General features: G+C 65.0%; 58 protein-coding genes and 1 riboswitch (1 of these 59 only partly in view). Of the genes, 51 read left to right on the top strand and 7 right to left on the bottom strand.

The features are described 5' to 3' along the window. The 16 genes from pyrH to Q4E95_RS00635 form a co-directional block, all read left to right on the top strand. A protein-coding gene (gene pyrH / locus Q4E95_RS00710; RefSeq protein ID WP_303381501.1) for a UMP kinase crosses the window boundary here: on the top strand, positions 1-373 show its 3' end. It extends 401 nt beyond the left edge of the window; the window shows 373 of its 774 coding nt (coding positions 402-774); its start codon lies off the left edge, out of view; its stop codon occupies positions 371-373. Between the two features lie 90 nt (positions 374-463). Next, the gene (frr, locus tag Q4E95_RS00705; protein ID WP_190781644.1) at positions 464-1,021 is read left to right on the top strand and encodes a ribosome recycling factor; all 558 of its coding nucleotides are present in this window, start codon (positions 464-466) and stop codon (positions 1,019-1,021) included. A gap of 83 nt (positions 1,022-1,104) precedes the next feature. After that, a complete protein-coding gene (locus tag Q4E95_RS00700) occupies positions 1,105-2,010 on the top strand; it encodes a phosphatidate cytidylyltransferase (RefSeq protein WP_303381500.1) in 906 nt (301 codons plus the stop codon). Between the two features lie 66 nt (positions 2,011-2,076). Next, positions 2,077-2,793, top strand: coding sequence for a DivIVA domain-containing protein (locus Q4E95_RS00695; protein ID WP_303381499.1), 717 nt, complete (start codon positions 2,077-2,079; stop codon positions 2,791-2,793). Positions 2,794-2,943: 150 nt separating this feature from the next. Then, a complete protein-coding gene (locus tag Q4E95_RS00690) occupies positions 2,944-3,306 on the top strand; it encodes a DUF485 domain-containing protein (RefSeq protein ID WP_303381498.1) in 363 nt (120 codons plus the stop codon). A gap of 2 nt (positions 3,307-3,308) precedes the next feature. Further along, complete coding sequence (locus Q4E95_RS00685) at positions 3,309-4,952, top strand: cation acetate symporter (RefSeq protein ID WP_303381497.1); 1,644 nt, start codon at positions 3,309-3,311, stop codon at positions 4,950-4,952. 117 nt (positions 4,953-5,069) lie between these two features. After that, the gene (locus tag Q4E95_RS00680) at positions 5,070-5,339 is read left to right on the top strand and encodes a GlsB/YeaQ/YmgE family stress response membrane protein (RefSeq protein ID WP_095796731.1); all 270 of its coding nucleotides are present in this window, start codon (positions 5,070-5,072) and stop codon (positions 5,337-5,339) included. Between the two features lie 111 nt (positions 5,340-5,450). Further along, positions 5,451-6,734: a 1-deoxy-D-xylulose-5-phosphate reductoisomerase gene (gene dxr, locus Q4E95_RS00675; RefSeq protein ID WP_303381513.1), complete on the top strand. Its 1,284-nt coding sequence runs from the start codon at positions 5,451-5,453 to the stop codon at positions 6,732-6,734. Positions 6,735-6,766: 32 nt separating this feature from the next. After that, positions 6,767-6,881: riboswitch (SAM riboswitch) on the top strand. A 103-nt stretch (positions 6,882-6,984) separates the two neighbouring features. Beyond that, on the top strand, positions 6,985-7,872 hold the full coding sequence (locus tag Q4E95_RS00670) for a MetQ/NlpA family ABC transporter substrate-binding protein (protein WP_303381496.1): 888 nt from the start codon (positions 6,985-6,987) through the stop codon (positions 7,870-7,872). Beyond that, positions 7,869-8,921 (top strand): methionine ABC transporter ATP-binding protein, encoded by a 1,053-nt coding sequence (locus Q4E95_RS00665; protein WP_303381495.1) that lies wholly within the window; start codon positions 7,869-7,871, stop codon positions 8,919-8,921. Before Q4E95_RS00670 ends, Q4E95_RS00665 begins: the two co-directional genes overlap by 4 nt. After that, positions 8,921-9,577, top strand: coding sequence for a methionine ABC transporter permease (locus Q4E95_RS00660; protein WP_303381494.1), 657 nt, complete (start codon positions 8,921-8,923; stop codon positions 9,575-9,577). The genes Q4E95_RS00665 and Q4E95_RS00660 overlap by 1 nt, the downstream gene beginning before the upstream one ends. A 179-nt stretch (positions 9,578-9,756) precedes the next feature. Continuing rightward, positions 9,757-10,923: a flavodoxin-dependent (E)-4-hydroxy-3-methylbut-2-enyl-diphosphate synthase gene (gene ispG, locus Q4E95_RS00655; RefSeq protein ID WP_303381493.1), complete on the top strand. Its 1,167-nt coding sequence runs from the start codon at positions 9,757-9,759 to the stop codon at positions 10,921-10,923. After that, complete coding sequence (locus Q4E95_RS00650; protein WP_303381492.1) at positions 10,920-11,783, top strand: DUF4081 domain-containing GNAT family N-acetyltransferase; 864 nt, start codon at positions 10,920-10,922, stop codon at positions 11,781-11,783. The genes ispG and Q4E95_RS00650 overlap by 4 nt, the downstream gene beginning before the upstream one ends. Before the next feature lie 129 nt (positions 11,784-11,912). Next, positions 11,913-12,668, top strand: a complete 756-nt coding sequence (locus tag Q4E95_RS00645) for a hypothetical protein (protein WP_303381491.1) — start codon at positions 11,913-11,915, stop codon at positions 12,666-12,668. Between the two features lie 100 nt (positions 12,669-12,768). Next, a complete protein-coding gene (locus tag Q4E95_RS00640) occupies positions 12,769-14,598 on the top strand; it encodes a proline--tRNA ligase (protein WP_303381490.1) in 1,830 nt (609 codons plus the stop codon). A gap of 27 nt (positions 14,599-14,625) precedes the next feature. Next, complete coding sequence (locus Q4E95_RS00635) at positions 14,626-15,432, top strand: TSUP family transporter (protein WP_303381489.1); 807 nt, start codon at positions 14,626-14,628, stop codon at positions 15,430-15,432. Here the strand turns inward: Q4E95_RS00635 and Q4E95_RS00630 are convergent. Continuing rightward, positions 15,419-16,303 (bottom strand): hypothetical protein, encoded by an 885-nt coding sequence (locus tag Q4E95_RS00630; RefSeq protein WP_303381488.1) that lies wholly within the window; start codon positions 16,301-16,303, stop codon positions 15,419-15,421. The two genes, Q4E95_RS00635 and Q4E95_RS00630, sit on opposite strands and share 14 nt — an antisense overlap. Positions 16,304-16,366: 63 nt before the next feature. Between Q4E95_RS00630 and rimP the strand changes: the two genes are divergently transcribed. From rimP to Q4E95_RS00585, 9 genes are all read left to right on the top strand, one after another. Then, positions 16,367-16,858, top strand: a complete 492-nt coding sequence (rimP, locus tag Q4E95_RS00625) for a ribosome maturation factor RimP (RefSeq protein ID WP_303381487.1) — start codon at positions 16,367-16,369, stop codon at positions 16,856-16,858. Between the two features lie 136 nt (positions 16,859-16,994). Next, positions 16,995-17,972: a transcription termination factor NusA gene (gene nusA, locus Q4E95_RS00620; RefSeq protein ID WP_303381486.1), complete on the top strand. Its 978-nt coding sequence runs from the start codon at positions 16,995-16,997 to the stop codon at positions 17,970-17,972. A 133-nt stretch (positions 17,973-18,105) separates the two neighbouring features. Then, positions 18,106-18,438: a YlxR family protein gene (locus Q4E95_RS00615; RefSeq protein ID WP_303381485.1), complete on the top strand. Its 333-nt coding sequence runs from the start codon at positions 18,106-18,108 to the stop codon at positions 18,436-18,438. 125 nt (positions 18,439-18,563) lie between these two features. Beyond that, positions 18,564-21,479 carry a translation initiation factor IF-2 gene (gene infB / locus Q4E95_RS00610; RefSeq protein WP_303381484.1) on the top strand — a complete coding sequence of 972 codons (2,916 nt, stop codon included), beginning with the start codon at positions 18,564-18,566 and terminating at the stop codon, positions 21,477-21,479. Between the two features lie 161 nt (positions 21,480-21,640). Continuing rightward, positions 21,641-22,105, top strand: a complete 465-nt coding sequence (gene rbfA, locus Q4E95_RS00605; protein WP_303381483.1) for a 30S ribosome-binding factor RbfA — start codon at positions 21,641-21,643, stop codon at positions 22,103-22,105. Between the two features lie 5 nt (positions 22,106-22,110). Next, positions 22,111-23,112 (top strand): tRNA pseudouridine(55) synthase TruB, encoded by a 1,002-nt coding sequence (gene truB / locus Q4E95_RS00600; RefSeq protein ID WP_303381482.1) that lies wholly within the window; start codon positions 22,111-22,113, stop codon positions 23,110-23,112. Then, entirely contained in the window at positions 23,112-23,489 is a 378-nt protein-coding gene (locus Q4E95_RS00595) for a hypothetical protein (protein WP_303381481.1), read from the top strand. Before truB ends, Q4E95_RS00595 begins: the two co-directional genes overlap by 1 nt. A 37-nt stretch (positions 23,490-23,526) precedes the next feature. Continuing rightward, on the top strand, positions 23,527-24,000 hold the full coding sequence (locus tag Q4E95_RS00590) for a hypothetical protein (protein WP_303381480.1): 474 nt from the start codon (positions 23,527-23,529) through the stop codon (positions 23,998-24,000). A gap of 42 nt (positions 24,001-24,042) precedes the next feature. Next, complete coding sequence (locus Q4E95_RS00585; RefSeq protein ID WP_303381479.1) at positions 24,043-25,056, top strand: bifunctional riboflavin kinase/FAD synthetase; 1,014 nt, start codon at positions 24,043-24,045, stop codon at positions 25,054-25,056. 18 nt (positions 25,057-25,074) lie between these two features. Here the strand turns inward: Q4E95_RS00585 and Q4E95_RS00580 are convergent, their stop codons facing one another. The 3 genes from Q4E95_RS00580 to Q4E95_RS00570 are packed head-to-tail and all read right to left on the bottom strand — an operon-like array spanning position 25,075 to position 27,179. Next, positions 25,075-25,938 carry an aldo/keto reductase gene (locus Q4E95_RS00580; protein ID WP_303381478.1) on the bottom strand — a complete coding sequence of 288 codons (864 nt, stop codon included), beginning with the start codon at positions 25,936-25,938 and terminating at the stop codon, positions 25,075-25,077. A 12-nt stretch (positions 25,939-25,950) separates the two neighbouring features. After that, on the bottom strand, positions 25,951-26,724 hold the full coding sequence (mtnN, locus tag Q4E95_RS00575) for a 5'-methylthioadenosine/S-adenosylhomocysteine nucleosidase (protein ID WP_303381477.1): 774 nt from the start codon (positions 26,722-26,724) through the stop codon (positions 25,951-25,953). Continuing rightward, entirely contained in the window at positions 26,721-27,179 is a 459-nt protein-coding gene (locus Q4E95_RS00570) for an S-ribosylhomocysteine lyase (protein ID WP_303381476.1), read from the bottom strand. The genes mtnN and Q4E95_RS00570 overlap by 4 nt, the downstream gene beginning before the upstream one ends. Positions 27,180-27,372: 193 nt before the next feature. Here Q4E95_RS00570 and rpsO point away from each other — a divergent pair, with 193 nt between their 5' ends. From rpsO to dapF, 17 genes are all read left to right on the top strand, one after another. Beyond that, on the top strand, positions 27,373-27,642 hold the full coding sequence (gene rpsO / locus Q4E95_RS00565; protein ID WP_303381475.1) for a 30S ribosomal protein S15: 270 nt from the start codon (positions 27,373-27,375) through the stop codon (positions 27,640-27,642). A 265-nt stretch (positions 27,643-27,907) separates the two neighbouring features. Beyond that, complete coding sequence (locus Q4E95_RS00560) at positions 27,908-30,175, top strand: polyribonucleotide nucleotidyltransferase (RefSeq protein WP_303381474.1); 2,268 nt, start codon at positions 27,908-27,910, stop codon at positions 30,173-30,175. A gap of 21 nt (positions 30,176-30,196) precedes the next feature. Next, on the top strand, positions 30,197-31,615 hold the full coding sequence (locus tag Q4E95_RS00555) for a pitrilysin family protein (RefSeq protein WP_303381473.1): 1,419 nt from the start codon (positions 30,197-30,199) through the stop codon (positions 31,613-31,615). Positions 31,616-31,627: 12 nt separating this feature from the next. Further along, positions 31,628-32,395, top strand: coding sequence for a 4-hydroxy-tetrahydrodipicolinate reductase (gene dapB / locus Q4E95_RS00550; RefSeq protein WP_303381472.1), 768 nt, complete (start codon positions 31,628-31,630; stop codon positions 32,393-32,395). Then, positions 32,392-33,015: a hypothetical protein gene (locus tag Q4E95_RS00545; protein ID WP_303381471.1), complete on the top strand. Its 624-nt coding sequence runs from the start codon at positions 32,392-32,394 to the stop codon at positions 33,013-33,015. Before dapB ends, Q4E95_RS00545 begins: the two co-directional genes overlap by 4 nt. Before the next feature lie 19 nt (positions 33,016-33,034). Further along, positions 33,035-33,970 (top strand): 4-hydroxy-tetrahydrodipicolinate synthase, encoded by a 936-nt coding sequence (gene dapA / locus Q4E95_RS00540; RefSeq protein WP_303381470.1) that lies wholly within the window; start codon positions 33,035-33,037, stop codon positions 33,968-33,970. A gap of 15 nt (positions 33,971-33,985) precedes the next feature. Further along, on the top strand, positions 33,986-35,680 hold the full coding sequence (locus Q4E95_RS00535) for a ribonuclease J (RefSeq protein WP_303381469.1): 1,695 nt from the start codon (positions 33,986-33,988) through the stop codon (positions 35,678-35,680). 80 nt (positions 35,681-35,760) lie between these two features. Next, complete coding sequence (locus Q4E95_RS00530) at positions 35,761-38,679, top strand: DNA translocase FtsK (protein WP_303381468.1); 2,919 nt, start codon at positions 35,761-35,763, stop codon at positions 38,677-38,679. Between the two features lie 2 nt (positions 38,680-38,681). Next, positions 38,682-39,320, top strand: a complete 639-nt coding sequence (gene pgsA / locus Q4E95_RS00525) for a CDP-diacylglycerol--glycerol-3-phosphate 3-phosphatidyltransferase (protein ID WP_303381512.1) — start codon at positions 38,682-38,684, stop codon at positions 39,318-39,320. Beyond that, entirely contained in the window at positions 39,320-39,817 is a 498-nt protein-coding gene (locus tag Q4E95_RS00520; protein WP_303381467.1) for a CinA family protein, read from the top strand. The genes pgsA and Q4E95_RS00520 overlap by 1 nt, the downstream gene beginning before the upstream one ends. Positions 39,818-39,977: 160 nt before the next feature. Beyond that, on the top strand, positions 39,978-40,403 hold the full coding sequence (locus tag Q4E95_RS00515; protein WP_303381466.1) for a helix-turn-helix domain-containing protein: 426 nt from the start codon (positions 39,978-39,980) through the stop codon (positions 40,401-40,403). A gap of 100 nt (positions 40,404-40,503) precedes the next feature. Next, positions 40,504-40,725 carry a DUF3046 domain-containing protein gene (locus Q4E95_RS00510; protein ID WP_303381465.1) on the top strand — a complete coding sequence of 74 codons (222 nt, stop codon included), beginning with the start codon at positions 40,504-40,506 and terminating at the stop codon, positions 40,723-40,725. Between the two features lie 163 nt (positions 40,726-40,888). Further along, on the top strand, positions 40,889-42,028 hold the full coding sequence (gene recA / locus Q4E95_RS00505; RefSeq protein WP_303381464.1) for a recombinase RecA: 1,140 nt from the start codon (positions 40,889-40,891) through the stop codon (positions 42,026-42,028). 16 nt (positions 42,029-42,044) lie between these two features. Continuing rightward, the gene (locus Q4E95_RS00500; RefSeq protein WP_303381463.1) at positions 42,045-42,671 is read left to right on the top strand and encodes a regulatory protein RecX; all 627 of its coding nucleotides are present in this window, start codon (positions 42,045-42,047) and stop codon (positions 42,669-42,671) included. A gap of 54 nt (positions 42,672-42,725) precedes the next feature. Further along, entirely contained in the window at positions 42,726-44,237 is a 1,512-nt protein-coding gene (miaB, locus tag Q4E95_RS00495) for a tRNA (N6-isopentenyl adenosine(37)-C2)-methylthiotransferase MiaB (RefSeq protein WP_303381511.1), read from the top strand. 1 nt (position 44,238) lies between these two features. After that, positions 44,239-45,174 carry a tRNA (adenosine(37)-N6)-dimethylallyltransferase MiaA gene (gene miaA, locus Q4E95_RS00490; protein WP_303381462.1) on the top strand — a complete coding sequence of 312 codons (936 nt, stop codon included), beginning with the start codon at positions 44,239-44,241 and terminating at the stop codon, positions 45,172-45,174. Between the two features lie 61 nt (positions 45,175-45,235). Further along, a complete protein-coding gene (gene dapF, locus Q4E95_RS00485) occupies positions 45,236-46,129 on the top strand; it encodes a diaminopimelate epimerase (protein ID WP_303381510.1) in 894 nt (297 codons plus the stop codon). 44 nt (positions 46,130-46,173) lie between these two features. Here dapF and Q4E95_RS00480 read toward each other — a convergent pair whose 3' ends face one another. Then, entirely contained in the window at positions 46,174-46,797 is a 624-nt protein-coding gene (locus Q4E95_RS00480; RefSeq protein ID WP_303381461.1) for a class I SAM-dependent methyltransferase, read from the bottom strand. Positions 46,798-46,883: 86 nt separating this feature from the next. Here Q4E95_RS00480 and hflX point away from each other — a divergent pair, with 86 nt between their 5' ends. Beyond that, positions 46,884-48,533, top strand: coding sequence for a GTPase HflX (gene hflX, locus Q4E95_RS00475; RefSeq protein ID WP_303381460.1), 1,650 nt, complete (start codon positions 46,884-46,886; stop codon positions 48,531-48,533). Positions 48,534-48,535: 2 nt separating this feature from the next. Next, positions 48,536-50,596, top strand: a complete 2,061-nt coding sequence (locus tag Q4E95_RS00470) for an ATP-dependent DNA helicase (protein WP_303381459.1) — start codon at positions 48,536-48,538, stop codon at positions 50,594-50,596. A 65-nt stretch (positions 50,597-50,661) separates the two neighbouring features. Here the strand turns inward: Q4E95_RS00470 and lexA are convergent, their stop codons facing one another. Continuing rightward, positions 50,662-51,411 (bottom strand): transcriptional repressor LexA, encoded by a 750-nt coding sequence (gene lexA / locus Q4E95_RS00465; protein WP_303381458.1) that lies wholly within the window; start codon positions 51,409-51,411, stop codon positions 50,662-50,664. Positions 51,412-51,717: 306 nt separating this feature from the next. Between lexA and Q4E95_RS00460 the strand changes: the two genes are divergently transcribed. From Q4E95_RS00460 to Q4E95_RS00430, 7 genes are all read left to right on the top strand, one after another. Then, positions 51,718-52,077, top strand: a complete 360-nt coding sequence (locus Q4E95_RS00460; protein ID WP_303381457.1) for a LysM peptidoglycan-binding domain-containing protein — start codon at positions 51,718-51,720, stop codon at positions 52,075-52,077. A 37-nt stretch (positions 52,078-52,114) separates the two neighbouring features. Next, the gene (locus tag Q4E95_RS00455) at positions 52,115-53,218 is read left to right on the top strand and encodes a histidinol-phosphate transaminase (RefSeq protein ID WP_303381456.1); all 1,104 of its coding nucleotides are present in this window, start codon (positions 52,115-52,117) and stop codon (positions 53,216-53,218) included. Between the two features lie 116 nt (positions 53,219-53,334). Further along, positions 53,335-53,952 (top strand): imidazoleglycerol-phosphate dehydratase HisB, encoded by a 618-nt coding sequence (gene hisB, locus Q4E95_RS00450; protein WP_303381455.1) that lies wholly within the window; start codon positions 53,335-53,337, stop codon positions 53,950-53,952. After that, positions 53,949-54,674, top strand: coding sequence for an imidazole glycerol phosphate synthase subunit HisH (hisH, locus tag Q4E95_RS00445; protein WP_303381454.1), 726 nt, complete (start codon positions 53,949-53,951; stop codon positions 54,672-54,674). Before hisB ends, hisH begins: the two co-directional genes overlap by 4 nt. Then, positions 54,671-54,832 carry a hypothetical protein gene (locus tag Q4E95_RS00440; protein ID WP_303381453.1) on the top strand — a complete coding sequence of 54 codons (162 nt, stop codon included), beginning with the start codon at positions 54,671-54,673 and terminating at the stop codon, positions 54,830-54,832. Before hisH ends, Q4E95_RS00440 begins: the two co-directional genes overlap by 4 nt. An 87-nt stretch (positions 54,833-54,919) precedes the next feature. After that, positions 54,920-55,669 (top strand): bifunctional 1-(5-phosphoribosyl)-5-((5-phosphoribosylamino)methylideneamino)imidazole-4-carboxamide isomerase/phosphoribosylanthranilate isomerase PriA, encoded by a 750-nt coding sequence (gene priA, locus Q4E95_RS00435; protein WP_303381452.1) that lies wholly within the window; start codon positions 54,920-54,922, stop codon positions 55,667-55,669. Continuing rightward, entirely contained in the window at positions 55,662-56,522 is an 861-nt protein-coding gene (locus Q4E95_RS00430; RefSeq protein ID WP_303381451.1) for an SseB family protein, read from the top strand. Before priA ends, Q4E95_RS00430 begins: the two co-directional genes overlap by 8 nt. On the opposite strand, the gene Q4E95_RS00425 is transcribed toward Q4E95_RS00430, so the two are convergent. Further along, entirely contained in the window at positions 56,519-56,944 is a 426-nt protein-coding gene (locus Q4E95_RS00425) for a DUF1844 domain-containing protein (RefSeq protein ID WP_303381450.1), read from the bottom strand. The genes Q4E95_RS00430 and Q4E95_RS00425 overlap by 4 nt on opposite strands. Between the last annotated feature and the right edge of the window lie 80 nt (positions 56,945-57,024).

Here is a 57,024-nt window from a genome sequence, read left to right as displayed (position 1 = left end):
CCGCCGGGCGATCCGACACATGGAGAAGGACCGCGTGGTCATTTTCGGGGCGGGTGCCGGTCTGCCCTATTTCTCGACCGATACCGTGGCCGCCCAGCGCGCCCTGGAGGTGCACGCCACGGAGGTCTTGATGGCCAAGAACGGTGTGGACGGCGTCTACACCGCAGACCCCCGTAAGGACCCCTCGGCGGAACGCTTGACGGCGCTGACGTACGACGAGGCATTGGCCCGTGACATCCGTGTGATGGACCAGACCGCCTTCAGCCTGTGCCGCGACAACAACGTGACCATGCGCGTATTCGGTATGGAGGGCGAAGGCAATGTCACCCGAGCCGTGTTGGGCGAGCAGATCGGCACGCTGGTCACCCCGTGAATCGTGCGTTCTTGCGGACACGGCTAGAGTGGAAGTTAGTACCACGTCCGCCAGCACCCCTGGCTTTTTCACGCATAAGGAGCGATACACGTGATTTCTGACATCCTTTCCGATGCCACTTCCCGGATGGCCAAAGCGGTGGATGCGGCCAAGACCGACTTCTCCACGGTTCGCACGGGCCGTGCCAACCCGGCCATGTTCTCCAGCCTGACGGTCGAGTACTACGGCACGCCCACACCGCTGCAGCAGTTGGCGTCCTTTCAGACGCCCGAGGCGCGCACGCTCTTGATCACCCCGTACGACCGCTCCGCCCTCAACGACATCGAGAAGGCGCTGCGCGACTCGGACATCGGCGCCAACCCCGCCAACGACGGCAACGTGATTCGCGTGGTCATGCCGGAGCTCACCGAGGAGCGCCGCAAGGAGTACGTGAAGATCGTGTCCACCAAGGCCGAAGAGGGCCGCGTGTCGGTGCGTAACATCCGCCGCAGCGCCAAGGAAGCCATGGAAAAGGCCATCAAGGACGGCGACGTGGGCGAGGACGAGGGCAAGCGCGGTGAGAAGGACCTCGACGCCGCCACCAAGAAGCACATTGACCAGATCGATGAATTGTTCAAGAACAAGGAATCCGAACTGCTCGGTGTCTGATGGCAGCAGCGCACGCTCCCAAGGGATCTGACAACCGTTCCTCCGCCTCCTCCCAAGGACAGGCGGATGGACGGCGTGAGCCGGTGGCAAAACAGTCCCGGGTCGAATTGCTCAACACGGGCAACCTGAGGGAAGTCATTAAGCGGCCGTGGACTCGTAGCGAGGAACATCGTGCGCCGTCCAAGGCCGGACGCAACCTTCCGGCGGCCATTGCCGTTGCGGTGGTATTGATTGTCACGCTGCTGGTGGGGTTGTTCCTCTTTCCCCTCGTGCTCGCATTGCTGGCGGGCACGGCCGCGGGAATCGGCGTGTGGGAAATCGCGCGATCGCTGAGTTACCGAGGGATCGGGATTCCCCGGATTCCTGCCGTGATCGCCGCTCTGCTCATGCCGCTGGCGGCCTATCAAGGCGGAGCACAGTATCTGTCCTTCGCCGTGGTGCTGTCCGTGACCCTCGTGGTGGTGTGGCGGGCCTTCGGACCCAAGGAGGGCATGGTGCTCTCCATCATGGGGTCGGTCTTCGCCTTGGTCTGGGCGTCGTTCCTGCTGAGCGCGGCCCTGTTGCTGTACCACTCGGAGGACGGGCCCCTCAAAATCCTGACCGTCGTGCTGCTGGCCGTCAGCTCCGACACCTTCGGGTACGCGGTGGGCGTGGTGTGGGGTAAACATCCCATGGCACCCAGGATCTCTCCCAAGAAGTCCTGGGAGGGTTTCGCGGGTTCCCTGGGCGGCGCGGTGATCGTGGGCATTCTGTGCTCCGTGTTCCTGCTGGGGGACACGTGGTGGCAGGGCGCGATCCTGGCCATGGCCATCGTGGCCGTCTCCACGCTGGGTGATTTTTCCGAGTCGATGATCAAGCGCGAACTGGGCATCAAGGACATGGGCACCTTGCTCCCCGGACACGGCGGCGTCATGGACCGGATCGATTCCATTCTCTTTGCGGTAATCACCGGATACGTGCTTTTCGAGCTTTTTGCCATCCTGGCGTAGACAATGACCCGGTGATGCGGGATGCGGGGCGGATCCGCTCCGGCTGTTGGAAAGGTAGACACCACAATGAGCGAGAACACCTCTGGTTCTTCCCCGGCGGACCAGCCGACCCGGACGATCGACGGCCTGGATACCCACACCCGGTCCCGGTCGGCCCCCGGCCAGCATGCTCCCGCGCCACAGACCGCGGGCCAGGCGACGGCCGCTCACGGTGTCGGGCGGAAGTTCTCCAGGGTCACCGAGGAACGATGGGGTTACGACCCCGCGGAGGTGGACGATTTCCTGGACCGGGTCGACGCCGTTCTGGTCACCACCGCCGGCGACCTCCGGTCCGCCCCGGGCGTCGGCAGCAGACAGGTGCGGGAACGCGTCTTCGACCGCGTCCAGGGTGGTTACGAGTCAGCGCCCGTGGATGCCCGCCTGGACGAGCTCGAGGACCAGCTGGCGGATCGCGAGCGGGAAGCGTTCATTCACGAACACGGACCGGAGCGCTGGGAGGAGCACCTTGAGCTGCTGGGGCAGACACTGCTCGGACGGTTGAACCGCCCCCACGGCGAACGTTTCCGCCAACCCTCACAGCGCAAACAATTGGGCTATTCGGTGGCGGACGTGGACGTGCTGTGTGACCGGATCACGGAGCACTTCCGTTCCGATGAGGATCTGGATCCTTCGCTCGTTCGCACGGCGGTGTTCCGCCAGGCGCAGGCTCAGCGCTGCTACGAGGAGCAGCAGGTCGATGCGTTCCTGGACCGGGTGGTAGAGCTGATCCTGGCATTGCGCTGATTCCCAGGCTTCAGCATGTTTGTATACAAAGCGGGCCTAACTAGCGAACCTTTCGCGAGTTAGGCCCGCTTTTTCGACTTTTTGCGCGTTGCTGTTGTGTTTATGGATACAAAGAGCTTAACGTGGTCTTCATCACACAAGGAGGCTCTCATGGCGTCTACGCCCCCTGTCGACTCGGCCAACTCCACGGCTTTCGACTTCACTGACGCGCAACGCTCGGACCAGTTCCAGCAGTTGCGTAAAACTCACCGTTCTTTTGTCTTCCCCATGGCCATTGCGTTCCTGGTCTGGTATCTGCTTTACGTGGTGCTGGCTATTTACGCTCCCGAGTTCATGTCCCAGCGAGTCTTCGGGAACGTGAACCTCGGGTTGCTCCTGGGGCTCCTGCAGTTCGTAACCACCTTCGGCATCACAGCGGCGTACGTGTCCTTTGCCAACCGGAAACTTGATCCCCAGGCCACTGCTCTGCGCGAGCACCTCGAGGCCTCCGGTGCGGGACGAGGAGAAGCGTAATCATGATCAATATCACCTCCGCGGCTCTTCCCGCGATTCACGCCGCTACCGAGGCGGACACCGAAACCGTCGGAACCCCCTGGATCAACATCAGTGTGTTCCTGGCTTTCGTGGTCATCACGTTGGTCGTGGTGATCCGCGCGTCCAAGTCCACCTCGACCGCTGCTGATTACTACGCCGGCGGCCGCTCCTTCTCGGGTACGCAGAACGGCCTCGCCATTGCCGGTGACTACCTCTCGGCGGCGTCGTTCCTGGGCATCGTGGGAGCCATTGCGCTGCAGGGCTACGACGGGTTCCTGTACTCCATTGGCTTCTTCGTCGCGTGGTTGGTCGCGCTGCTGCTCATTGCCGAGCCGCTGCGCAACACGGGCAAATTCACCATGGCCGATGTCCTGTCCTTCCGCCTCCGCCAGCGCCCCGTGCGCGTGGCGGCATCCATTTCCACGCTGGCCGTGACGTTCTTCTACCTGTTGGCGCAAATGGCCGGTGCCGGTGCGCTCGTGTCGCTGTTGCTCGGTATTGGTTCCAAAGCGGGTCAGTCCCTGGTCATCGTGGTCGTGGGCATCATCATGATCGTCTACGTCTTGGTGGGCGGCATGAAGGGCACCACGTGGGTCCAGATCATCAAGGCGTGCCTGCTGGTCACGGGTGTTGCCGTGATGACCGTGTGGATCCTGGCAATGTTCGGCTTCAATTTCTCGGCCATCCTGGGCGCCGCAGTGGAAACCAATAACAACCCCGCCATGCTGGATCCGGGACTGAAGTACGGCTTGAGTGAGATCACCAAGATCGACTTCATCTCGCTGGGCCTGGCTCTGGTGCTCGGTGCCGCCGGTCTGCCGCACGTGCTCATGCGCTTCTACACGGTTCCCACCGCCAAGGAAGCACGCAAGTCCGTGGTGTGGGCCATCACCCTGATCGGCTTGTTCTACCTCTTCACCCTGGTGCTGGGTTTCGGCGCAGCCGCGTTGATCGGCTCCGACCGGATCTTGAATTCCCCCGGTGGCGTGAACTCGGCCGCTCCATTGCTCGCCTACGAGCTGGGCGGCTCCATCCTGATGGGTTTGATCGCCGCAGTGGCCTTCGCAACCATCCTTGCCGTCGTCGCCGGTCTGGCCATCACGGCCTCAGCGTCCTTCGCGCATGACATCTACACATCCGTGATCAAGAACGGCAATTCCGACCCCAAGCAGGAACTGCGCGTCGCCAAGACCACCGTGGTCATCATCGGCCTGGTGTCGATCGCCGGCGGTATCGGCGCCCAGGGTCAGAACATCGCGTTCCTGGTGGCACTGGCCTTCGCGGTCGCCGCATCGGCCAACCTCCCCACGATCCTGTACTCGCTGTACTGGAAGCGCTTCACCACCCGCGGTGCCGTGCTGTCCATGTACGGAGGTCTGATCAGCTCCGTGGTCCTGATCATCTTCTCGCCGGTGATGTCGGGCGCTGAGACGTCCATGATCCCGGGTGCAGATTTCGCCATCTACCCGCTGTCCAACCCGGGCATCATCTCCATTCCGTTGTCGTTCCTGTTGGGCTTCCTCGGTTCCATGTCCGAGCGTCGGCCGGAGGATCCCAAGAAGCAGGCCGAGATGGAAGTTCGTTCCTTGACGGGCGTTGGTGCTGAGAAGGCAGTCGATCACTGATTGAGTGTCCTGACGATTTCTCCTGTAACCTGATAGGAAGCTGGCAGTCAGTACGCTGACCAAGGCATACGAACGCGACGACCTCGTGTTAAAGCAAGCAGCTAAACTGGAGGAATCATGGGCATTATTAGCTGGATCGTCCTGGGCCTGATCGCTGGCGCACTCGCCAAGCTCATCATGCCGGGTCGTCAGGGTGGCGGCATCATCGTCACCATCATCCTGGGCATCATCGGTGCCATCCTGGGCGGCTTCCTGGGCAGCCTGGTGGGCATCGGATCCTTGGAATCCGTGTTCGACATCGGAACCATCATCACCGCAATCGTGGGCGCACTCATCGTGCTGTTCATTTACGGTGCAGTGACCGGCCGCAAGGGCGCTCGTCGCTGATCCACGGCATCACTGAACAAGGGCGTCACCTCCGGGTGGCGCCCTTGTTGTATGTGCTGAGCTCCTCCGATCCACGAGATACTGGTGACCATGTCTGACGCACCCCTGACCATGACCCCCGAACTCGACAGCGCCACTGGCAAGCAGCCCCGGCGCGTGGTCATTCTGGGTTCCACGGGCTCCATCGGTACGCAAGCGCTCGACGTCGTCGCCTCCGCGCGTGGCCTGCGGCGACCGGGCGAGGGCGACGCCGCCGCGGGGCACCCGCCGCTGTCGGTCACGGCCTTGGCCGCCGGAACGTCCAACCTGCCGGTGCTGGCGGAGCAGGCCGTCCGAGAACGTGTGGCCGCGGTCGGAACCAGTGGCACGGCCGACCACGCCCGGCAGTTGAAGGAACTCATTGCGCAACGAGCCTCGGGGGAGGGCCTGGCAGGCTTCACCCCCGAGATCTTCCACGGACCCGAGGCCGCAACGCGCGTGGCGGAACACTCGGACTGTGATGTTGTTCTCAACGGCATCACCGGGTCCATCGGACTGGCTCCCACGCTCGCCGCATTACACGCGGGGACGCCCGTGGCGCTGGCCAACAAGGAGTCCCTCATCGCGGGCGGCCCGCTGGTCAAACAGGCCGCGGCCGCCACCGGCCTGGAGACCCCGCTGATCCCGGTGGATTCCGAGCACTCGGCTCTGGCGCAGGCGCTGCGGGGAGGCCGTTCGAGCGAAGTCGACCGATTGATCCTCACCGCCTCCGGCGGACCCTTCCGAGGGATGTCCCGGGATCAACTCACCACGGTCACGCCCCAGCAGGCGTTGAAACACCCCACATGGGACATGGGGGTGATGGTCACGACCAATTCGGCCACCATGGTCAACAAGGCGCTTGAGGTCCTGGAAGCATCCTTGTTGTTCGACGTTGCCCTGGACCGGATAGACGTGACCGTGCACCCACAGTCCGTGGTGCATTCCATGGTCCAGTTCGTGGACGGTTCCACCCTGGCCCAGGTATCACCGCCGGACATGCGACTGCCCATTGCCCTGGGTATGGGGTGGCCCCACAGAATTCCCGGCGCGGCGGCGTCGTGCGATTGGACGCAAGCGGCGCACTGGACCTTCGAGCCGCTGGACACCGAGGCATTCCCCGCCATCGAGCTGATGAAGCATGCCGGGACGCTGGGCGGCACCTGGCCGGCCGTGTTCAACGCGGCCAATGAGCAGGCCGTGTACGCCTTCCACCGGGGTGAGGTGAACTTCACGACCATCGTGGACATCGTTGCGGTGGTCGTGAATGAACACGAGGGCGACAGGACCCCGCGGCTCGAGGACGTCCTGGGCGCCGAGGGCTGGGCCAGGAACCGGGCGGATCAGTTTATTGCGCAGCGTTTCAGCGCACGCTGATCACCGCCGGCCCCATGTTAGGCTTGGCCGCGGATGACGAGATCCGGCGTCAAGCTCTGGCTGGCCGGACGGCAACCCTCTCCCGTAGCGGGGTGCCCCAGATGACCATCCGGCCGCGGTTAACGTAGCTCCCGGCAAGTGCGGATTTGCGAATCACCCAGCACGAGCCCTGCGAATGCGGTGTGTCCTCGAACGCACCGCTTTCCGATGTTAATCGCCCAGAACATTCCACTCCTCGGAAAGGCACATCGTGCGATCTCACCGTTTGATCCCCCTTGCGCTGGCCACCACCCTCGGCCTCACCCTGACCGCGTGCGGCGGCGGAGACTCCGAATCCTCGGATCCCGCTGCGGACGGCACCATCACCATTGGCATCGTCGGGTCCGAACCCGCGCACGACGCCCTCAAGGAAGTCGCTGCGGAGAACGACATCACCGTGGAATACGTGGACTTCAGTGATTACAACCAGCCGAACCCCGCCACCAAGAGCGGCGACGTGGACATGAACTGGTTCCAGCACACCGCCTACCTCGCGGATTACAACAACAACTCCGGGGACACCATCACCCCGGTCGGATCCACCGCGATCTACCCGCTGGGCATGTACTCCAGCAAGTACGACTCCCTGGACCAGATCAAGGACGGCGACGAGGTCGCCATCCCCAACGACTCCATCAACCTGGGCCGCGCGTTGAACCTGTTGAAGCAAGAGGGCCTGGTGGAATTCACCAAGGACACGATCGCCCCGACCGAGGGCGACATCGACGCCGAGAAGTCGAAGGTCTCCGTTCGCCCGGTGTCCGCCGAGCAGACCGTTCTGTCGATGGATTCCGTGGCCGCTTCCGTGATCAACAACGACTTCCTGGGCCGCGCCAACATTGATCCGAAGTCCGCTCTGGCCTCGGATGATCCCACGCAGGACAGCGCCAAGGTCTTCAACAACCTGTTCGCCGCCACCGAGGCCAACGCGGACAACGAGACCCTCAAGAAGGTCGCGAGCTTCTACTACGACCCGAAGGTGCTGAAGGCCGAGGACGAGGAGAGCAAGGGCACCGCTGTTCCCACCGAGATCGACCAGCAGGAACTCAAGGACCTCCTGAAGCGATACCAGGAAGATCTGAAGGAACAAACCCAGTGATTGCCGAGTCCAGTGAGCGTACCCTGGTGCGCTTCCGGGATGTGAGCAAGGTTTACACGGGCGGATCCAAGCGTGCTCCTCGCGTGGTCAACGCCGTGGACACCGTGACCCTGGATATCACCAAGGGCGAGATCTTTGCCGTGATCGGGTACTCCGGTGCCGGCAAGTCCACCCTCGTTCGTCTGATCAACGGCCTGGAGCCCATCAGCTCCGGATCGTTGGAGGTGGCGGGCAGTCGGGTGGACGGCAAGTCGGAGACTCAGCTGGCCCCGATCCGGCGCAAGATCGGCATGATCTTCCAACAGTTCAACCTGTTCAACTCGCGCACCGTGGCGGGCAACATCGAATACCCGCTCAAACGCGCCGGTTGGAAGCCCGAGGAACGCAACCAACGGGTCACCGAACTGCTGGCCTTCGTGGGGCTCACGGACCGGGCCAAGAACTACCCGGAACAACTGTCGGGCGGCCAGAAGCAGCGCGTGGGTATCGCACGCGCCTTGGCGTCCAACCCGGAACTGCTGCTCGCGGACGAATCCACCTCTGCGCTGGACCCGGAGACCACCCAGGAGGTGCTCGGTCTGCTCAGGCGGGTGAACCGTGAGCTGGGGATCACCATTGTGCTCATCACCCATGAAATGGACGTGGTCCGTTCCATTGCGGACCGCGTGGCGGTGATGGACAGTGGCCGCGTGGTGGAGGTGGGTACCACCTCGGACGTCTTCGCGTATCCGCAGGCGGAGACCACTCGGAAGTTCGTGTCCTCGGTGATGCGCACCGTTCCCCGGGAGGACGAGATCGCCAAGGTTCGCCAGGAGCACCCGGGTCGGTTGATCTTCGTGGATGTCACGGACCAGAACAGGATCGGTTCCGTGCTCTCGGAGTGCGCTCGCGACGGCGTGACGTTCGAGATCGCCTTCGGCGGTATCTCCATGCTGCAGTCCCGATCATTCGGCACCCTGACGCTTTCGCTCAATGGCCCGGACACCGCTGTGGAGAACACCATTGTCCGATTGCGCGAGATCACCAAGGTTGAGGAGGTGGCCCGCTGATGGATTGGTCAGTATTAGGACCCCAGTTGCTGTCCGCCACGGGCCAGACCCTCTACATGGTGGCCGTGACCCTGGTCCTGGCCGGGCTCATCGGTTTGATCGTGGGCGTGGGCCTCTACGTCACCAGGCGGGGCAACATCTTGGAGAACAGCGCGGTCTTCACCGCCTTGAACCTCCTGGTGAACTTCATTCGCCCCATCCCGTTCATCATTCTCCTGGCCGCACTGGGCCAGGCCACGGAATCCATTGTGGGTACCCGACTGGGCCCCAACGCCGCGATCTTCGCCATGACCATTGGTGCGACCTTCGCGGTGGCGCGCATCGTGGAGCAGAATCTGATGACCGTGGATCCGGGTGTGGTCGAGGCCGCCCGTTCCATGGGTGTGTCCCGGTTGCGGATCATCACCACGGTGATCCTGCCCGAGGCCCTCGGTCCGCTGGTGCTCGGCTACACCTTCTTGGTCATCGGCATCACGGACATGTCCGCCATGGCCGGTGCCATCGGTGCCGGTGGTTTGGGCGACTTCGCGTTGCGCCTGGGGTACCAGCGTTTCAACGACGAGGTCACCTGGGCCGCTGTGATTGTCATCATCATTCTGGTGCAGTTGGTCCAGTTCTTCGGCAACTGGCTGGCGCGCAAGATCATGCGCCGCTAGCGATAACGATTGATACGATCCCCGCCCCGGGCCTTCCCACGGAAGTCCCGGGGCGGCGTCGTCGGGCGTTCGTTTGCTCACGTCCGGCTGCAGCTTTCCCCCGAAGTGGCACAATGGAAGGTGAATAAATCGGGGAGCACTTTTCGGCGACCCGGCCAACAATCCCCTGGAGGCAATTCGTGAGTTCGGTCAGTCTCGGTATGCCCGCTGCACCCCAGCCGGTGCTTTCACCTCGGCGGAAGACCCGTCAGATCCAGGTGGGCTCCGTGGGTGTGGGATCGGATTTTCCGGTCAGCGTGCAGTCGATGACCACCACGCCCACCACGAACATCAACGCCACGTTGCAGCAGATCGCGGAGCTCAATGCCGCCGGTTGTGACATCGTGCGCGTGGCGTGCCCCTCCCAGGACGACGCCGATGCGCTGCCCATCATTGCCAAGAAGTCACCGATTCCGGTGATTGCGGACATCCATTTCCAGCCCAAGTACGTGTACGCGGCCATTGACGCCGGTTGCGCGGCCGTTCGTGTGAACCCGGGCAATATTCGCAGGTTCGACGACCAGATCGAGGGGATCTCCCGCGCCGCGGAAGCCGCGGGCGTCTCCATCCGCATCGGTGTGAACGCGGGCTCCCTGGACAAGCGCTTGCTCGAGAAGTACGGCAAGGCCACTCCGGAGGCTCTCATGGAGTCCGCCGTCTGGGAAGCGTCCCTGTTCGAGGAACACGACTTCCACGACTTCAAGATCTCCGTCAAGCACAACGACCCCGTGACCATGGTGCGCGCCTACCAGCTGCTCGCCGAGCGCGGCGACTGGCCCCTGCACCTGGGTGTCACCGAGGCCGGGCCCGCTTTGCAGGGCACCGTGAAATCCGCCACGGCCTTCGGCATCCTATTGGGTCAGGGCATCGGGGACACCATTCGTGTTTCCTTGTCCGCGCCGCCGGTCGAAGAAGTCAAGGTGGGCAACCAGATCCTGCAGTCGCTGGGCCTGCGTCCCCGCAAGCTGGAAATCGTCTCGTGCCCGTCCTGCGGACGCGCCCAGGTGGACGTCTACAAGCTCGCCGACGACGTCACCAAGGGACTTGAGCACCTGACCGTCCCGCTGCGCGTGGCCGTGATGGGTTGTGTGGTGAACGGACCGGGTGAGGCTCGGGAGGCAGACCTGGGCGTGGCATCGGGTAACGGCAAGGGGCAGATCTTCGTCAAGGGTGAGGTCATCAAGACCGTTGCCGAGGACCAGATCGTCGAGACGCTGCTGGAGCAGGCGAATCTGATGGCCGAGAGCATGGAACTGGACGAGAACGGTCAGCCGATCGAAGGCGCTCCGGTCGTGACGGCCGGATGACCCGATACCGGGTGACGCGCTTGCTGGTTCCCGGGGCCGTGCCGCAGGCACAACTGGACCGGCTCATGGCGCGTCACGCGGTGTCATCGGTGTTCGTTGCCGCGCACGTGGACACCGTTCGCGCCGCCCGGCGGCGTCGACCGGCACCCGTGCTGGGCATCATGAGTCCCGCCCAGGAACTTGTCGGCGCTTGCTGGGTGGGTACCAACGTGGTCCCGATCGCACTGGATGAAACCGGGCAGGACCTGGTCGCGGACCACCTCGCGCGGGGCGGTTCACGCTACGCCTCCCTGTTCGGGCCGGCGGAGCCCGTCATGGGGCTGTGGAACCGGCTCAAGACCTCGTGGCCCCTGCCGTTCGACGTACGCCCTGACCAGCCGCTGCTCGCAATGGATACCGATCCGGCGTCCGAGCAGTTCAGCGCTGTGTCGGATCGGGTGCGCTGGGCAGAGGTGTCCGAATTCTCCCGTGTGCTGCCCGCGGCCGCGGCGATGTTCGAAGAAGAGGTCGGGTACTCACCGTTCGTGGACGGCGCCCAGAGCTACCGCAAGCGCGTCGAGCAATTGCTGCGTGATCGCCGCACCGCGGTGCTCACGGACGACACGGACGGCAAAGTCATCTTCAAGGCGGACATCGGAGCCATGAGCGGCCAGGTATGTCAGATTCAGGGTGTTTGGGTCCATCCGGCGTACCGCGGCAGGGGACTTGCGGCCCCGTGCATGGCGGCGGTGGTGGCTCTGGCCAGAACATACGTTCCCGTGGTCAGCCTGTACGTGAACTCATACAACCGGCCCGCCCTGGCCACGTATCGCAAAGTCGGTTTCGAGCGGTCGGGTACTTTCGCCACGGTTTTGTTGTAGCCGGCGAGGGAGGTACCACACAGGTGCGGCGATGATCCTGCAGCATGCGTGAGCCGGGTTACATTTGGGGCGTGGCAACCTCAGCCGCTCAGTCAACTGGTACAACCGGCGAAAATTAGGTGATTTCCCATGGGCTCCATCACGACCCCCACGTCCTTGCCCCGCAAACCGTTTGCATGGCGTCGCGGCACCCGTTCAATGACTGCTCTTGCGGTGGCCGCATTGGCACTCACCGCATGTTCCTCAGGAGGCGGAGGAGCAGAAAGCGAACCCGACCCCCAAGCCAGCTATTCGCAGGACCAGGTGGTCAGTGCGCTCAACAGTGTGGAGGTCGACGGCCAGAAGCTGTCCGCCGAGCCCATGGACGAGGACAACGCCGACAGTCAGATGGAGGACTTGGAGCAGGTGATCGATCAGGCCACGATTGAACCGGCACAGTGCAAGGACCTGGTCAAGGAGGCACTGGACACCTCATCCGGGCACGCGGAGGACATTGTGGTGGCCACTCCTTCCGAGGGGCAGTACGCGGTGACCGTCATGCCCATGGGCTCGGGCGATGAAGCCGTTGAGCATGCCCGGACGGCCAACCAGCAGAACGAGGACTGCCGCGAGTTCACCATGGAACTCATGGGCAGCAAGATCGAAGCGAGCATTGAACCGCGCGATCTCGATCTCGACAAGGCCACGGAAGCAACAATGATGAACATGACCATGGACATGGATGGGCAGTCCAATACGATGACCCAGGCTTCCGCCGTGGTAGGAAACACCTTTGTCGTGGTCAGTGGGCAAGGCGGTTCAAGTGGCACCGCGAGCCCGACTTCCGAGACCCCGGACGTCGAGGCCATCCTGCAGGAATCCGTCACCAAGATTTCCGAACAGTAAGCAGCCATCTTGGTCTGAGAGGCTGGTGTCCGGGGGATAGAATCCCACCAGATACCAGCCCCTCCTTATTAGGCCCGTTTACGGGCGGTTAGGACTCTTCGTGCCGCTTCGCCTGAGTTCCCTGTTCCTCCGCACGCTGCGCGAGGACCCCGTTGATGCAGACGTGGCCAGCCACCGTCTGCTGGTCCGCGCCGGTTACATCCGACGTGCCGCACCGGGTATTTACACGTGGTTGCCGCTCGGGCTGAATGTGCTGCGCAAGGTCGAGGCCGTGGTCCGCGAGGAAATGAATGCCATCGGCGCGCAAGAGGTGCACTTCCCGGCGCTGTTGCCGCGTGAACCCTACGAGGTCAGTAACCGGTGGACGGAGTACGGGGAGAACCTGTTCCGGCTCAAGGACCGCAAGGGCGCCGATTACCTGCTCGCACCCACGCACGAGGAAATGTTCACGCTGCTCGTCAAGGACATGTATTCGTCCTACAAGGATCTGCCGGCCATGCTTTATCAGATCCAGACCAAGTACCGCGACGAGGCCCGCCCCCGCGCCGGCCTGCTGCGCGGGCGCGAATTCATCATGAAGGATTCCTACTCCTTCGACATCGACGACGCCGGCCTGGAGGAGTCCTACGCCAAACACCGCGCCGCGTACGTTCGGATATTTGAACGTCTCGGTCTGCCAATCGTTGCGGTCTCGGCCCAGTCGGGCGCCATGGGCGGCTCCCGCTCGGAAGAGTTCATGCACCCCACGCCCATCGGTGAGGACACGTTTGTGCGTACGGCCGGCGGGTACGCGGCCAACGTCGAAGCCGTCACCACGGTGCCGCCGGAGCCCATCGGCTACGACGGCGCTCCGGCGGCCCAGGTGCACAAGACTCCGAACAGCCCCACCATTGACACCCTGGTGGCGCGCTCCAACGAGTTGCATCCGCGTGAAACGGGGCAGTGGACGGCGGCCGACACCCTCAAGAACGTTGTCCTGTCCGTGAACCTGCCGGGCGGTGACAAGCAGCTGGTCGCCGTGGGTCTGCCCGGCGACCGTGAAATCGACATCAAGCGCGTCGAGGCCGGGATCGGTGAGGTTCTCGGCGTGGGCGGTGAACTGGAGGTGGAACCCGCCAGCGACGACCAACTGCGGGCCCGCCCCGAAATCGTCAAGGGCTACCTGGGCCCGGGGATGACACCGGATGACGCCGTGTTGGGTGCAAAATCCCAATCGGAGATCCCGTACTTCGTGGATCCCCGTGTGGTTCCCGGAACCAGCTGGATCACCGGCGCCAACGTGAGCGAGATGCATGTGTACGGGCTGATCGCGGGGCGCGACTTCACATGGGACGGCACCCTGGAGGCCTGCAGTGTACGGGCGGGTGACCAGGCTCCTGACGGATCCGGTGCATTGGAGATCGCGCGCGGCGTGGAAATGGGGCACGTGTTCCAGCTCGGCCGTTTGTACGCGGAGGCCCTGGGACTCAAGGTGCTGGATCAGAACGGGAAACTCGTGACCGTGACCATGGGCTCCTACGGCATCGGTGTCACGCGCGCGTTGGCCGCGGTCGCCGAGCACTACCACGACGACAAGGGACTGTTGTGGCCCCGCAATCTTGCCCCGGCCGATGTCCACGTGGTGGCCACGGGCAAGGGTACCGAGGTGCTGGAGGCCGCGGAAGAAATCGTCCGGGAGATCGAGGACGCCGGGTTGAGCGTGCTCTTCGATGACCGGCCCAAGACCTCTCCGGGCGTGAAGTTCGGTGACGCGGAGTTGTTGGGCGTGCCCACGGTCCTGGTGATCGGACGCGGTCTCAAGGACGGCCTTCTGGAAGTCCGGGATCGTCGTAGCGGCGACAGCCGAGACATTGCGCGGGACCAGGTGGTCCAGGAACTGCGTTCGGAGCTCGCCGGCGACCCGCACCCGGAATCGGACGAGGCCCGATAACGGCGCGAGCGGCCGTAGGTGTTCTGCATGGATGCATGGTTCTTGGAAGGCTCGGGGTTGGAATCGGCGACCCCGAGCCTTCTGCTGCTCTTGGTTCTCACCGGATTGGCCGCGGGATTCATTGATGCGGTCGTGGGCGGTGGCGGTCTGCTGCAGCTCCCGGTGGCCCTGATGATCCCGGGTATCACTCCGGTTCAGGCGCTCGCGACCAACAAAATGGGGTCGATCTTCGGCACGGCGACGTCAGCGGTGACCTACTACCGGCGGGTGCGTCCGGATCTTCGTACGGCGCTGCCTATGGCCCTCGTGGCCCTGGCGGCATCCGGGGGAGGAGCGGCGGTCGCCTCGCTGTTGCCGTCGGAGGTCTTCCGGCCGATCATTGTGGCCGCATTGATCGGCGTGTTGATCTTCACGGTCGCGCACCCGACCATGGGCCAGCTCACGGCACTTCGCCACACCGGGGCCCGGCACTACGGCTTGGCGGTTCTGCTGGGCGCCGCGATTGGCTTCTACGACGGCGTCATGGGTCCCGGGACGGGATCGTTCCTGGTGATCGGCCTGGTTTCGGTGCTCGGCTACAGTTTCCTGGCCGCGAGCGCCAAGGCCAAGATCATCAACCTGGCCACCAACCTCGGCGCGCTCATGGTGTTCACGGCCAACGGGTCCATTGTGTGGGGGCTCGGGCTGGTGCTGGGGGTGAGCAACATGCTGGGCGGTTACATCGGTGCACGTACGGCCGTGGCCAAGGGCAGCACTTTCATCCGAACCATCTTTTTCGTGGTGGTCACGGTCCTGATCGTGAAGCTGGGTTGGGACATCATCACTGGCCGGTGACGGTGATGTCCCCCACCAGCGCGGGAACGGGCTCCTGCGGTTGCAACAGAGCCTGAGCGCGCGCAGACGTCTCCAGCGAGGCCAGGAGCCAGGGTCGTTCCGCGGGCGCCGACGACGCCAGAGCGGCCGCCGCGTATTCGGAGACATCCCCCGCGACGTGGCCTGCGGCGTCGGGGGCGTTCTCGGCAATGTTCGGGGGTAGTTGGTAACCGCCCCGGGCGGGGTGAGGATCGCACGCGTACAGCGGAGCAGCGTGCGGCTCGTCGAGCAGGCGGTCGAGATGTTCCTGCCACTGCCGCAATGGTGCCGCGCCGGGATCCGTGCCGTTGTCCTCCCTGGCTTCAGCCGCCTGTGCGGTATAACGGGCGCGATCCAGCTGCGTGGCCAGGGCGGTCAGCTCGGGCGTGCAACGCTCCGCTGCCGCCACATCCAGTTGGTCAGCGGCTTCGAGATCCATGACCGAGGGTGCATCGGAGTCTGCTCTGACGGTGGTCGCGGACCACGACGCGGCAATTCCCGCCATGGTGGCCGCCAATTCCGCATCCTCCTGGTTCGATGCCAGCTCGGTCAGCCGAGAGGCAGCGGTGGTCAGTTCCACGGGGTCCTGTTGTTCGGTCAACCGGTCGCGTTGAGCGGGGGTTGCCGCGGGACCGAGCGCGGACAGCTGGCGATCCGACGTCTCCCGGGGAATCCGGGTGTCCGGTGACTCGGCCACGGAGGCGACGATGTCCCGGGCGGTCAACCGAGCGGCGTCGTGATCGGACAAGGGGCGCCATGTGGCCCACGCGCCGCCGGCCAGGACGAGCACCAGTGCTATGGCAACCAGTGCGATCACCCACGCCCAGGCGCGAGTGGTGCGTGCAGCGGCCACGATTCCTCCCTTGGTTCCATGATGTTCCATGATAGAGACACCAACCGACACGAAGGAGAACCTATGAGCTCGGCAGACATCACCGCCATTCGCAACAGTGTGGAGCCGGTGGTCACCACCGAGGGGCTGTTCCTCGAGGAACTGGACCTGGTTCAGCAGGCCGGGCAGCGGACCCTGCGCATCGTGCTGGACCTCCCGGATGGTACGGACGCGCTGAACCTGGACCGGTTGGCCGAGGTGTCCCGGGCCATTTCGGCCGCCCTGGACGAGCACGATCCCGTTCCGGGCCCGCCCTATGAATTGGAAGTATCGACTCCGGGTGCCACCCGAGAGCTGGAGAATCCGCGGCACTGGAAGCGCAACGTGGGACGCCTGGTGCGGATCCGGCCCGCAGAGGGGGAGCGCTACACCGCTCGGCTCCTGGAAGCCCACGACGATCACGCGGTGGTTCAACGGTGGCACCAGCCGAAAAAGGGCATGCCCATCAAGTATCTCGATCCCGAGCGCGTGGAGTACCAGCACGTGCGTGGCGCCCGGGTCGAGGTCGAAATCTGATCGGGCACGGGGGATGTACCATAGCCCGAAGAACAATTAGCCAATACCCACGCTGCAGCGCTCCACACCTCCCATGTGTGGCGCGCTGTTTGGTTCCCGGACGGGTCCCGAATGGGCACGAAGGAAGGCCGGTCACATGGACATTGATATGAGCACCCTGCGTCTGCTCGAACGCGAACGGGACATTCCGGTGGACGTGCTGATCCCCACCATTGAACAAGCCCTGCTGCTCGCCTACCAGAAGTCCCCGGGCGCCGTGAGCGGTGCCCGCGCCGAGGTCGAGCGCCGAACCGGTCACGTGAGCATCTGGGCGGACGAGGTCGACGAGGACGGCAATAAGATCGGCGAGTTCGACGACACCCCCGCGGGCTTCGGCCGCATTGCCGCTGCCACGGCACGGCAGGTGATCCTGCAGAAATTGCGCGACGTCGAGGACGACAATGTGCTGGGCCATTTCAAGGGCCGCGAGGGTGAGCTCGTCTCCGGGCAGATCCAGCAGGGCAAGAACCCCAACATGATCCAGGTGAACCTGGGTACCGTCGAGGCCGTGCTGCCGCCGCACGAGCAGGCTCCGGGCGAGGTCTACAAGCACGGTGCTCGCATCCGCGCATTCGTGGTCGAGGCCAAGCGCGGTCTCAAAGGCCCATCCATCACCCTGTCCCGCTCCCACCCGGATCTGGTGCGTCGCCTGTTCGAGATGGAAGTCCCGGAAATTGCGGACGGCTCCGTGGAGATCGTCGCACTGGCCCGCGAGGCCGGCCACCGTACCAAGATGGCCGTGGTGGCCACTCGGCCCGGAGCCAACGCCAAGGGCGCGTGCATTGGCGAGATGGGTTCGCGTGTGCGGGCGGTCATGAACGAACTGGGGGAGGAGAAGATCGACATCATCGACTTCACCGAGGAACCCGGCGCGTTCATCGCCAACGCGCTGTCCCCGGCCAAGACCACCCGAGTCGAGATCGTGGACGAGCGAACCCGCTCCGCGCGCGCCGTCGTGCCCGACCACCAGTTGTCGCTGGCGATCGGCAAGGAAGGCCAGAACGCGCGTCTGGCCGCGCGATTGACCGGTTGGCGCATCGACATCGTGCCCGAGTCACGGGTGGCGAATCACTGAGAATTCCCGCAATTCGAGGGAATCAACCCCGGCGCGTTAGACTTGTCTACGGTCAGTTCGTGAATTGTGCGTACGCACCGGCACCGCCAGGGGCGGTTGCCGCGTATCCACGTGAACAAGTGCAGGAGCGAGGGTGAGCCAAAACAGCCTTCGAACCTGCGTGGGATGCAAAAAAGTTGTATCCCCTGATCAACTCGTCCGCGTAGCGGTGGAGCACACCCAGCACGGCCCGGAAGCCGTACTGGACGTGCCCCGCCGTATCGGCGGCCGAGGTGCCTGGGTGCATCCCACTCAGGAATGCGTCGGTACAGCAGTGCGGCGCCGCGCGTTCAACCGCGCGTTCCGCACCGCCGTCAATGCCGAGAACCTCGGTCACCACCTCAACGTTTTACTGTCCACACGGTGGAACGGACAGAAGGAAAGCGAGTCAGAAGACCATGGAAAACCGATGAGTGCCAAGCGATGAGTACTTTTTCGTACTCCGCCCACGGCCAGCAGGGTCGCATGTCGAACATCGACGCGCCCCAAGGCCGCATCAACGGAAGATAAAAGGTTCGTGCCTGTGTCGGTGCGGACCGAGACAGGAGAAATGTGGCCAAGCCCCGTGTCCACGAGCTCGCCAAAGAGCTCGGTATCACGTCTAAGGAAGCGATTTCCAAGCTTCAAGAATTAGGGGAATTCGTCCGTGGAGCATCCTCCACGGTGGAGCCCCCGGTAGCCAAGAAACTTCGTACTGCGTTCCCGGCCGGTTCCGGCGACGCCTCGGCGGAGAAGGCTCCCAGGAAGACCCCGAGCGCCAAACCCGCGCAGCAGTCCCAGTCCCAGCCCAAGGCCGAGACCAAGACCGCCGGCGAGCGTCCGGCAGCGGCATCCGGTCCCAAGCCGGGCCAAGCTGCCCCGAAGCCCGCACGGGCCAAGGAGGAGGCGGCCCCGACTGCCGCTCCCAAGGCAGAGTCCACGCCTGCTCCGGCTCCCAAGGCCGAAGCGCCCAAGGCACAGGCTCCCAAGGCGCCCGAGTCCAAGCCGCAATCACCCAGGTCCTCGGCTCCCAAGCCGGGCGGTGCCCGTCCGGGAAACAACCCGTACGCATCACAGCAGGGTATGGGCCGCGGTTCCGAGTCCAACGCTCCCAAGCCCGGCGGAGCCCGTCCGGGTCAGCAGCGTTCCGGTAAACCGGGTGCTCCTCGCCCGGGCAACAACCCCTTCGCTCCCCAGCAGGGCATGCGCACGAGCGGTTCCGGCCAGGGCGGTCCCCGTCCCGGCGGACCTCGCCCGGCCGGCCCCCGTCCGGGTGGACCCCGTCCCCCGCACGGCGCTCAGGGTGCTCAGGGTGGAGCCCGCACCGGCGCCCCGCGTCCGGGCGGCGCCCGCCAGGGCCAGGGACAGGGTGCTCCCCGTCCCGGTGGTCCGCGCCCCTCGCCCAACATGATGCCGGGTCACACCACGGGTGTGGCTCCCATCGGCAGTCGTCCCGGTAACGCCGGTGGCGGCGGACCCCGCCGCGGTGGTGGCGCTCCCGGTGGTCCCGCCGGTGGCGGCGGTTTCCGCGGCCGTGGTGGCCGCGGTGGCACTCAGGGTGCCTTCGGTCGTGGTGGTGGCGGCCGTGGCCGGCAGCGCAAGTCGAAGCGTGCGAAGCGTCAAGAGCTTGAGCAGATGTCAGCACCCGCCGTGGGTGGCGTCTCCGTTCCGCACGGTGATGGCAACACGGTGGTCCGCCTGCGTCGCGGTGCCTCGCTCATGGACTTCGCCGAGAAGATCAACGCCAACCCGGCCTCGCTGGTGACCGTTCTCATTCACCTGGGTGAAATGGCCACTCAGACCCAGTCGCTGGACGAGGAAACGTTCGAGCTGTTGGGTGCCGAGCTGGGCTTCAAGATCCAGGTCGTCTCACCGGAGGACGAGGAGCGCGAGCTGCTCGAATCCTTCGACATCGACCTCGAGGCCGAGGCCGAGGCCGAGGGCGAGGAAGTTCTCGAATCCCGTCCTCCGGTGGTCACCGTGATGGGTCACGTGGACCACGGTAAGACGCGTCTGCTGGACGCCATCCGCAACACCACGGTGATCGAGGGTGAGGCCGGCGGCATTACCCAGCACATCGGTGCGTACCAGATCTCCACCGAGGTGGACGGCCAGGAACGCCTGATCACGTTCATCGACACCCCGGGTCACGAGGCGTTCACCGCCATGCGTGCCCGCGGCGCCAAGGTCACCGACATCGCCGTCCTGGTGGTTGCCGCTGACGACGGCGTGATGCCGCAGACCGTCGAGGCGTTGAACCACGCCCAGGCGGCCGGTGTGCCGATCGTGGTCGCGGTGAACAAGATCGACAAGCCGGAGGCCAACCCGGAGAAGATCCGCGGTCAGCTCACCGAGTACGGATTGATCCCCGAAGAATACGGTGGCGACACCATGTTCGTGGATGTCTCCGCTCGCGCCGGTCTGAACATCGAGGACCTGCTCGACGCGGTCGTCCTGACCGCTGACGGCGCCCTGGAACTGCAGGCCAATCCCGACAAGGAAGCCCGCGGTGTGGCCATTGAGGCCAACCTGGACAGGGGCCGCGGTGCCGTGTGTACCGTGCTGGTCCAGTCCGGCACGCTGAAGGTCGGCGACGCCATCGTGGCCGGCGCGGCTCACGGTCGTGTGCGTGCAATGTTCGACGAGAACGGTCAGCCCGTCGAGACGGCACCGCCGTCGCGTCCGGTGCAGGTGCTGGGTCTGTCCGCAGTACCCCGCGCCGGTGACACCTTCTTGGCCACCCAGGAAGAGCGCACGGCACGTCAGATCTCCGAGAAGCGCCAAGCCGCGGATCGTAACGCGCAGCTGGCCAAGCGCCGCAAGCGCATCACGCTCGAGTCCTTCGACGAGGCCGTGGCCGAGGGCAAGATGGACACCCTCAACCTCATCATCAAGGGTGACGTCTCCGGTGCCGTGGAGGCCCTGGAAGATTCGTTGCTCAAGATCGATGTGGGCGGGGACGAAGTTCAGCTGCGTGTCATTCACCGTGGTGTGGGTGCCATTACGCAGAACGACGTCAACCTGGCCACGGTGGACAACGCGGTCATCATCGGCTTCAACGTCCGTCCGGCCGAACGTGTCACCGATCTCGCGGACCGCGAGGGCGTGGACATGAAGTTCTACTCGGTGATTTACAACGCCATCGACGATGTCGAGAGCGCCCTCAAGGGCATGCTCAAGCCGGAGTACGAGGAGGTGGAGCTCGGTACCGCCGAGATCCGCGAGGTCTTCCGGTCCTCCAAGTGGGGCAACATTGCCGGTGCGTACATCACCAAGGGTGTCGTCAAGCGCAACGCCAAGGCTCGCCTGGTGCGCGACGGCAGCGTGGTCAAGGACAGCCTCACCATTGATTCGCTGCGCCGTTTCAAGGACGATGCCACGGAGGTCCGCGAGGGCTTCGAGTGCGGTATCGGCCTGGGATCGTTCAACGACATCCAAGAGGGCGACATGATCGAGACGTGGGAGATGCGCGAGAAGCCTCGCGCCTGAGCCACGTCACGCTCGGCGGCGGGCATCCCGGTTTCCGGTAGGTGCCCGCCCCACCGGCCCGCCGCCCTGGCGGCGGGCCTGCGGCGTCGTCATGACGGCGGCGCCGCACCCCAGATTTCTGACACGGAACGCACAGCGTTCCCCAGCGAAAGAGAGTCACGATGGTTGACGCCGCACGCGCCGCACGGCTTGCCGACCGCATCAAGGTGATTGTTGCGCAGGCCCTCGAGCGCCGGATCAAGGATCCCCGCCTGGGCTTCGTGACCATCACCGATGCCCGGGTCACCAACGACCTTCAGCACGCCACCCTGTACTACACGGTCTACGGCGACGAGACGCAGCGCGCGGATACCGCCAGGGCACTCGAGTCCGCCAAGGGCGTGCTGCGTTCCGAGGTGGGCAAGAACATCACGGCTCGCCTCACGCCCACGCTCACGTTCGTGGCGGACGAGATTCCCGCCGACGCCGCTCGACTCGAAGAACTCCTGCGCGTCGCGCGCGAAAAGGACGAACAGGTCGCGGCCCAGGCCGTGGGTGCTTCCTACGCTGCCGGCGAGGACGCCTACCGCACGCCCGAGGACAACACGGACGACGACGCCCCCGACTCCGACTCCGCACGGAGCTGACGCGCGTGAGCGAACGTCCGCACGTTCCGAGCCCGGCCCCCTCGCTCCCGAGGACGGCCGGGTTCGTCATCGTCGACAAACCCCTCGGGTGGACCTCGCACGACGTCGTGGCCCGCATGCGGCGGCTGGCCGGTACCCGCAAGGTCGGCCATGCCGGCACCCTGGACCCCGCGGCGTCGGGCGTCCTGGTCCTCGGCGTGGAGAAGGCCACCAAGCTGCTCACCTGGGTCACCGGAACGTCCAAGACGTACGAGGCCGGCATCCGATTGGGTGCGGCCACGGTGACCGACGACGCCGAGGGTGAGATCACCGAGCGAGCGGACGGTTCGGCCCTGGCGGCCGTGACCGACGAGGACATTCATCGCGAAGTCGCCGCGCTGACGGGACCGATCCACCAGGTCCCGTCCGCCGTGAGCGCCATCAAGGTCAACGGCAAGCGGTCCTACGCGCGTGTGCGCAGCGGTGAGGACGTCGTCCTGGCCGCCCGGCCCGTCACGATTCACGAGTTCACGGTGCACGGCATTGACCGGGAGGACACGGGCATCACCGTGACCGCCACGGTCACGTGTTCCTCGGGCACCTACATTCGCGCTCTGGCGCGAGACATGGGACGCGCCCTGGGCGTGGGGGGTCACCTGACAGCTCTGCGGCGCACCCGCGTGGGTTCGTTCACCCTGGACCAGGCCCACACCCTGGAAGAACTGACGCGGTCCGTTGGCGCCGGCGGCACCGTGGACACTCTCGAGATCAATGCAGCCGCGGCCCAGTTGTTCCCCGTGCGCCGCTTGGACGCGGGGGAGGCCACGGATCTGTCCCACGGTCGGCGCATCTCGGCCCATCCCGCGGAGCTGATCGCCGGATGCGACCTTCCCGTGGCGTGTTTCGCCCCGGACGGCACCCTGGTGGCTCTGGCCGAAAACCGTGGTTCCGCTGTCAACCGGTACGCGACCTCCGTGCTCGGTATCACCGCCGGGGCGACCTTCTCACCCGGACGGGAGAAAGACTGATGCTGTGGGGCTATGACGGCTGGTTCTGGGCCTCGGTGGTGCTGGGAACACTGTCCTGTCTGATCTGCTTGGTGCAGGCCCTCCGCGGGCGCGAACCGGACGACTTCTCCCAGGGCTCGGTGCTGATCCTGGAGCTCTTTTTGATCGTGTACATGGTGGGGTCGATCTTCCTTCCCCTGTACGGGTCGGAAGCCTCCGGGAGCGTGCTCGAGTACTGGGGCTATTTGCTCACAGCGCTCTTGATCCCCGCCGGCACGTTCATTTGGTCCCTCGTGGAACGATCACGGTGGTCCACCCTCATCCTGGCCGCGGCGGGGCCCGTGGTGATCGTGATGGTGTACCGGATGAACTTCATTTGGTATTACCAGAACGTCTGAGCAGGACCGCGAGCGGAAACACCACGGAAAGGACAGGATGTCAGTGAGCAAACCGACCGAGCACAACGCGCTGCAGCAACGCTTCGGCCATCGAGTGCGCAAGCAGCGACGGGACGCCAAATCCAGCGGGTTCGGTCGACTCATCATCGTGATCTACGGGGTCTTCTCCTTGTCCGCCGGTGTGCGTTCCGTGTACCAGCTCGGCACGGAGTTCTCCGCGGCGCCGTTCGCGATCATCCTGTCCACCATCTCGGCGGTTATCTACGTGATTGCCACCGTGGCGCTGAGCAGGACGGGTCCGGGGTGGCATCGGGTCGCGTGGATCGCCGTGTGGATCGAGATGATCGGCGTTCTTGCGGTGGGGTTGCTCAGCGTCATGGCCCCCGATCTGTTCCCCAAGGCCAGTGTCTGGTCCCATTTCGGTGCCGGGTACGGATACGTGCCCCTGGTGCTGCCCATGATCGGCCTCATCTGGTTGTGGCGCACCCGACCGAACCATTCGAACGGGTAGGCTCGTTTCGTTCCGCCCGCATACTCGACCCCGAGGAGAACAGTGATCCGCTGGAGATCCCGCGACGACATCACTCCGGGTTTCGGACCGTCCGTTGTGACGATCGGAAACTTCGACGGAGTCCACCGCGGTCACCAACACGTTTTCGACACGTTGTTGGAGGTGGCCGCGGAGCGCAACGCGCATTCCGTGGTGGTCACCTTTGATCCCCACCCTGCTCTCGTGCACCGCCCGGAATCCCACCCGGGGGTGATCATGGGGCTCGAGGACAAACTTGATGCGCTGGAATCCACGCGCATCGATGCCGTTCTGGTGCAACCCTACTCACTCGACTTCGCCCAGCTGACACCCGAAGAGTTCGTGGTGGACTACCTGGTCAAACCGCTCGAGGCCGTTTGCCTGGTGATCGGGGCGGATGTGCGGCTGGGAAGGGACAACACCGGGGACCTGAACGCGATCCGGGCATTGGGGGACAAACACGGCTTTGATGTGCTGGTCGTTGCCGACGTGGTGGGAACGGATCCCTCGACCTCCCTCAGGAACGGCACCCCGGCGGCTGCCGCCACGCAACGCAGATGTTCCTCCACCTGGATCCGCTCGTGCTTGGAAGCCGGCGACATGCGCGGTGCCGCAGGGCTCCTCAGTCGAAACCACCGCATGCGCGGAGAAGTGGTCCACGGGGCGGCTCGCGGGCGCGAACTGGGATACCCCACGGCCAATCTGTCCTCCGAGGCATCGGGGTTCATTCCCGCGGACGGCGTGTACGCCGGCTGGCTCGTCGACGAAAACGGCACGCGATGGCCCACCGCCATTTCCGTGGGCTCCAATCCCACGTTCGAGGGAGTGTCCCGGCAGGTCGAGGCCCATGTGATCGACCGCCCGAAAGAGGACATAGAGGATTTCAATCTCTACGGCCAGGAGGTCGTGGTGGAGTTCGTGGAACGGTTGCGCGGCATGGTGGCCTACCGGGGAATTGACGCACTCGTGGCCCAAATGGACGACGACGTCGAACGGTCCCGCGAGATCCTGGCCAAGGAATCTCGCGAGACCGTCTGAGGAGGGAACCGGGCTCGGTTACAGCTCTTCGTGCTCGTTCGGATCGAATCCGGATCCGCTCAACCCGGTGTGCAGCATCTTCAGGCGCCTCATCTGCTCATCGGTCAGGTCCCAGTCGAAGACATCCAGGTTCTCGGCCATCCGTGTGACGTTCGACGTCTTGGGAATGGGCAGGATGTTGGACTGGATGTGCCACCGCAGAATGACCTGGGCGGGCGTGCGGCCCTGCTTGCGTGCGATGTCCGCGATCCACTCGTGCTGCAGGATGTCGGTCTTGCGACCCAGCGGCGACCACGCCTCGGTCACGATTTTATGTTCGGCGTGGAATTCACGCAGGAGCTCCTGCTGGTACTGCGGGTGCAGTTCCACTTGATTGATCACCGGCATCTCACCGGTCTCCCGCTCAAGTCGCAGCAGGTGCTCCGGCAGGAAATTGGACACTCCGATGGATTTTGCCAACCCCTGATCGCGGAGCTCGATCATGGTCTGCCAGCTCTCCACGTAGCGGTCCACGGAGGGATTGGGCCAGTGGATCAAGTACAGGTCCACGTGATCGGTACCGAGCCGTTCGAGGGATCCCTCGAGGGACCGGCGCACGGAATCGGTGCCGTGGTCACGGCCCGGAAGTTTGGTGGTCAGGAAGATGTCGTCACGGTTGATCTCCGAGGCCTTGATGCCTCGGCCCACACCCAGCTCGTTGCCATAGTTCACGGCCGTGTCCACCAGGCGGTAGCCGCGCCACAAAGCCTCCGGGATCAGCGCCTCTGCCTCGGTGTCGTCCATCGGGTAGGTGCCCAGGCCCAGCTGGGGAATCTTGGTCCCGTCCCGCAGCACGTGGCGCGGGGCATCCGGGACGGCATCCTCAAGTTTCTTGTCGCTCATGCGTTCCTCACTTCACTCAGACGTGCTTTGGCGAATGGTGCTCAGTACCTGGCATACCGCACTCGCGCTGATTTCCGCTACCAGGTCGATCTCCAGGTGGAACTGTTGGCCGGCGGCCGGCCCGCACAGGTCGGAGATGCTGCGAACGGCCAGGAAGGGGTACGTGCGGGTGGCGCACACCTGCGCAAGTGCCACGGTCTCCATGTCGGTGCTCAGCGCTTCGGGAAAGATCTCGCGTGTCGCACCCACGTTCGCCTCGGTCACGAAGGAGCCGCCCGAGACCATGGTGCCCCGCAGCACGCTCTGCTGATCGGTCCCGATCACGTCCTCCGTGGCGTCCATCAGACGTACCGCGGGGGAGTAGCTCTCCGGCATGCCGGGAACCTGGCCCGGGAGATAGCCGAACGCCGTGGCGTCGGCGTCGGCGTAGCGGTAGTCCGTGCCGATCACCAGATCGCCCACATTGACGTCCGACCGCAGCCCACCGGCAGATCCGGCGGAGATCACGGCGGAGGGTTCGAACCGTTCGATCACGGCGGTCATCGCCGCCGCCGCATTGACCAGGCCGATTCCGGTGCGCACGATCATCACCGGGTCACCTTCGAGAATTACCGCGTACACGAGGGCGGGGCCCACGGTGAGTGGTTGCGCAGCTCGCTCCGTGGCGCGAGCCAGGAAAGGTGCAGCCTCCTCGTCCATGGCGACCACCACGGCCGGTGAGCCCACGCAGCGACCGAACAACGCCGCGTCCTCGTTCAACGTCTCCGGGGAGGCGCCTGGGTTCACCGGGTGACCTCATCCCACGCGGCGCGTTCGTCCAAGAATTCCCGCACGGCGGACTTGGCGGCCTCCAGGCTGTGGTTGGCGCCCCAGCCGCACTGGACCTCGTTGGCCGCGGGGACCTCGTCAGCGTTCAGGATGTCCTGGAACGTGGCCTCCAACAGATTCTTGAACTCGGTGTCCTCCACGCCCAGCATGAGGGCGTAGAAACCGGTCTGGCAGCCCATGGGAGAGAAGTCGATGAGCGCCTCGGTGTGGTTGCGCATGTGCTCCGCGGTGAGGTGCTCGATCGAGTGGACCGCGGGCATCTCCAAATGCGAATCGTTGGGCTGGGTGAAACGGACGTCGTACTTGATGAGAGTGTCCCCGCCGGGCAACTCCTTGCGGTCGGCGACCCGCACGTAGGGGGCGACCACCGAACGGTGATCCAGGTTGAAAGACTCCACATTCATTTTCTTCATGGTGTCCATTGTCCCAGTTGACGGGGACATCCATAACGGTGACCCGCCTAATACGACGTATTGGGTGCCGTCCGTTAGACTGGTCAACGGTCAGACTGCAGTCCGTGGCGGTCAGATCTCGGGGGACACTCCCGAACCCCGGGCGCGAACCCTGCGCACCGGGCGGTCACGGTACTAACTCAAGGAGTTACCCATGGCACTGGATGCCGCTATCAAGCAGGAAATCATCAAGGAGTACGCAACTCACGAGGGCGACACCGGTTCGCCCGAGGTGCAGATCGCCGTACTGTCCCGTCGTATTTCCGACTTGACCGAGCACCTCAAGCAGCACAAGCACGATCACCACACTCGCCGCGGCCTCATGGCCCTGGTGGGTCGCCGTCGTCGCATGCTTGACTACCTGCGTCGCACTGAGATCGCCCGCTACCGTGCGCTCATTGAGCGTCTCGGCCTGCGTAAGTGATGTGAGTCCTCGGTGTTCCCCGTGTTTTCACGCGTGAAAACACGGGGAACCGCCGTAACCGGCGCTGTTCGAGACGAACACCGCCAGGTTCCGCCAGGAACCACCGGCCCACGGGCCGACTGAACAACAGAAAAAAAGTCGTAGCGGATTCGCGCACCATATCGCGGTCCTCGACAGTGGCCTTCGCAATGCACCCGCAGTGCGAGCGCCTCGATCGAAGACCGGTATGTCGCGCTTTTCGCCACAGAAGAAACGGAGGTGACCCTTGGAGGGTCCCGAAATTCAAAGTGCAGAAGCAATCATCGACAACGGTTCGTACGGCAAGCGCGTAGTGCGCTTCGAAACCGGTCGGCTGGCCAAGCAGGCCGCCGGAGCCGCCATGGTGTACATCGATGAAGAAACGTCAATGCTGTCGGCCACCGCAGTGGGTAAGAATCCGCGCGAAGGCTTCGACTTCTTCCCGCTCACCGTTGACGTGGAAGAACGCATGTACGCAGCCGGTCGCATCCCGGGTTCGTTCTTCCGCCGGGAGGGCCGTCCGTCCACGGATGCCATCTTGACCTGCCGCCTGATCGACCGTCCGTTGCGACCCGCGTTCGGCAAGGGCATCCGCAACGAGGTCCAGGTTGTCGTGACCGTGCTGTCCATTGCACCGGACGAGATTTACAACACCGTGGCCATCAACGCCGCGTCCATGTCCACCTCGCTGTCCGGCATGCCCTTCCAGGGCCCGGTGGGCGGTGTGCGCATGGCGCTCATGGCTGAGGAGAACGGCAAGCATCAGTGGATTGCCTTCCCCAAGTACTCCCAGCTCGAGAACGCCGTGTTCGACATGGCAGTGGCAGGGCGTGTGGTCACCGCCGCTGACGGTTCCGAGGACGTCGCGATCATGATGGTCGAGGCCGAGGCCACCGACAACTCGTGGGAGCTCGTCAAGGGTCAGGGCGCCGTGGCCCCGACCGAAGAACTCGTCTCCGAAGGCATCGAGGCGTCCAAGGCCTACATCAAGGCCCTGTGCGAGGCTCAGGCCGACCTCGTCGCCCGCTCGGGCAAGCCCGCCATGGAACTGCCCCGTTTCGGTGGTTTCGAGGAGGACGTCACCCAGGCCGTCCAGGACTTCGTGGGTGAGCGTCTGAGCGAGGTGTATTCCATTGCCGGTAAGCAGGAGCGCGAGTCCGCCACTGACGAGCTGCACCAGAGTGTTCTGGCCGAGCTCACCGGTGAGGGTAAGCCCTTCGCCGACCGCAAGGACGAGATCAACGGCGCGTACCAGGCGCTCACCAAGCAGACCGTGCGCCAGCGCATCCTCAAGGACCAGGTCCGCATCGACGGACGTGGCCTCACGGACATCCGCGAGCTGACCGCCGAGGTGGAGGTGCTGCCCCGCGTGCATGGTTCGGCGATCTTCGAGCGCGGCGAAACCCAGATCATGGGCGTCACCACGTTGAACATGCTCAAGCTGGAGCAGCAAATCGATTCGCTGTCCCCGGTCAAGCACAAGCGCTACATCCACCACTACAACTTCCCGCCGTACTCCACCGGTGAGACCGGCCGCGTGGGTTCGCCCAAGCGCCGCGAAATCGGTCACGGTGCGTTGGCAGAGCGTGCCATCACGCCCGTGCTGCCCTCGCGCGAGGAGTTCCCCTACGCGATCCGTCAGGTCTCCGAGGCGTTGGGCTCCAACGGCTCGACCTCGATGGGCTCGGTGTGCGCCGCGACCCTGTCGCTGCTCAATGCCGGGGTGCCCCTGCGCGCCCCCGTGGCCGGTATCGCCATGGGTCTGGTCTCCGACACCGTGGACGGCGAGACCCGTTACGCGGCCCTGACCGACATCCTCGGTGCCGAGGACGCCCTGGGTGACATGGACTTCAAGGTCGCCGGTACGTCCGAGTTCGTGACCGCGATCCAACTGGACACCAAGCTCGACGGCATCCCCGCGTCCGTGTTGACGGCGGCCCTGAGCCAGGCCCGCGAAGCACGCCTGTACATCCTCAACGTGCTGACGTCGGCGATCGACGCCCCGGACGAGATGAGCGCATTCGCTCCGCGCGTGATCAGCGTGAACGTTCCCGTCTCCAAGATCGGTGAGGTCATCGGCCCCAAGGGCAAGATGATCAACCAGATCCAGGAAGACACCGGAACCGACATCTCCATCGAGGACGACGGCACCGTGTACATCGGTGCCACCGACGGCCCCTCCGCGGAAGCTGCGCGTTCGGCGATCAACGCGATCGCCAACCCGCAGGTTCCCGAGGTGGGCGAACGCTACCTGGGCACCGTGGTCAAGACCACCACCTTCGGTGCGTTCGTCTCCCTCACCCCGGGCAAGGACGGCCTGCTGCACATCTCCGAGATGCGCAAGCTCAACGACAACAAGCGCGTCAACGAAGTGGACGACGTCGTGAGCGTGGGCCAGAAGGTCCAGGTGGAGATCACCAAGGTCGACGACCGCGGAAAGCTCTCGCTCGCTCCGGTCGTGGCCGATGAGGACAAGGCCGAAGAGCTCGAGTCCGACCCCATCAGCGAGAGCTGATCGAGGGGCTACTCGACGTTCATGACGGTAGTTCACCTTCCGCTGGAGGCGGGCGATCCCGGGGAGAGCATCTCCACCGCGGACGCCCGCCTTCGGGCGTACTCTCCTTCCGTGCCGGCCAGCACCGGCTTCACCCACGTGGTCCACGACGACGCCGACGGCGCCGTGATCACCCGCAGCGTGCTGCCGTGCGGGGCCCGTGTGCTCACCGAGAAAATGCCCGGGCAACGCTCGGCATCCGTGGGATTCTGGGTCAGCCTGGGTTCACGTGACGAGGCCCCCGGGATGCTCGGTTCCACACACTTTTTGGAACACTTGCTGTTCAAGGGCACGGCGCGGCGTACATCGTTGGACATCGCCGAGGCCTTCGACGCCGTGGGCGGTGAGTCCAACGCCTTCACCGCCAAGGAGAACACGTGCTATCACGCGCGGGTGCTCTCCAACGACCTACCCATGGCCATTGACGTGTTGGCCGACATGTTCTCCAGCGCGGTCCTGGATCCGGACGAGTTCGACCGCGAGCGCGGTGTGATCCTGGAAGAAATCGCAATGGACCGTGACGACCCCACGGACTTCGCCTTCGAGCAGTTCACCGCCGCTGTGCTGGACGGGTCGCCCCTGGCCCGTCCGATTGCGGGCACACCGGAAGAGATTCGTTCCGTGGCCCGGGACGCCGTGTGGGAGCACTACCGCGCGGTCTACCGCCCCGAGAACCTGGTGGTCACCGCCGCCGGCGGGCTGGAGCACGAACGGGTCGTGGACATGGTCCGCGAGTCCCTGACACGTGCGGGGTGGGACCCCGACGCACCGGGAACCGTGGGGGCACGGCGATCCAACGATTCCGCCGTGTTGACCCCGCGTACCGGAACCCAGGTGTTCCACCGCCCCGTCGAGCAGGCCCACGTGGTGCTGGGCGGTCCCGCCCTGCGGGTCGGGGATGACCGGCGCTTCACCATGACCGTGCTCAACGCGGCGCTGGGGGGAGGCATGTCCTCCCGGTTGTTCCACACCATTCGTGAACGGAAGGGGTTGGCGTATTCCACCTTCTCCTTCTCCGGTGCGTATTCGGATGCCGGGTACTTCGGCATGTACGCGGGGTGCGCCATGGACCGTGTGGACCAGGTGGCTCAGCTGATGCGCGACGAGTTGGATCGGTTGGCCCATGACGGCATGGGGGCCAAGGAATTGTCCAAGATCGAGGGGCAACTCAGCGGTGCCACCGTGTTGGCCCTGGAGGACACGGGGTCCCGCATGTCCCGCTTGGGATCCGCCGAACTGAAAACCGGTGTGTACATGGACGTCGACGAGGCCCTGGACCGCATCCGGGCCGTGACCTCGCAGGATGTGCAGACGCTGGCGGCGGAGCTTTCGGCCGCCTCATCCGTGCAAACGGTGGTGGGCCCGCAGACGGTGTCCGAGGCACTGCCGATCCAGAACTAAGGAGTGGTTGAGATGACTGATTCGAACAACGTCACCAAAGTGGCCGTACTGGGCCACCGCGGGCGCATGGGGTCGGAGGCCGTAGCGGCGGTGGAGCGCGCCCCGGGGTTGGAGCTGGTGGCCGCCCTGGGTCGCGGCGACGACCTGCAGAACATCGTCGACGCGGGTGCGCAGGTCATGATCGACCTCACCGTTCCCGAGTCCACCCGCGAGAACGTGCGCTTCGCAATCGACAACGGGATCCACTCGGTCGTGGGTACCACCGGGTGGGATGACCGGGCGCTGGCGGAGCTGGAGTCCCAGCTGGCACAGCACCCCGACGTGGGGGTGCTGATTGCCCCCAATTTCGCCGTGGGAGCGGTGCTGGCCATGAAATTCTCGGAGGCCGCCGCCGCATTCTTCGAATCCGCGGAGGTCGTGGAACTGCACCACCCGGACAAATTGGACGCGCCCTCGGGAACGGCCGCCCGCACGGCGTCGTTGATCGGTAAGGCCCGTCGCGAGGCCGGCGTAGCCGACTCGCCGGACGCGACCCGGACCGACCCCGACGGTGCTCGCGGCGCCGTGGTGGACGGCGTGCACGTGCATTCCGTGCGGCTGCGCGGGCTGGTGGCCCATCAGGAAACGCTGCTGGGCAACACGGGGGAGCAGCTCACCATCCGCCACGATTCCTTCGACCGGATTTCCTTCATGACGGGCGTGGTGCTGGGCGTGCGTGAGATCCACCGTCACCCCGGTCTGACCCACGGTTTGGACGGCTACATGGATTTGAGTCTGTGAGGGGCCCCGAACCCAGTTCACTGCGCTGGTGGGTGGCGGCGGTCATCGTTCTGGCGCTGCTCACCGTGGTGATCCTGCCCATTTCCTTGGGTTCCAAGGTGTGGATCATGGCCATGTTGGCCTTCGCCGCGGTTTTCACCGTGCTGGAGATCGGCTCCAAGGGACGCATCCTGGCGGCCCTGATGATTGCCCTGCTCGCCCTGTACCTGGGGCTGTCGTTCCAGCGCGCGGTGCTGCTGCTCAGCTCGCAGGGTTGGATCGTGAAGGGCTTCGGGATCGCCATGCTGATCATCCCGGCGGTGGGCACCTGGGCCATGGTGCGAGAAATCAGTTTCGGTGCCCGCACCGAAAAACTCGGACGAACCCTCGCCGCGGAAGGCGGGCTGCCCCAGGACGAGCTGCCCAAGACACCGTCGGGGCGGTACGTGCGCAAAGCCGCCGACGAACATTTTCACACGGTGCGCGAAGAGGTCGAGGCGGATCCCGCGGATTGGCGCGGGTGGTATCGATTGAGTCTTGCGTATTCGGCAAGTTCGGACGGGCGCCGCGCCCGCGGTGCCATGCGCACCGCCATCAAGTTGTACCGCGGTGCCGATCCGGGGACAGCATTGGCGCGGTGAGCACGGTAACCTTGGGCTTATGACCGATCGCAGCGTAGCCACTCAGCCCGACCGACCCGCTCCCATGTTCGGAACTCTGCTCACCGCCATGGTGACCGCGTTCAAGGACGATGGGTCCGTGGACCTAGAGACCACGGGTCACCTCGCGGAGGAACTGGTCAATGATGGTTGTGACGGGCTGGTGGTGTGCGGCACCACCGGCGAGTACTCCACCATGACCGACGAGGAGAACCTCACGGTGTTCCGGGCCGTTAAGGACGCAGTGGGCGGGCGCGTGCCCCTGCTGGCCGGTACCGGCTCCAACGACACCGAGCATTCTCGGTACTTGTCCCTCGAGGCGCAGAAGATCGGCATGGACGGCCTGTTGATCGTCACGCCGTACTACAGCAAGCCCACCCAGGCCGGTGTGGAAGCGCACTTCCGTTCGCTGGCCGACTCCGTGGACACGCCCATTATGATGTATGACATTCCGGGCCGGTCGGGCATTCCCATTGCCCCGGAAACCCTGATTTCATTGGCCTCCCACGAGAACCTCGTGGCCGTCAAGGACGCCAAGGCGGACCTCAACGCGGCCGCCCACGTCATGGCCGAAACCGATCTCCTGTACTACTCCGGTGACGACGGCTTGACCTTGCCGTGGATCGCGTTGGGCGCGGCCGGTCTCGTGGGTGTCACCACCCACGTGGACACCCACCGGTTCCGCACGCTCATCGACGCCGCACTGGCCGGTGACTACGCCACCGCGCGCCGGGTCAACAACGAGCTGATCCCGGTGATTCGCGCCACCATGTCCCGCGTACCCGGTGCCGTGGCCGCCAAGACGATTCTGAATTGGCAGGGGCGCCTGCCGAACAACACCGTGCGCTTGCCGCACGTTGCGCCCACCCAAGCCGAAATCGAACAGATCCGTGCGGACCTGAGCTCGTCGGTTCTGGCGGATACTTTGAACAAATAAGACGAAAGGGGTCTCATGACCCGTTGGACCACCACAGATCTCTCCGATCCCCCCGCGTTGAGCGCAGACACCATGCGTGTCGTGCCGCTGGGTGGTCTGGGCGAGGTCGGTCGGAACATGACCGTGTTCGAAATCAACGGGCAGCTGCTCGTGGTCGATTGCGGTGTGCTGTTCCCCGAAGAAACCCAACCCGGCGTGGACCTGATCCTGCCGGACATCAATTACATCAAGGACCGTCTCGACGACATTGTCGCGGTTGTGCTGACCCACGGTCACGAGGATCACATCGGTGCGGTTCCCTACCTGCTCAAGCGACGCCCCGACATTCCCATTGTGGGTTCCCAGCTGACCCTCGCGTTGATCGAGGCCAAGCTCAAGGAACACCGGATCAAGCCCTTCACCCTTGCCGTGCGCGAGGGCCAGGTAGAGCGGCTCGGTGAGTTCGAATGCGAATTCGTGGCCGTCAACCACTCCATCCCGGACGCCCTGGCCGTGTTCCTGCGCACCAAGGCCGGCACGGTGCTGCACACCGGTGACTTCAAGATGGACCAGTTGCCCATGGACGGTCGCATCACCGACCTCCGTCACTTCGCCCGCTTGGGCGAGGAGGGCGTGGACCTGTTCCTGACCGACTCGACCAACGCCGAGGTGCCAGGCTTCGTGCCGACCGAGAAGGCCATTGGTCCCGTGCTCGCGGACGTGATCGCCAAGGCACGCCAGCGCGTGATCGTGGCGTCCTTCTCCTCTCACGTGCACCGCGTGCAGCAGGTCCTCGACGCCGCCGTGGCCAGCGGTCGCAAGGTCGCCCTGATGGGGCGCTCGATGATCCGCAACATGGAGATCGCCGACAAGCTCGGTTACCTGGACGTTCCGCCCAATGTGCTGATCGACCAGAAGAAGGCCGCGGACTACCCGGACGACAAGCTCGTGATCATGTGCACCGGTTCCCAGGGTGAACCCATGGCCGCACTGTCCCGGATGGCCAACGGCGACCACAAGGTCCAGGTGAATGCGGGCGACACCGTGATTCTGGCGTCGTCGTTGATCCCCGGCAATGAGAACTCCGTGTTCCGCGTGATCAACGGCCTGATGCGCTTGGGTGCCGATGTGGTGCACAAGGGCAACGCCAAGGTGCACGTGTCCGGTCACGCGGCGGCCGGCGAACTGCTGTACTGCTACAACATCGTGGAGCCCGAATACGTCATGCCGGTCCACGGCGAGGTTCGCCACCTGATCGCCAACGGTGCGCTCGCTCAAGAGACCGGTGTCCCCGGTGACCACGTGTTGCTCGCCGAGAACGGCACCGTGGTGGACATGCACGGCGGCACATCCCGGATCACCGGTCAGGTCGAATGCGGTTTCATTTACGTGGACGGCTCGTCCGTGGGTGAAATCACGGACGCGGACCTCAAGGACCGGATGACCCTGGGTGAGGAGGGCTTCATCTCCGTGGTCACCGTGGTCAACCGCGATACCGGCAAGATCGTGTCCGGTCCGGACATCCACGCGCGCGGCGTGGCCGAAGAAGACACCGTCTTCAACGAGATCCGGCCCAAGATCGTTGCCGCGCTCGAGGACGCCATGGGTGAGGCGGGTAAGAACCACACCCCTCACCAGCTGCAGCAGGTCGTACGCCGCACCATCGGCTCGTGGGTTTCGCGCAAGTTGCGCCGTAAGCCCATGATCGTGCCCGTGGTGGTCGAGGCTTAACAGACCGGCAACCACAGTACACAGCCCGCCCCGACCCGTCGTCGGGGCGGGCTTTGCACTGGGCGGGTATTCTGGAACATATGGCGTCACGAACTTCCCCTCCGCGATCGTCGAAGTCACCCTCTCGAACCTCGACCGGATCTCGCTCGACCAAGCGCAACTCCAAGGCCCCGGCCAAGTCCGCACCACAGGGACCCTCCGCCGGTGCCCGGCTTCTGCACGCCGTGGTCAATGCATGGGCGGGCGTGGGGCACGCCGTGGGCGCGGGTGTGCGACGAATCGGCACCGTGCGCACCGATATGGCTCCCGAGGAACGACGTGACGGCGGCGCGCTCGTCTGGCTCGTCCTGGCCGTGCTGATTGCCGCGGTCGAGTGGTGGAACCTCCGCGGTGTGGCTGCCGCGTTCATCTCGATGCCGGCCTCCTGGGTGCACGCGGTGGTCGGTGGCACGTTCGGTTTCATGGCGCTCGTGCTGCCGGTGTTCTGCCTGTTCTTCGCGTGGCGGGCCTTCCGCCATCCCACGCAGATGCACGCCAATAATCGCATCGCCATTGGTCTGTTGGCACTGACCGTGGCCGGAGCGGGGATCGCCCACATCATGGGTGGGCAGCCCCAGCTGAACCAGGGGTTCGAGGCCATTTGGCAGGCGGGCGGCTTCATCGGGTTCCTGGCCGCCGATCCGCTCTCGGCACTTGTGACCCACTGGGGCGCGCTCGCGGTTCTCGCGGTGCTCGCCTTCCTGTCCGTGCTGGTCATGACCGCCACCCCCGTCGGCCAGATCGGTCCGCGGGTGCAGGAGGGGTATCGCAAGCTGATGGGCCAGGGGGAGGCCCGCTCCACGAACGTGTCGGATCCCGCGCACGACCGCTCCTACCTGGATTCGGCCCGGCCCGAGAAGAAGCGCCCCACACGCCGCACCCGGGCCGAGCGGCGTCGTGAGAAGGCCCAGCTGGACGCGTACGACGGCGACGAAGCCTTTGAACGCGCCGTGGTCGACGAGGCAAACCGTCGCGAGGCCGCCGAGGGGTCCGTGAGCACCCGCGTGTTCGATCTTTCCCACGACGACGGCGCACCCGCGTCCGGTTCCACGTCCGCCACCGCGGGGAGCACCCCGAGTGCGCAGGTCCAGGACACCGAGGACATCCCCCCGGTCCGCCCGGGCGTCAAGCGACCCACCAAATCGCAGATCGCCGCGGACAAGCTGCGCCGTGAACAGGGCCTGGAACCCGCCGCGGACACCGCCGAGGCGTCGGAGGCTCCGGCGCTGGCGGACGTGGCTGCGCCCGAGAACTCACGGACCCACACGCCGTCGGCCCCCATCCCGGCTCGTTCCGAGCAGCTGCAGATCGCGGGGGACATGGCCTACACCCTGCCGGATCCTAACGCTCTGGTGCAGGGCCCGCCCGCCAAGGACCGCTCCGAGGCCAACGACCGCGTGGTCACATCCCTGACCAACGTGCTGGACCAGTTCAAGGTCGATGCCGAGGTGACCGGTTTCTCCCGCGGCCCCACGGTCACTCGTTACGAGATCGAACTGGGATCGGGTACCAAGGTGGAGCGCGTCACGGCCCTGTCCAAGAATATTGCTTACGCCGTGGCCTCCGCTGATGTCCGCATCCTGTCGCCCATTCCCGGCAAGTCCGCAATTGGTATCGAGATTCCCAACACGGATCGCGAGACCGTGGCGTTGGGTGACGTGCTGCGCTCGCAGCGCGCCCGCACGTCGGAGCACCCCATGGTCATGGGCGTGGGCAAGGACGTCGAGGGCGGGTTCGTGGTGGCCAATTTGGCCAAGATGCCGCACATGCTCGTGGCCGGTGCCACCGGCGCGGGTAAGTCCTCATTCGTGAACTCGATGATCGTGTCCATCCTGATGCGCTCCACACCCGACGAGGTGCGCCTGGTCATGGTGGATCCCAAACGCGTGGAACTCACCGCGTACGAGGGAGTTCCCCACCTGATCACCCCCATCATCACCAACCCCAAGAAGGCTGCGGAGGCCCTGCAGTGGGTGGTGCGTGAAATGGACGCCCGCTACGACGACCTGTCGCACTACGGGTACAAACACATTGACGACTTCAACAAGGCCGTGCGCAACGGCAAGGTTCAGCCGGAGCCAGGTTCCAAACGAGTTATCCGGCCGTACCCTTATTTGCTGGTGATCGTGGACGAGCTGGCGGACCTCATGATGGTCGCCCCGCGCGACGTCGAGGACTCGATCGTGCGCATCACCCAGCTGGCCCGCGCCGCGGGCATTCACCTGGTGCTCGCCACACAGCGTCCTTCGGTGGACGTGGTCACGGGCCTGATCAAGGCCAACGTGCCCTCCCGGATGGCGTTCGCAACGTCCTCCGTCACCGACTCTCGCGTGGTCCTGGATCAGCCCGGCGCCGAGAAACTCATTGGTCAGGGCGACGCCCTGTTCCTGCCCATGGGTGCGTCCAAGCCCCTGCGTGTGCAGGGGGCGTGGGTCTCGGAATCCGAGATCCACAGGGTCGTGGAGCACGTCAAGACGCAGATGAAGACCAACTACCGCGAAGACGTGATCCAGGAAGCGCCCAAGAAGCACATCGACGAGGACATCGGGGACGATCTCGACGTCCTGCTGCAGGCAGCCGAGCTCATCATCACCACGCAGTTCGGGTCCACCTCCATGCTCCAGCGCAAGCTGCGCGTGGGTTTCGCCAAGGCGGGCCGCCTCATGGATCTGCTGGAATCCCGCGGCGTGGTGGGGGCTTCGGAGGGCTCCAAGGCCCGCGATGTCCTCGTCAAACCCGACGACCTCGCGGCGACACTGGCGCTGATCCGCGGTGAGGAACCGCCCACCGCGCCCGGTGACGACGACGCCGCGGCAGGTTCCGCGGCGCCGTCGGCCGGGACCGGCGGTTCCGTGGACTACGGTGACGATCCCGTGGAAGCGGGACTGTCAGACGTGGCCAAGGATTACCACGACGGTAATGACGATTCCAACGATGCATGGGAGTTGACCGGACGATGATGATGGCTCGACATGGCGGCACGTCCGCCCCCCGCACAGTGGGCGACCCGCCACCCAATTCCTCCAACTGGAACCTGCCCAACACGCTGACCGCATTGCGGATCGTCATGGTGCCGTTCTTCGTATGGTTCCTGTGGGCAGGCGGGACACACGGTGCGGACTCCATGCCCATGCGGTGGGCGGCCGTGGTGGTGTTCGGCGTGGCCATGTACACGGACAAGCTCGACGGGGACATCGCCCGCGCGCGCAACCTGATCACGAGTTTCGGCAAGATTGCCGACCCCATCGCGGACAAATTACTGACCGGCGCGGCCTTCGTGGTGCTGTCGATGCTGGGGGAGCTGTGGTGGTGGGTCACCATTGTCATCCTGGTGCGCGAATGGGGGATCACCATCATGCGCTTCATGGTGATCCGCTACGGCGTGATGGCCGCATCCAAGGGCGGCAAGACCAAGACGGTGCTGCAGACGGCCGCCCTGATCGCGTTGCTGCTGCCGCTGGCGCCCCTGGTGGGCACCTGGTGGCTGTGGTTCGCGTGGGTGCTGACCGCACTGGCGCTGATCGTCACCGTGGTCACCGGCATCGACTACGTGATCAAGGCCGTCCAACTGCGTAACGCAGCCCTCGGGAAGGACAAGTAATGGCCGGGTCCGATCTGCACACGGCCGTGGATCTGGTCCAACTGGCCATCGAACACGGTGTCACCATTGGCACGGCGGAGTCCCTGACCGGCGGGTCGCTGGCAGCGGCGATCGTCGACGTTCCCGGAGCCTCGCAATGTCTCGAGGGTGGCGTGGTGAGTTACTCGCACGCCGTGAAGGAAAGAACCCTGGGAGTCTCCCAGGACGTCTTGGAAGCCAAGGGCGCCGTGGACCCGGACGTCGCGCGGGCCATGGCGCGCGGCGCCCGGACCGCTCTGGGTGTCGACTGGGCCGTGTCGACCACCGGTGTGGCCGGGCCTGAACCCCACGACGGTCAGGCCGTGGGCACGGTGTACATAGGAGTGAGCGGGCCCCGCGGTGACGACCACCTCGAGTTGCACCTGGACGGAGGGCGGGCAGCCATTCGCCGGGAGACGGTGTCCCGCGCCATGGACTTACTAGCGTCACAAATCGAGCTCACAGACAATTGCCAGTGAAATTTTAAGGCCGGCAAGGAATAATCGAAGAAGTAAACAGGTTACTTACTATCAGAGGCTCGACGCGAGCCCCCCCCAGGGTCGTTGTACCGGCGTCGGTCGATTCGAAAATACCTGGTTAGACGGTTTGACCCCACGTTACGAGGAGTAGGCAATTCACATGACAAAGCAACCCGTGTCCGTCAATGGTGTCGTCCGTTGGAAGGACGTGGGACTGTCCGAGGAAGAGCATGCCGAGACAAAGGACGTGAAAGTGGGAGTACTGCGGCAGGAGATCGGCGAAGTACTCCGCAATGTCCGCCAGCGTCAGGGACGCACGTTGCGGGAGGTCTCGCACAGTGCACGAGTGTCGCTGGGCTACCTGAGCGAAGTGGAGCGCGGACAGAAGGAGGCATCTTCCGAGCTGTTGGCCTCCATTTGCGCCGCCCTGGCAATCCCCCTGTCACAGATGTTGCGCGAAGTTGCGGAGCGGCTCGCGTACGCCGAGGGTAACTTCATCCCTGACACCGTGCCTTCCGAGTTGACCGAGGAGTTCACTCGTGAGGTCCGCCAGTTGCGCGGGGGCGCAGCCGCGTCCAATCACTGATTCACCTCGCTCGTACGCGTCAGCGTTCCAAGGGTCCACCGGCATTGTCGGTGGGCCCTTGGTCTCTCACCGAAATGCCGAACAACGTTAGGAAAGGTCGATGCGCATCAGTACGTTCTGGGAGCTAATGGCCCATGAATTCGGGTCCGGGTACTCCAAAGTTCTGGCCCGTGACCTTGTCATGGCAGAGGTGGGGGATCGGACCGCGGTTGAGGCACTCGATGCCGGAGCCGACCCCAAACACGTGTGGTTCGCACTCTGCAGGGCGCAAGAAATTCCCGAGAGCCGCTGGTGGGGTCCGGACAAGGAACCCACACCGTAGTGGCCCCGTGGCGCCGGAGACCAATCGAATGTATATTCGAATCAGATGATCCGGGCTCCACATTATTCGTGGACCCTTATGCGTGTCAGACCTCCTCAGTAGGTTGAGATGCGAACCAAACAACAGGGCCGAGTACGCGGGCCCCTAAGAACCGAGGTGAATCATGGCAGCCAAGTCCAAGGGAATCACTACCGTTCCCTCTCAGGTGGTCGGCTCCGATCGTGAGAAGGCTCTGGATACTGTCCTGGCGCAGATCGACAAGAACTACGGCAAGGGCTCGGTCATGCGCCTGGGTGACCGGCCGGCCACCCGCATCGAAACCATTCCCACGGGGTCCATTGCACTGGACGTGGCACTCGGCATCGGAGGTTTCCCGCGCGGCCGCGTGGTCGAAATCTACGGTCCCGAGTCCTCCGGTAAGACCACCGTGGCTCTGCACGCGGTTGCCAGTGTGCAGCGCGCGGGCGGTATTGCGGCGTTCATCGACGCCGAGCACGCACTGGACCCCGTCTATGCCGAAAAGCTGGGTGTGGACACGGACAACCTGCTCGTGTCCCAGCCGGACACCGGTGAACAGGCCCTGGAGATCATGGACATGCTGGTGGGCTCCGGCTCCATCGACATCGTCGTGATCGACTCCGTGGCGGCGCTGGTTCCCAAGGCCGAAATCGAAGGCGAAATGGGCGATAGCCACGTGGGCCTGCAGGCGCGCTTGATGTCCCAGGCGCTGCGTAAGATCACGGGCCGGTTGTCGCACACCAACACCACCGCCATCTTCATCAACCAGTTGCGCGAGAAGATCGGTGTGTTCTTCGGTTCCCCCGAAACCACCACTGGCGGTAAGGCTTTGAAGTTCTACGCCTCGGTGCGCGTTGACGTCCGTCGTATTGAAACCCTCAAGGACGGCGCCAACCCGGTCGGTAACCGTACCCGTGCCAAGATCGTCAAGAACAAAATGGCACCGCCCTTCAAGCAGGCCGAGTTCGATATTCTCTACGGTCAGGGCATCTCCATTGAGGGTGGTTTGATCGACATGGGTGTGGAGCACGGGATCGTCAAGAAGTCCGGTGCTTGGTTCACCTACGAGGGCGATCAGCTGGGGCAGGGCAAGGAGAACTCCCGCCGCTTCCTCAAGGACAACCCGGAACTGGCCGCGGAGATCGAGCGGAAGATCCTGGTGAAGCTCGGCATCACGGAGGACAGCGCGGAAGTCGAAGATACCGCACAGGACGTCGCGGATCCCTCCGAGGACGACATCCTCGAGGCTCCGGATGCGGCCAAACCGGAACTTCCCGCATTCTGATCGAGGTGATTGAGCGATGAGTCAGTCCTCTCGCTACAACTCCCGACGGCGCAGGGCCTCGGCGCGATACCGAGGTCCTGCGGAGCCACCCGCGGAAGGCGCCGCCGCGCAGGACACTGAACCCAATCAGCATGAGGTTGCGCGGGCCATTGTGCTACGTCAACTCACCGCATCCGCCAAGTCTCGTAAGCAGCTGGAAGACAAGCTCGCCGATCGTGATGTTCCCGAAGAGGTGGCCCAAGAAGTTCTGGACCGGTTCGAGGAGGTCAACCTCGTGGACGACCGCGCCTACGCCGCCATGTTCGTGCGGTCCCGGGCCGAGACGCGCAAACTCTCCCGCAGCGCGTTGCGCCGCGAACTTCAACAGCGTGGCATTACGGGGGAGCTCGCGGAGGACGCCCTCGAACAACGCACCGACGAGGACGAGACGGAGGACGCTCACGAACTCGTGCGGAAAAAAATGCCCCGGAGCCTCGATGTCTCGGATCGCAAAGAAGTCGACAAGGTCACCCGGCGGCTCGTCAGCATGCTGGGTCGTAAGGGGTACCCGCCCGGGCTTGCCTTCGGAGTGGTGAAGCAGGAACTCTCCAACCACGGCTCCGCACATGATTTCTCCGAACCGGACCCCTGGCCCGGTGCGTGATGGGTAGCGAGCGAGTTAATTTGACCTGGTCCTTAACATAGTGGGGTGACTCAACTGACCGACACCCTGGTGACTGCCGCCCCCGACGCCTCCGATGTGCCCGCCCCCGGATACGAGGTGCGCACCCTGGGCTGCCAGATGAACGCGCATGACTCGGAGCGCATCACCGGTCTGCTCGAAGCAGCGGGCTATGTACCCGCCGTCGATCGAGACCCCGATCTCGTGGTGTTCAACACCTGCGCGGTGCGCGAGAACGCTGACAACAAGCTGTACGGTCAGCTCGGTCAACTGGCACCGGCCAAGAAGCGCAATGAGCGCATGCAGATTGCCGTGGGTGGATGTCTCGCCCAGAAGGACCGCTCCACCATTGTGGAGAAAGCCCCGTGGGTTGATGTGGTCTTCGGGACGCACAACATCGGTTCGCTCCCGGTGCTGTTGGAGCGTGCCCGTCATAATCATCAGGCCGAGGTCGAGATCCTCGAATCACTGGAAACATTTCCCTCAACCCTGCCCACCAAGCGCGAACAGGCCTATTCCGGGTGGGTGTCCATTTCGGTGGGCTGCAACAACACGTGCACGTTCTGCATTGTTCCTCAGCTGCGCGGTAAGGAAAAAGACCGCCGCCCCGGGGACATCCTGGCTGAGGTGCAGGCGCTCGTGGATTCCGGCGCGGTGGAAGTCACCCTGCTCGGTCAGAACGTGAACTCCTACGGCGTGGAGTTCGGTGACCGCGGCGCGTTTGCCAAGCTCTTGCGCGCGTGCGGTGAGATCGCGGGGCTTGAGCGCGTGCGTTTCACCAGCCCGCACCCCGCGGCGTTCACCGATGACGTGATTGACGCGATGGCCGAGACCCCCAACGTCATGCCGCAGCTGCACATGCCGCTGCAGTCGGGTTCGGACCAGATCCTGAAAGACATGCGTCGCTCCTACCGTTCCAAGAAGTTCCTGGGGATCCTGGAGCGGGTTCGTGAACAGATCCCCCATGCCGCCATCACCACGGACATCATTGTCGGCTTCCCCGGTGAGACCGAGGAAGACTTCCAGGCCACCATGGCCGTGGTCGAGGCGTCCGAGTTCTCCTCCGCATTCACGTTCCAGTACTCGATCCGCCCAGGCACTCCTGCCGGGGAGATGGAGAACCAGGTACCGCACCACGTTGTTCAGGAACGATTTGAACGACTGACGGCCCTGCAGGACAGGATCAGTGCGCGGTTGAACCAGCAGCTGGTTGGTTCCACGGTGGAGATCCTGGTGAGCGCCCACCAGGGCCGTAAGTCGCAGAGCACCCACCGTTTGAGCGGCCGCTCCCAGGACCAGCGACTCGTCCATTTCTCGGTGCCGGAGGGGGCTGAGTCGCCTCGCCCCGGTGACTTCGTGACGGTCCCCGTGACCGCGGCCGCGGCCTACCACCTGTTGGCCGACCCCAAGGACTCAACCGAGTACTCGCTGCGCCGCTCCCGGGGCGGGGACGCCTGGGACGCAGCGCAGGCGGATTCGTGCGGCACCGGTGGTTCCGGTCAGCCCGGCACCGTGGGCTTGGGCATGCCGGCCCTGCGTACCGCATAGGGTGGCCGCCATTTCGTGGCCTTCCGACGGGCCGCCCCTGGTGGCCGTGGTCGGACCCACCGGAACCGGCAAATCCGATCTCGCCCTGGCCCTCGCGGAGCGCCTTGACGGCGAGGTCGTCAACGGGGACGCCCTCCAGTTCTACCGCGGCATGGATATCGGCACCGCCAAACTCGCGATGGCCGAGCGGCGGGGGGTCCCGCATCACCTCCTCGACATCATGGACATCTCGGAGGAAGCCTCGGTCGCCGGGTTCCAGACGGACGCACGGGGCGCCATCGACGACATCGCTGCGCGCGGCAAAGTGCCGATCCTCGCCGGCGGCTCGGGGTTGTACGTTCGCGCGGCCGTGGACTTCATTGAGTTTCCCGGAACGGATCCCGCGGTGCGAACACGATTGGAGAACGAGCTGGCCACCCGGGGCCGCGGCGCGCTCATGGCGCGACTGAGCGACGTCGACCCCCCATCCGCGGCGCGTGTCAAGGACGACCGCCGCCTGGTTCGTGCGCTGGAGGTCTACGAAGTCACGGGGCGTGCGTTCACCTCATTCATGCCGCAGCGCGCGTACGTGCGCCCCACGATTCAGCTCGGCCTGGACATGGAGCGAGAGGTCCTCAACGACCGCCTCGCCCGGCGCATCGACGCGATGTTGGCGGCGGGTTGGCTCGACGAGGTGAGCTCGCTGGAGCGGCAGGGCCTACGCGAAAGTCCCACCGCGGGCAAGGCCCTGGGCTACCCGCAGCTCTTGGATGTGCTTGCCGGGGTACGGACCGTGGAAGCGGCCCGTGAGGACACCGTGGTGGCCACCCGACGCTTCACGAAACGCCAGCGCACGTGGTTCCGCGCGGATCCCCGCGTGCACTGGCTCAATGCGGCTCACCCCGGAGGTGTGGCCGCACTCGCGCAGGAAGCCGCGGCATTGATTCAATCCGCGTAAACTGTCGGCCGTGACTGAAACTGTGGATCGGGGAGTGAACACCGTGGACTGGCGTGAATTGGTGAACCAAGAAGTGGTCAAGGCCCACGGAACCGGAAATGACTTTGTGGTCTTCACGGACGAGAACGGCGAGATCACGCTGACCGCGGACACCGTGGCGGCCGTGTGCGACCGCCACATGGGTTTGGGTGCGGATGGTGTGATTCGCGCGGTCCGGGCCACCGAACTGCCGGAGGGCCGGAAACTCGCGGAACAAGATCCCTCTGTCGAATGGTTCATGGACTACCGCAACGCGGACGGTTCCATTGCGCAGATGTGCGGCAACGGGGTCCGTGTTTTTGTGGATCATCTGGTCCGTGAGGGTCTCGTGGAACTTCCGCAGGGATCGCAACTGCGGATCGGAACCCGCGCGGGTGTTCGCTCGGTGGCCCGCACGGACGGCGGTTATGCCGTGGACATGGGCCCGTGGAGTTTCATGGCCGGCGGGGACGCGCGGGACAAGGGCTCGGACGCCGTGGTCACGACCGACGGTTTGACCGTCCCGCGCCCGGGTGTGTCGATCAGCATGGGTAATCCCCACACCGTGGTGGCGCTGTCCGAGGAGGACAAGCTGGACCGGCTGGATCTGCGCCGTGCGCCGTCGGTCTCCCCGGAGCCCGAGGACGGCACCAATGTCGAATTCGTGGTGCCGGTGGACCACGACGACACCGAGGTCGGTCGGATTCACATGCGGGTGTTCGAACGCGGTGTGGGGGAGACCCACTCGTGCGGTACCGGCGCGTGCGCCGCCGCCGCGGCAACCCGCTTCTGGGGCGGCGCAGAAGCCCCTGACCGCTGGTTGGTGGACGTGCCAGGGGGCGTGCTGTCCGTGACGTTCGTGCCGGCCACGGACGGTACCGAGCACGTCGTGCTGGCCGGTCCCACCCGCGTGGTCGCCCGCGCGGTTCTGGTGTAACCGTAGTGGCCCGGCCGTAGCCTCCGGTGCCGGGAATGACGGGGCTACCGCGTGCGTTGCACTGTCAGGATCCGGAAACCCTTGTCCGTGGCCGCGCGTTCGATCGTGAACTCGGCGGCGTCGAGGGCCGTGCCGAGCCAGCGCTGCAGTGAATCGCCACCCAGGTTCTTCTGCACCACCAACCAGGCGGTTCCGCCCGGGGCCAGGCGGGGCAGCCACGTCAGCAGAATCTCGTGCAAAGCCTCCTTGCCCACACGAATGGGCGGGTTGGACCACACGGTGTCGAACTGTCGTTGCCGGGGCACATCCTCCGGCCGGTAAGTCTCCACACGGGTCAACCCGTGGGTCTGCGCGTTGCGACGTGTGAGCTCCAGGCTGCGGTCATTGACATCGACCGCGGTCACGGTGGCTTCCGGATCGGCCAACCCCATGGCCAGGGTCAACGGGCCCCAGCCACAGCCAATGTCCAAGAAGTGCTGACCGTGCGGCTCGGGGACGTTGCGCAACAGCGCGGCCGTTCCCTTGTCCAGATCACCGGGGGAGAACACCCCGGCGGCGGTACGAACCTGCACCTTGCGGCCTCTCAGGTCCACCGACATCTGCCGAGGTTTCTCCGGCAGGGACGGATCGGTCACGAAGTAGTGCTGAGGGTGCGGTTCTGTGGCCATGGCTCCACATGTTATCGCTCAGTGCTCCGTGTCGGGGTGCGGCGATAGACTGAACGAACTACCAGCAGCTTGCAGATCAAGGAATTATGACTGAATCTCACCGCCCCGAAGACTCCCAACACCGTGTTCCGGTGAACTCCGGAGAACCCTCGGGTGCCGATCTCGAAGACGTCGTCGCCAGGGTCCTGGCTCGCGCCCGTGCACAGCAGGAACCGACCATCTACAGGGACGCCGCTGAAGACGCCACTGATCAACGCCGCGACCCGCTGGGCCGCGCCCGAGAACTCCACGACGAGGATTCGCACTTCTCCGACGCCGACGGCGAGCAGCAGGACCTCGCCGAGCGCCACGCCCTCCGTCGTGTTGCCGGGCTGTCCACCGAACTCGAAGACGTCACCGAGGTCGAATACCGCCAGCTCCGGCTGGAACGAGTGGTCCTGGCGGGGCTGTGGTCCGCGGGAACGCTCGCGGACGCGGAGAACTCACTCCGTGAACTCGCCGCGCTCGCGGAGACTGCCGGTTCGGAGGTCATGGACGGCATGCTCCAGCGTCGCGTGAACCCGGACCCCGGAACCTACTTGGGGTCGGGCAAGGCACTTGAATTGCGCGATGTGGTCGCGGCGACCGGCGCTGACACCGTGGTCGTCGATGCCGAGCTCGCACCCTCACAGCGCCGTGCGCTGGAGGACGTCGTGAAGGTCAAGGTCATTGATCGCACCGGGCTGATCCTCGACATTTTCGCTCAGCACGCCAAGTCCAAGGAGGGCAAGGCCCAGGTCGAGTTGGCCCAGCTGGAATACATGCTTCCCCGCCTCCGCGGGTGGGGTGAGTCCCTGTCCCGTCAGGCCGGTGGCCGTGCGGCGGCCGGTGAGGGCATTGGTTCGCGCGGCCCGGGTGAAACCAAGATCGAGCTCGATCGACGCAGGATCCGTCAGCGCATGTCCAAACTGCGTCGCGAGATCGAGGCCATGAAACCGGCCCGTGAAACCAAGCGGCTCAACCGCAAACGTTTCTCGGTGCCGTCCGTGGCCATTGCCGGCTACACCAACGCCGGGAAGTCGTCGCTGCTCAACCGCCTCACGGACGCCGGTGTGCTCGTGGAGAACGCGCTGTTCGCCACGCTGGATCCCACCGTGCGCAAGGCGGAAACGCCGGACGGTATCGGCTACACGCTCTCGGACACCGTGGGTTTTGTGCGTTCGCTGCCCACTCAGTTGGTCGAAGCCTTCCGCTCCACGCTGGAAGAAGTGGCGGACGCGGACGTGATCGTCCACGTGGTGGATGCCTCTCACCCGGACCCCGAGGGTCAACTCAAGGCCGTCCGCGATGTCCTCACGGACGTGGGGGCGACCGACATCCCGGAATTAGTGGCGCTCAACAAGGCAGATGTCGCGGATCCCGTGGTGCTGGGTCGTCTCCTCAACCATGAGAGCCCCTCCGTGGCCGTCTCCGCCCGCACGGGCGAGGGCATCGAGGAGCTCAAACAGCTGATCTCGAGGGCCATTCCCCGTCCGGATCATGAACTGGACCTGCTGATTCCCTACGTCCACGGTGAGGTGGTCTCACGACTGCACGCCCAGGACGCTGAGATCCTCCGAACGGAACACACCGAGGACGGCACCCGCCTGCGCGTGCGCGTGCGGGGGAGCCTCGTGCCGGAACTTGAACCGTACCGGCTCGGAGCGGCGCAATCGGGGGACACCGAAGAATCCGAACCGGGCGCGGAAACCGCATAGGTATGGCAGACCCGTTCATTGACGAGACCGGGCGGGACATTTCGGACATCCGGCCCGAAACCCTGCCCGGAGCCAAGGACTCCCTCGAGCTCCTGGACGCCGCCGTGACCGCCATGGGCGGGCAACGGCGGGAGGGCCAGCGTTTCATGACCGCCAAGGTGGCCGAGGCGCTGGACTCGGGCAAGCACCTGCTGGTCCAGGCGGGCACGGGCACGGGCAAGTCGCTGGCCTACCTGGTTCCGGTGTTCGAACACGCTCAGAGCGCGGACAAACCCGTGATCATCTCCACCGCAACCCTGGCGCTGCAGTCGCAGGTCACGGGCCGTGACGTACCGCGCGTGCTCGATGCGGTCGAGGAACACCTGGCGCACCGGCCCAACGTTGCGCTGCTCAAGGGTCGCTCGAATTACGCGTGCCTGCACAAAATAGGTGGCGGTTACCCCACCGACGACGACGCCACGCTGTTCAATCTCGCCGATCCGGCCGGTGCCGCTCGGGCCGGGGAGACCGCGGTGGGCAAGTTGGGCCAGCAGGTCAAGCGACTGCGGGAATGGGTCGAGTCCACCGAGACCGGTGACCGTGACGACGTGCAGCCCGGTGTCTCCGATGCAGCCTGGCGGCAGGTTTCCGTCACCGCGCGCGAATGTATTGGCCGCAAATGCCCGCTGATCGAGGAATGCTTTGCCGAGAAGGCGCGATTGGCCGCCGGCGAGGCGGACGTGGTGATCACCAACCATGCGTTGTTGGCCATCAACGCCTTCGAGGGTTTGGCCGTGTTGCCCGAACACGACGTGGTGGTCGTGGACGAGGCCCATGAATTGCGGGACCGGGTGACCGGAGCGGTCACGGGCGCGCTGTCCGGTGCGGCCGTGCGAGCCGCAGCCAGCGGCGTGCGCAAACACACCGCCGCCCCGCACGATGATTTGGACAAGGCCGCGGACGCCTTCGACCGCGCCTTCAACGGCGATCCGAACGGACTGCTACCGCGGGGTTTCACCGAGGAGCAGGTCTATGCGGTGCGCGGCGTTCAGGACGCGGCCCGTTCCGGGCTCAGCGCAACCAAGGGCGATTCCAACGCGGAGGACGCCGGACGACATGCCGCGCGTTCCCGGCTGTCGGAACTTCTCGACACCGCCGATCGGATGCTCAGTGCCAATACGGATCACGACGTCCTGTGGATCTCCCGCGTGGGCCGCTGGGACCAGTCCTCCGGATACGTGTCCCCGGATGCGGGGGAGCCGGCAACCCTGAACATTGCTCCGCTCAGTGTGGCCGGCGCCCTTCGCGAAGGACTCTTCGACGGCCGCACGGTCGTGCTGACCTCGGCCACGCTGGCGGTGGGCTCATCGTTCTCATCCGTGGCCGGCGCTCTCGGTCTGCAGGGCGCCGGGTCCCCGCCGTGGCGCGGTGTGGACGTGGGAAGCCCGTTCAATTATCCCAAGCAGGGAATTCTGTACGTGGCCAGGCACCTGCCCAAACCGGGCCGGGGCGTCTCCTCGGACCAGTTGGCGGAACTGGCCGAACTGCTCAAGGCCTCCAACGGCGGCGCCCTGGGGCTGTTCTCGTCCCGCCGCGCGGCCGAAGAAGCCGCTGAAAAACTACGTGAGCTGATCGACACCGACATCCTCTGCCAGGGTGAGGCGTCCCTGCCGTCCCTGGTGAAGGAGTTCACCGACGACCCCACCGCCAGCCTGTTCGGCACCATGAGCCTGTGGCAGGGCGTGGACGTGCCCGGCAACTCATGTCGGTTGGTCGTGATTGACCGCATCCCGTTCCCGCGGCCGGATGACCCCTTGGGAACCGCCCGCACCCGTGCGACCGAACGAGCGGGCGGCAACGGCTTCATGGCCGTGTCAGCAACGCACGCGGCGGTGAAGCTCGCTCAGGGCGCGGGACGCCTCATCCGTTCAAGTAACGACCGCGGCGTGGTGGCGGTCCTGGATTCGCGACTGGCGACGGCGCGCTACGGCACCTTCCTGACCAAGTCCCTGCCGCCGCTGTGGCCCACCGCGGACAAAGCCACGGTCCTGGGCGCCCTGAAGCGGCTGAGCAGTTCACAGTAGTCCTACAGCCTTCACCCGAGGGGTTGGTGTCGTCACGAATGACGGTGGGCAAAGACCCCGGTGAATCACAGGGACCGGAAAACCGACACGACCTTGCCCATCACGGTGGCGTGATCACCCAGGATGGGTTCGTACTGCGTGTTCTGGGGCAACAACCACGTGTGTCCGTCGCGTTGGCGGAAGGTCTTCACCGTGGCCTCGTCGTCCAAGAGGGCCGCAACGATCTCACCGTTGACCGCCGTGTTCTGTTGGCGCACCACGACCCAGTCCCCGTCGCAGATGGCGGCGTCGATCATGGAGTCACCCGAGACCTTCAGCATGAACAGGTCACCGTGGCCCACGAACTCGCGCGGTAAGGAGAACACGTCTTCGACCGACTGCTCCGCCGTGATGGGACCACCGGCGGCGATTCGGCCGACCAGGGGCACCGATGCCATGGAGCCGTCAGAGCTGCTCGCGGGCAGCTGATTGATGTTGTGCACCGAGCCGGTGGGGGACGTTGAAGCCCGTTCCGCGGTGTGGGGCTCACCCAGTTCACGGGCCAGTTCGGTCTCGGAGAGTGGACGAAGAACTTCCATGGCGCGGGGGCGCCTTGGATCCCTGCGGATGTACCCCAGCTTCTCCAATTGACCCAGTTGGTGGGTCACGCTGGACAGCGATGCCAGGCCCACGACGTCGCCGATTTCGCGCATGGACGGGGGATAACCGCGCTCACCGATGGAACGCTGCACCGCGCTGAGGATGGTGCGCTGGCGAGCGGTCAGTGGCCGCTGCGAACGCGGGGACTCCGAACCGGAGGGGGAAGGTGTGCTCACGAGTTGGGTCCTTTCACCGTGTGTCCACCGCGGGATCAACCGCGAGGGATGCCGTACTCGCCGAGCTCGATCCGGGCGCTTATGCGTGTCGGAAGTGTTCGATCAACTAGTACGGGCGTTGCTTAAAGACTAGTGCCCCCGGAGTGAGGACTCAAACACATGTTCGATTTTTCCCTCGACAAGGTTCGTACACCCGTGCTAGAACTTAACTCCGGTATTCGAAAACGTGTTCTAACACCGGGAAAAGGGTTCGAACACCCTGCCGCCTTATCCCGCGGTTACCGGAGAGATCACCAGGAGGTTGCCATGACCACACGCATCTTGCCCACCAGCGCTCGCAGCATTGCTCGAGCACCCAAGCTCAATCTCACCCGCCGAGGGCGGTTCGTCTTCATTGGGGTACCGCTCATTACGGGTGCCGCGGCGCTGCTGGTGGTCGCGGTCATTTTCTTGCTGCCCACCACGGTTCAGGCCAACAGCGAGCCCGTGGGTGACCCGGTGACCCATACCGTGAGCGTTCAACCCGACCAGTCACTGTGGGAGATCGCGTACGCGGCTGATCCCCAGCGCGACACCCGTGAAGTCATGGACGACATCGTGGAGCTCAATGGATTGGCGTCCTCGGAGATCTCCGCCGGCCAACTGCTGGAGGTCCCCGCACGCTGAATCGTGCGAAGGCACCCCCGGCGCTTAAGCTAGGGGAGTGAGCCAAAATCTCGATCGTTTAGAAGCCCTGCCCTTGCGTGAGAATTTACGGGGCATGTCCCCGTACGGTGCCCCCCAACTCGATGTTGCGGTGGCACTCAACACCAACGAGAACACTCACCCCGTTCCGCAACCGGTGGTGGATGCCATTTCGGAGCGCGTGTCTCAGGCCGCCGGGCAGCTCAATCGCTACCCGGATCGGGAGTTCACGGAACTGCGCACCGCGCTCGCCGGTTATCTGGGCCACGGTCTAGGGGCTGAAAACCTCTGGGCCGCCAACGGGTCCAATGAGATCCTGCAGCAAATCCTGCAGGCCTTCGGGGGTCCCGGCCGTTCGATTCTCACGTTCGTCCCGACCTACTCGATGTACCCGCTGCTGGCCTCCGGGACCGGTACCGAGTTCATCGCGGGCCGGCGCGCAGAAGATTTCACGTTGTCGGCCGAGTCCGCCGCAGCGCAGGTTCGCGAGCACACGCCGAACGTGGTATTCCTGTGTTCACCCAATAACCCCACCGGCACCGCGCTGGGTTTGGACGTGGTTCGGGCCGTGTACGAGGCCGCTGCGGAATCCGATTCCATGGTCATTGTGGACGAGGCCTACGCGGAATTCGCCCGGTTCGGCACACCGTCTGCGTTGACCCTGCTCGAAGGCCGCCCTCGGCTGATTGTCACTCGCACCATGAGCAAGGCCTTTGCCCTGGCCGGGGCCCGACTGGGCTACTTCGCCGCGGCCCCCGAGGTCACGGATGCCATTCGCCTGGTGCGGTTGCCCTATCACCTCTCCGCCGTCAGCCAGGCCACGGCCTTGGCGGCCCTCGAACACAAGGACGTCCTGCTCAGCACGGTGGAAGACATCAAGATGCAACGGGACCGCATTGTGGACGATCTCAAACGCCTGGGTCTCGCACCCGCGGAGTCCGATTCCAACTTCGTGTTTTACGGCGGCATGGCAGACGCGCAACGGATGTGGCAGCACCTCCTGGATCACGGGGTGCTGGTGCGCGACGTCGGAATCCCCGGCCACCTGCGGGTGACCGCGGGCACCGAGGATGAGACCACCGCGTTCCTGACCGCCGTGGAGAACTACCTCCAATCCGCGTGAGCCGCGGGTCGGGCCTCCGACGGTCACCGGGCGGGCGGGTCGGGCCCGCCCAGTAGACTGGATATCGCCGCTGTTTCCGGCGGGCACTTGCAGAAATCGAGGAGTCACACCCCGTTATGTCCCCAACCAACTCACCTCGTACGGCCGTGGTGGAACGCGTGACCAGTGAATCCACGGTGCGCGTGGAACTCAACCTGGACGGCACCGGTCAGTCCACCATCGAGACCACGGTGCCCTTCTACAACCACATGTTGACGGCGCTGTCCAAGCACTCCCTGATCGACCTCAACGTGCAGGCCCACGGGGACACCGACATCGACGTGCACCACACGGTCGAGGACACCGCCATTGTGCTGGGCGATGCCTTCCTGCAAGCACTCGGTGACAAGAGGGGCATCCGTCGTTTCGGTCAAGCCACCATCCCCCTGGACGAGGCACTGGCTTCGGCGGTCGTGGACGTCTCGGGTCGCCCGTACGTGGTGCACACCGGCGAGCCGGAGGGTCAGCAGTACCACTTGATCGGCGGGCACTTCACCGGCTCCATGACCCGCCACGTCTTCGAGTCCTTCGCCTATCACGCCCAGTTGTGCCTGCACATCGACGTCATCCGCGGCCGGGACCCGCACCACATCGTGGAGGCGCAGTTCAAGGCACTGGCCCGCGCGCTGCGCGAGGCCGTGGAACCCGATGCCCGCATGGCCGACGCCATTCCGTCCACCAAGGGGGCCTTGTGAATCCCGAGAACGACCAGGTGACCGACTCCGAGCAGGCCCCGTGCGTCGTCGTTCTCGATTACGGCGCCGGCAATGTGCATTCCGCCGTGCGAGCGCTTGAAGCCGCGGGAGCGAGGGTCAAACTCAGTGCGGACCCGGAGGACGTCATGGACGCCGACGGGCTCGTGGTCCCGGGCGTGGGTGCGTTCGCGGCCGTGATGGCCGGATTGCGGTCGGTCCAGGCTCCCCGGCTCATCGACCGTCGCTTGAGCGGTGGCCGTCCCGTCCTGGGTATTTGCGTGGGATTGCAGGTCATGTTCGATGAGGGTGTCGAACACGGTGAGCGCTCGGAAGGCCTGGCCCAGTGGCCCGGAACCGTGGAACGGTTGAACGCACCCGTGGTTCCCCACATGGGATGGAACACCGTGGAACCGCCGGAGGATTCGGTGCTCTTCAAGGGCATCGAGGACGAACGGTTCTACTTCGTGCACTCCTACGGTGTGCAGGATTGGAATTTCGATCAGACGATCGACCGCATGAGGGCACCCGGGGTCACGTGGTCCGAGCACGGTGGCCCGTTCGTGGCCGCGGTGGAGAACGGTGCGTTGAGTGCCACGCAGTTCCACCCGGAGAAGTCCTCGGCCGCGGGCATCGCGCTGCTGCGCAACTGGCTGGGCACACTGCCCCGGACCGGTCGCATGGGCGAACGCATGCCCGTGCGCGGCGCGGAGGTCGAGAAGTGACCTATTCCATGCTGACCATGGTGCTGGGCGCGTTCTTCGTGGGCGGTGCCATTTCTTTCAAACAGCAGAAGAAGCCCCTCTGGTCCGTGCTGCTGCTGGCGACCATTGCTCTGGCGCTGGTCGGTTACGGCGCGTATTCCTGGGTCACCTCCCTGTAGCGTCCCGCCGCGGCGCGGGCCGCGGCACCCACCTTGCACATCAATGTTGAATTTTTCGCGCGGTCTTCACCGCCGGTAAGGAGAACCATGTCCCAGGACACCACCCCCCGTTTGGAATTGCTGCCCGCCGTTGACGTGCAGGACGGCCAGGCCGTTCGCCTGGTCCAGGGTGAAGCCGGTTCGGAAACCGGTTACGGCGATCCCGTGGAGGCCGCTCTGCTGTGGCAGGAAGCCGGTGCGCAATGGCTGCACCTCGTTGATCTGGATGCTGCCTTCGGGCGCGGTGACAACATTGACGTGTTGCGTCGCGTGGCGGATCAGATCGAGATGAAGATCGAGATGTCCGGCGGTATCCGCGATGACGAATCACTCGAACGTGTCCTGTCCCTGAACCCGGCCCGCATTAACCTGGGCACTGCCGCGCTCGAGAACCCCGAGTGGACCCGGCGCGTGATTGCCCAGCACGGGGACGTGATTGCCGTGGGCCTGGACGTTCGCGGCACCACGCTGGCCGCTCGCGGTTGGACCAAGGAGGGCGGGGACCTCTGGGAGGTCCTGGACCGCCTCGAGGCGGACGGCTGCTCCCGCTATGTGGTCACGGACGTCACCAAGGACGGAACGCTCAAGGGGCCGAACGTCGATCTGCTGGCCGAGGTCGCTCGCCGCACCGACAAGCCCGTGGTCGCTTCCGGTGGTGTGTCCTCCCTGGAGGATATTGCCGCCCTGCGCGAGCTCGTCCCCGTGGGTGTCGAGGGCGCAATCGTGGGTAAGGCGCTCTACGCCGGCAAGTTCACGCTCCCCGAGGCGCTGGACGTGGCCGGTCGACCGAATGCCTGACGGGTCCTCCTCCCGGCCGCTGCCCGCCCACATTGCCGCGCAGTTGCGCTCGGCCGGCGGCGCAGAAGACACCGGCGGCCAGGCCTGGGAGGGTCGCAACCTGGGGGAGGGCACCAGCCACACGCACTTGTTCCCGGACGACGACGGCGCCTCGGCACCAGCGATCGCCTCCGCCCTGGCGGCGTGGCGGGGCGGGCACGCCACTGAGGCGGCAGTGGTTGCGGCACTACCCGGCATCAGGGTGTTCGTGCCGATCGTGGCTGAGGTCTCGCACTCGCAGATCACGGAACACGGACTCGTGTCCGACAAGGAAGCGGACATGGCCCTCGTGAGTGTGCGGACCGCTGACGGGCGTAAGGCCCTCCCGGTGTTCACCGCGGTGGGTGAGCTGTCCGCATGGAACTCCGAGGCGCGACCGGTCGCAGTGGATATCCGCAAGGCCGCCCTGTCCGCTGTGCAGGACGGCTCGGACCTCCTGGTGGTGAACCCCGCTGCCGACCCGGCCTTCGTGGTGCGTCGCCCGGCCATGTGGTGCGTTGCGAAGGACACGCCGTGGACGCCGTCGTACGCGGACCTCACCGTGGACGATGCCGTACTGCGTGCGGCACTGGGCATGGAGAACATCGTGTCCGCCCGCACCGAGCCCGGCCCCGGGATCCGCGGACGCCGCTCCGACGGCGCGGTGCTGGACGGTGGGGCGACCGGGCCCGAACTCGTGATCGTGGTGCAGCTGACACCCGGACTGACCCAAGAAATGGTTCAGGCCACGATCGACCGGTACCAGCAGAAGCTGGCCACCGAGCCGATCATGGCCGAGAACGTGGATTCCTTGGGGCTGCGCCTGACCGTTTAGCCGAACACGGGTCCGGTGAACTTCTCACCGGGACCGGAGCCGGGGGCATCCGGGAACGGGGAGGCTTCGCGGAAGGCCAACTGCAGGGACTTGAGACCGTCTCGCAGGGGGGCCGCGTGTTGGGAGCCGATCTCCGGTGCGGCTGCGGTGATGTAACCGGCCAGCGCGGTAATGAGTTTGCGGGCCTCGTCCAGGTCCTTGAGTTCCTCGGCATCGTCACCGGCGGCCAGGCCGCACTTGACCGCGGCGGCGCTCATGAGATGCACGGCGGCCGTGGTGATGACCTCCACCGCGGGAACCTCCGCGATGTCGCGCATCTGCTCGTTCACAGCCGCTACGGTCTCGTCCGCTGCGCCGTGTCCGTCTTGGCCGTGGGGGTGGTCGTCGAATTCAAAGCGCTCGTTGCGCGGTGCGTCGGTCATGGATCTACTCTAAATCAGTCCCACCACCCCGGCGCACGGCCCGCTCACCGCCGCGGGGAGCCAGGGATCACGGCCACGGT

Source organism: Kocuria sp., from assembly GCF_030536815.1.
Taxonomy (GTDB): Bacteria; Actinomycetota; Actinomycetes; order Actinomycetales; family Micrococcaceae; genus Kocuria; species Kocuria gwangalliensis.
The sequence above is the reverse complement of the archived record's forward strand: the minus strand, read 5'-3'. Positions and strand labels throughout refer to the sequence as shown.

What these genes read in the sequence shown, in the direction of transcription:
- Q4E95_RS00695 (WP_303381499.1), top strand. Translation starts at nt 2,077, where the DNA reads ATGAGCGAGAACACCTCTGGTTCTTCCCCGGCGGACCAGCCGACCCGG.
- Q4E95_RS00690 (WP_303381498.1), top strand. Translation starts at nt 2,944, where the DNA reads ATGGCGTCTACGCCCCCTGTCGACTCGGCCAACTCCACGGCTTTCGAC.
- Q4E95_RS00685 (WP_303381497.1), top strand. Translation starts at nt 3,309, where the DNA reads ATGATCAATATCACCTCCGCGGCTCTTCCCGCGATTCACGCCGCTACC.
- Q4E95_RS00680 (WP_095796731.1), top strand. Translation starts at nt 5,070, where the DNA reads ATGGGCATTATTAGCTGGATCGTCCTGGGCCTGATCGCTGGCGCACTC.
- dxr (WP_303381513.1), top strand. Translation starts at nt 5,451, where the DNA reads ATGACCCCCGAACTCGACAGCGCCACTGGCAAGCAGCCCCGGCGCGTG.
- Q4E95_RS00660 (WP_303381494.1), top strand. Translation starts at nt 8,921, where the DNA reads ATGGATTGGTCAGTATTAGGACCCCAGTTGCTGTCCGCCACGGGCCAG.
- Q4E95_RS00650 (WP_303381492.1), top strand. Translation starts at nt 10,920, where the DNA reads ATGACCCGATACCGGGTGACGCGCTTGCTGGTTCCCGGGGCCGTGCCG.
- Q4E95_RS00645 (WP_303381491.1), top strand. Translation starts at nt 11,913, where the DNA reads ATGGGCTCCATCACGACCCCCACGTCCTTGCCCCGCAAACCGTTTGCA.
- Q4E95_RS00635 (WP_303381489.1), top strand. Translation starts at nt 14,626, where the DNA reads ATGGATGCATGGTTCTTGGAAGGCTCGGGGTTGGAATCGGCGACCCCG.
- rimP (WP_303381487.1), top strand. Translation starts at nt 16,367, where the DNA reads ATGAGCTCGGCAGACATCACCGCCATTCGCAACAGTGTGGAGCCGGTG.
- nusA (WP_303381486.1), top strand. Translation starts at nt 16,995, where the DNA reads ATGGACATTGATATGAGCACCCTGCGTCTGCTCGAACGCGAACGGGAC.
- rbfA (WP_303381483.1), top strand. Translation starts at nt 21,641, where the DNA reads ATGGTTGACGCCGCACGCGCCGCACGGCTTGCCGACCGCATCAAGGTG.
- Q4E95_RS00595 (WP_303381481.1), top strand. Translation starts at nt 23,112, where the DNA reads ATGCTGTGGGGCTATGACGGCTGGTTCTGGGCCTCGGTGGTGCTGGGA.
- Q4E95_RS00590 (WP_303381480.1), top strand. Translation starts at nt 23,527, where the DNA reads ATGTCAGTGAGCAAACCGACCGAGCACAACGCGCTGCAGCAACGCTTC.
- Q4E95_RS00580 (WP_303381478.1), bottom strand. Translation starts at nt 25,938, where the DNA reads ATGAGCGACAAGAAACTTGAGGATGCCGTCCCGGATGCCCCGCGCCAC.
- Q4E95_RS00570 (WP_303381476.1), bottom strand. Translation starts at nt 27,179, where the DNA reads ATGAAGAAAATGAATGTGGAGTCTTTCAACCTGGATCACCGTTCGGTG.
- rpsO (WP_303381475.1), top strand. Translation starts at nt 27,373, where the DNA reads ATGGCACTGGATGCCGCTATCAAGCAGGAAATCATCAAGGAGTACGCA.
- Q4E95_RS00555 (WP_303381473.1), top strand. Translation starts at nt 30,197, where the DNA reads ATGACGGTAGTTCACCTTCCGCTGGAGGCGGGCGATCCCGGGGAGAGC.
- dapB (WP_303381472.1), top strand. Translation starts at nt 31,628, where the DNA reads ATGACTGATTCGAACAACGTCACCAAAGTGGCCGTACTGGGCCACCGC.
- dapA (WP_303381470.1), top strand. Translation starts at nt 33,035, where the DNA reads ATGACCGATCGCAGCGTAGCCACTCAGCCCGACCGACCCGCTCCCATG.
- Q4E95_RS00535 (WP_303381469.1), top strand. Translation starts at nt 33,986, where the DNA reads ATGACCCGTTGGACCACCACAGATCTCTCCGATCCCCCCGCGTTGAGC.
- Q4E95_RS00530 (WP_303381468.1), top strand. Translation starts at nt 35,761, where the DNA reads ATGGCGTCACGAACTTCCCCTCCGCGATCGTCGAAGTCACCCTCTCGA.
- pgsA (WP_303381512.1), top strand. Translation starts at nt 38,682, where the DNA reads ATGGCTCGACATGGCGGCACGTCCGCCCCCCGCACAGTGGGCGACCCG.
- Q4E95_RS00520 (WP_303381467.1), top strand. Translation starts at nt 39,320, where the DNA reads ATGGCCGGGTCCGATCTGCACACGGCCGTGGATCTGGTCCAACTGGCC.
- Q4E95_RS00515 (WP_303381466.1), top strand. Translation starts at nt 39,978, where the DNA reads ATGACAAAGCAACCCGTGTCCGTCAATGGTGTCGTCCGTTGGAAGGAC.
- Q4E95_RS00510 (WP_303381465.1), top strand. Translation starts at nt 40,504, where the DNA reads ATGCGCATCAGTACGTTCTGGGAGCTAATGGCCCATGAATTCGGGTCC.
- recA (WP_303381464.1), top strand. Translation starts at nt 40,889, where the DNA reads ATGGCAGCCAAGTCCAAGGGAATCACTACCGTTCCCTCTCAGGTGGTC.
- Q4E95_RS00500 (WP_303381463.1), top strand. Translation starts at nt 42,045, where the DNA reads ATGAGTCAGTCCTCTCGCTACAACTCCCGACGGCGCAGGGCCTCGGCG.
- Q4E95_RS00480 (WP_303381461.1), bottom strand. Translation starts at nt 46,797, where the DNA reads ATGGCCACAGAACCGCACCCTCAGCACTACTTCGTGACCGATCCGTCC.
- hflX (WP_303381460.1), top strand. Translation starts at nt 46,884, where the DNA reads ATGACTGAATCTCACCGCCCCGAAGACTCCCAACACCGTGTTCCGGTG.
- Q4E95_RS00470 (WP_303381459.1), top strand. Translation starts at nt 48,536, where the DNA reads ATGGCAGACCCGTTCATTGACGAGACCGGGCGGGACATTTCGGACATC.
- Q4E95_RS00460 (WP_303381457.1), top strand. Translation starts at nt 51,718, where the DNA reads ATGACCACACGCATCTTGCCCACCAGCGCTCGCAGCATTGCTCGAGCA.
- hisB (WP_303381455.1), top strand. Translation starts at nt 53,335, where the DNA reads ATGTCCCCAACCAACTCACCTCGTACGGCCGTGGTGGAACGCGTGACC.
- priA (WP_303381452.1), top strand. Translation starts at nt 54,920, where the DNA reads ATGTCCCAGGACACCACCCCCCGTTTGGAATTGCTGCCCGCCGTTGAC.
- Q4E95_RS00430 (WP_303381451.1), top strand. Translation starts at nt 55,662, where the DNA reads ATGCCTGACGGGTCCTCCTCCCGGCCGCTGCCCGCCCACATTGCCGCG.
- Q4E95_RS00425 (WP_303381450.1), bottom strand. Translation starts at nt 56,944, where the DNA reads ATGACCGACGCACCGCGCAACGAGCGCTTTGAATTCGACGACCACCCC.